The sequence below is a fragment of the Arthrobacter sp. P1_B11 genome, from assembly GCF_056406715.1.
In genome coordinates this window covers 1-54977 of the sequence record NZ_JBFTZQ010000028.1, presented here as the reverse complement: position 1 = coordinate 54977, position 54977 = coordinate 1, and the positions used below count along the sequence as shown (strand labels likewise).

The following is a 54977-nucleotide window of genomic DNA, read 5'->3' as shown; positions in this document are numbered from 1 at the left end:
CCAGTCATCGGTCTGGGCCTGCCCCACCGGATCCGCGCCGCGGGCTCCGCCGGCGATATTGACCAGGGTGTCGATGCCGCCTGCGGCGGTCACCTCGGCCAGGAGCCTGGCAACGTCACCGTCTTCGGCGATGTCAGCCGGAATTCCGACGGCACCCGTCTCAGCTTCCAGCGCGGCCAGCCGCTCCTGGCGCCGGGCAACGGCATAAACCGTCCACCCCTCGGCCCTCAGCGCCCGGACGGTCGCCTCGCCGATGCCGGTGCTTGCACCTGTGACGACAGCTGCTTTGTTCTTCGATACCTCAGTCATGGCACCACCCTAACGGCATTCGGAGCATGCCTCAGCCGCGTCTCGCCTGTAGGAACTCCAGCAGCACCCGGGCGTGGTTCACTTCCGGATCCCGCGCACCGTAGAGCAGCGTCACCCTCGTGTGGCCGCGGGCCAGGTCCAGCAGCTGCCCCACTGCGGGGTTCTGTTCGAGTTCCGCTTCATACTGCGCCCGGAAGTCGGCGAAACGCTCCTGCATGTGGGCAAATTCCTGCCGGAGGGGCGGGGAGGGCGCGACTTCCTTGAGCCACAGCTCAAGACGGGCGCGTTCCTTACTGACCCCGCGCGGCCAGAGCCTGTCCACCAAAACCCGGCAGCCGTCGTCGTCCGCGGGGTCCTCGTAAATGCGCTTGATCACAAAGGGACCGTCTGCATTCTCCATAGGCGGCATGCTACTGCAGGTTCACCGGGCGGTCTGCTGCAGGCTCCCGTCTAAGGTCATGAAACAATTGGCCCATGGCTGAATCAACGCAGGGTACAGACACGCCCGCCACCGCCCCCATCAACGTTCCCGACAAGCCGGCCCTTGAAGGCCTTGAGGCTGCCCTGACGCAGCGCTGGCTGGACGAAGGAACCTACAAGTTCAACCCGGACACCACCCGGGAGCAGGTCTACTCGATCGACACTCCCCCGCCCACGGCATCGGGGTCCCTCCACGTGGGCCACATGTTCTCCTTTACGCAGACCGACGTCCAGGCCCGCTACATGCGCATGACCGGCAAGAACGTCTTCTACCCGATGGGCTGGGACGACAACGGCCTGCCCACCGAGCGCCGCGTGCAGAACTACTACGGCGTCCGCTGCGATCCAGCCATCCCCTACAACGCCGACTACCGGCCGCCGGCACAGGCTGCCAAGAATCAGCGCGACTTTGACGTCGTGTCCCGGCAGAACTTCATCGAGCTCTGTGAGGAACTCGCCGTTGAGGACGAGAAGGTTTTCGAGAACCTGTTCCAGACCCTCGGCCTGTCCGTCGATTGGGACCTCACGTACCGCACCATCGACGACACCTCCCGTGCCGTGTCCCAGCGTGCCTTCCTCAAGAACCTGGCTGCCGGCGATGCCTACATGGCCGAGGCACCCACCCTCTGGGACGTCACGTTCCGCACCGCCGTCGCCCAGGCGGAGCTTGAGGACCGCGAAGTTGCCGGCGCCTACTACCGCTACCCGTTCTTTACTGAAAACGGCGAAAAGATCTACATCGAGACCACCCGCCCCGAGCTGCTCGCCGCCTGCGCGGCGCTCGTGGCAAACCCTGACGACGAACGGTACCAGCCGCTGTTCGGCAAGAAGGTCACGTCTCCCCTTTTCGGCGTCGAGCTTGAGGTCAAGGCCCACCCGCTGGCCAAGGCCGACAAGGGCTCCGGCATCGCCATGGTGTGCACGTTCGGTGACCTCACCGACGTCACCTGGTGGCGGGAACTCCAGCTGCCCACCCGCGCCATTGTTGGCCGCGACGGACGCATCATCGGCGAAACGCCCGAGTGGATCACCACGGAAGAGGGCCGGCAAGCTTTCGCCGCCATCGCCGGCAAGACCGTCTTCAGCGCCAAGGAAGCCGTGGTGGAGCTCCTCGCTGCGGCCGAACTGCTCGACGGCGAGCCGAAGAAGATCATGCACCCGGTCAACTTCTTCGAAAAGGGCGACAAGCCCCTCGAGGTAGTAACCTCCCGCCAGTGGTACATCCGCAACGGCGGCCGCGACGAGGACCGCCGCGAACGCCTGATCCGGCGAGGTCACGAGATCGAGTTCCATCCGGCCTTCATGCGCTCACGCTACGAGAACTGGATTTCCGGCCTCAACGGCGACTGGCTGGTGTCCCGGCAGCGCTTCTTCGGCGTGCCCGTGCCTGTCTGGTACCCCCTGGACGCGGACGGGAACCCGGACTACGACGCCCCCGTCGTGCCCGCCGACGAGCAGCTTCCCGTGGACCCCGCCGCGGACGCGGCCCCCGGCTACGACGAAGCGCAGCGCGACGTTCCGGGCGGTTTCACCGGTGACGCCGACGTCCTGGACACCTGGGCCACGTCTTCCCTGACGCCGCATATTGTTGGCGGATGGAGCAGGGACGAGGAGCTCTTCGCCAACGTCTTCCCCTTCGACCTCCGCCCGCAGGGCCACGACATCATCCGCACCTGGCTGTTCTCGTCCGCGGTGCGCGCAGACGCCCTGCAGAACACGGCCCCCTGGAAGCATGCGGCCATCTCCGGCTGGATCCTGGACCCGGACCGCAAGAAGATGTCCAAGTCCAAGGGCAACGTGGTGGTGCCCACGGACGTGCTCAACGAGTTCGGCTCCGACGCTGTCCGCTACTGGGCCAGCTCGGCCAAGCTCGGCGCGGACACGGCGTATGAAATTGCGCAGATGAAGATCGGCCGCCGCCTGGCCATCAAGCTGCTCAACGCCTCCAAGTTCGTCCTGAACCTGGGTGCGACGGAAAACTCGGTGGTAACGGACGACCACGCGGTTCTCACCAACCCGCTTGACCGCGCCGTCCTGGCGCAGCTCTCCGACGTCGTGACGCAGTCCACCAAGGCATTTGAGAACTACGACTACGCCCGGGCACTGCAGATCACCGAGAGCTTCTTCTGGCAGTTCACCGATGATTACGTGGAGCTCATCAAGGACCGCGCCTACGGGGCCGCGGGTGAAACAGAGCAGGCCTCAGTGCTCGCCGCGCTGGCCACCAGCCTGGACACCCTGCTCAGGCTCTTCGCGCCATTCCTGCCGTTCGCCACCGAGGAAGTCTGGAGCTGGTGGCGAAACGCCTCAGTACACCGCGCTGAATGGCCTGCGGCGCTTGAGGTCGCGGACGGAGACACCACGCTGCTCGCGACGGTGGGCCTGGCCCTGAGCGGCATCCGGAAGGCGAAGTCGGAGGCCAAGGTCAAGCAGCGCACCGAGGTTCTGTCTGCCACCATCACGGCCACCGAATCGCTCACCACGCAGCTCAAGGCAGGTCTGGCTGATCTGAAGGCGGCCTCCAACGCCCGCGAAATCACGCTGATAGCGGGTGACGGCGAACTGAGTGTCAGCGACGTGGTGCTGGTTCCAGCCGAGGAGACCGGGCCGGCCTGACCGGATTGCACGCCCGCTAAAAGTTTCCGGGCAAAGGGGAAGCCCCATCAGCGTTTTGCCGTTGGTGGGGCTTCGACTTTCGGCCATCTGGTGACATCTATGACGGTCTGGCAAGATCCTCAGAAGTTTCAGGTCTTCCTACCTTGTCACTGGTAGCCATCATCTGACTTTGCCGAAGGCTGCGTCGGATGAGTGTCACTGAATCTTTGGTTCCTGCGTCCCTTTTCTTTCGAATTGGGTAAGAACCATTGTTGTCCCCCTCATTTGGATGCGCAAGAGCCCCGGGAGAACTACTCGCATGTAGTTCTCCCGGGGCTCTTGGTCCCTTCGAACAGGGCACCCGGCTAGTCGAAGGCGGGGCTTTCGGTGCGGCTGCGCTTGATCTCGAAGAAGTGCGGGAACGAGGCCAGTGTGACCGCGGCGTCCCACAGCCGGCCGGCCTCTTCGCCGCGCGGAATGCGGGTCAGGACGGGGCCGAAAAACGCCGTGCCGTTGAACGCCACCACGGGTGTCCCGACGTCCTGGCCCACCAGGGAAATGCCCTGTTCGTGGCTCGCCCGCAGCTGGGGGTCATACGCGTCGGACTCCGCAGCGTGGGCCAGATCCGCCGGCAAACCGCAGTCGGCGAGGGCCTTGCCGATGACAATCGAAAAATCCTTCTGGCCGCCGTCGTGGATCTGCGTGCCCATGGCGTCGTAGAGGTCCTTGACCACTCGGCCGCCGTGCTGTTCCTGCGCGGCGATGATCACGCGCACGGGTCCCCACGCCTTGTCCATGGCTTCCCGGTACTTGGGGTCCAGGTCCCGGCCCTCGTTCAGCACGGAGAGGCTCATGACGTGCCATTCCGTGGTGATGTCGCGAACATCTTCCACCTCACCGATCCAGCGCGAGGTGATCCAGGCGAAGGGGCACAGGGGGTCGAACCAAAAATCAGCTTTGTTGGCAGCGGTTTCAGACACAGCGAATCTCCTCGAAAAGTCATCAGGGTGTTGCGTACCCAGGGCACGCCTAGGCGACAGCGAGAATCTAGGCGGATTTATTCCGGCGTTTCGCGACGACGTCGTGCGCAATCATGGTGGGCTGCGCCTTCTTGGCTACAACGTCCGCCGTGATCACAACGCTGGCGATATCGTCGCGGCTGGGCAGATCGAACATCACCGGCAGGAGGACTTCCTCCATGATGGCGCGTAGTCCGCGTGCACCGGTCCCGCGCTCGAGCGCCTGGTCTGCAATCACGTCCAGGGCGGCGTCGTCGAACACGAGTTCAACACCGTCCAGCTGGAACATCTTCTGGTACTGCTTCACCAGGGCATTCTTGGGAGTGGAGAGGATCTGGATCAGCGCGGGACGGTCCAGATTCGAGACTGTGGTGATCACCGGGAGGCGGCCGATGAATTCCGGGATGAGGCCGAATTTGAGCAGGTCCTCCGGCATCACTTCGCCGTACGAGTCAGTGGTGTTCTTGACCTCGTTCAGCGGCGCCCCGAAACCGATGCCCTTGCGGCCGGACCGGGAGCCGATGATGTCCTCCAGGCCGGCAAAGGCGCCAGCCACGATGAACAGCACGTTGGTGGTGTCGATCTGGATGAATTCCTGGTGCGGGTGCTTGCGGCCGCCCTGCGGCGGAACGGAGGCCACTGTGCCCTCGAGGATCTTGAGCAGCGCCTGCTGCACGCCCTCACCCGAGACGTCGCGGGTAATGGACGGGTTCTCACTCTTGCGCGAGATCTTGTCGATCTCGTCGATGTAGATGATGCCCTGCTCAGCCTTCTTGACGTCGTAGTCCGCTGCCTGGATGAGCTTCAGCAGGATGTTTTCGACGTCCTCGCCCACGTACCCAGCTTCGGTCAAGGCAGTTGCATCGGCCACGGCGAAGGGCACGTTGAGGCGGCGGGCGAGGGTCTGCGCGAGGTAGGTCTTGCCGCAGCCGGTGGGGCCGATCAGGAGGATGTTGGATTTGGAGATCTCGACGTCGTCATGGTGGACACCGTCCGCCAGGCTGCCGCTCTTGGGAGCGTGGCCGGCCTGGATCCGCTTGTAGTGGTTGTAGACGGCGACGGCGAGGGACCGCTTTGCGGGTTCCTGGCCGATGACATATTCCTGGAGGAAATCGAAAATCTCCCGGGGCTTGGGCAGTTCAAAACTGCCCAGATCGGCCACTTCGGCGAGTTCCTCTTCAATGATCTCGTTGCAGAGTTCAATGCACTCGTCGCAGATATACACGCCGGGCCCGGCAATAAGCTTGCGTACCTGCTTCTGGCTCTTTCCGCAGAAAGAGCACTTGAGCAGATCCGTGCTCTCGCCAATCCGAGCCATATGTGAACCCCTTAGTATCTTGCTGCGAGTGCAGCCTTGCACCGGTTGCTTGAATCACGGTCACCCGTCGCGGTCTGGCCGTGATTACATCCACTCTAGGTCACATTCGGCCCAAGAGGGTGAAACCGGACGCCGGTGCGGTCCAAAAAAACTGAACCACACCGGCGCCGGGGACAGCCGCTTCTACCTTGCAATCGCCTGCGGTTTGATCTTGCGGGAATCCAGCACCTGGTCAATGAGGCCATAGTTCATGGCCTCGGCCGCGGTCAGGATCTTGTCCCGCTCGATGTCGTTGTTGACCTGCTCCGGCGTCCGGCCGGAGTGCTTGGCCAGCGTGTCTTCCAGCCACGACCGCATCCGCATGACCTCGGCCGCCTGGATCTCCAGGTCAGAGGCTTGGCCTCCCTGGCCGCCGGACAGCGAGGGCTGGTGGATCAGCACGCGGGCGTTGGGCAGTGCGAGACGCTTTCCGGGCGTTCCTGCAGCGAGGAGGACGGCTGCGGCGCTGGCCGCCTGGCCCAGGCAGACGGTCTGGATTTCCGGACGGATGTACGTCATGGTGTCGTAAATCGCGGTCATGGCAGTGAAGGAGCCGCCCGGCGAGTTGATGTACAGGGTGATGTCACGGTCCGGGTCGGTGGACTCCAGCACCAGCAACTGAGCCATGACGTCGTCGGCGGACGCGTCATCGACCTGGACGCCGAGGAAGATGATGCGGTCCTCGAAGAGCTTTGTGTAGGGGTCCTGGCGCTTGAAGCCGTAGGGCGTGCGCTCTTCGAATTGGGGCAGCACGTAGCGGCTGGTCGGCAGGTTGCCGGCAGTCGAGCCGAAGTTGTAGTTCATGTTCTTTACTCCTGGATTCAATTCGCTCTGCGTGCCGGTTAGTTCTGGGCAGTTCCGCCGCCACCGGCTACAGAGCCGGCGTGGGCGGAGATCTTGTCAAAGAAGCCGTATTCCAGTGCTTCGGTTGCGGTGAACCACTTGTCGCGGTCGTTGTCCTTGAGGATGGTGTCCACCGTCTGGCCCGTCTGCTCCGCAGTCAGTTCGGCCATGACCTTCTTCATGTGCAGGATCAGTTCGGCCTGGATCTTGATGTCGGAGGCCGTGCCGCCGATGCCGCCGGACGGCTGGTGCATCAAGATGCGGGCGTTCGGGGTGGCGTAACGCTTGCCCTTAGTGCCGGAGGACAGCAGGAACTGGCCCATGGAGGCAGCAAGCCCGGTGGCCACGGTGACGACGTCGTTCGGGATGAACTGCATGGTGTCGTAGATCGCCATACCGGCCGTGACGGAGCCGCCGGGAGAGTTGATGTAAAGGTAGATGTCCTTGTTCGGATCCTCTGCCGACAGGAGCAGCAGCTGCGAGCAGATCGCGTTCGCGTTTTCATCGCGGACCTCGGAGCCAAGCCAGATGATGCGCTCTTTCAGCAGTCGGTTGTAGATGTAGTTGTCCTGGGCTGCCGGATCGACAGTTGCCATGCGGGGCGCCCCTGCTTGCTGTGACATAAGTACTTACCTCTCGCTGGTGACGGTGACATCACTGAACTTCACTACTTGGACACTAACTGCTTTCGCAGCGGTTTTGTTCGTCGGAATCGCGCTGTTCGCTGACGGCGCACGACTGCCGCGGGCGGCTGAGGCGGCGCCTTCCGCCGGCCATTGAGGTTAAACACAGCAGCCCCCGGATCCGCGGATCCGGGGGCTGCCGTTAAGCTGTCAGTGCGAGACAGCTGCTAGAACTTCACAGCTGCGGGATCGTCGCTGGCGACGACCTCGGCTGCATCGTCAGCAGCTTCTTCTTCGGCGGCCGCGGCCTCGTCCTCGCCGGCAGGACGGACGAAGTCGCTCAGGTCAACCTTGTTGCCCTCGGAGTCCGTAACCTCTGCCTGGCCGAGCACGACGGCCAGTGCCTTGCGGCGGCGGACCTCGGACACCATCATGGGGACCTGGCCGCTCTGATCGATGATCTGGGCGAACTGGTTCGGGTCCATGCCGTACTGGCTGGCAGTGGTGACGATGTAGTCGATCAGCTCGTTCTGGCTGACGCCCACTTCCTCTTTCTCGGCGATGGCGTCGAGGATGATTTCGTTCTGGAAGGCGCGCTCCGTGTTGGCCTTGACCTCGGCGCGGTGCTCCTCGGTGTCATGCTCGCCTTCACCGTGGGCGTTCTCGGCGTTGAAGTGCTGCTCGAGCTGCTCTTCAACAACGGATTCCGGGACGGGAACCTGAACGAGCTCAACAAGCTTGTCCAGGACCTTGTCGCGGGCTTCGACGCCCTGCTCGACGACCTTGGAGTCGGCAGCCTGCTTGGCAAGGTCCTCACGCAGCTCGGCAAGGGTGTCGAACTCGGATGCCAGCTGGGCGAAGTCGTCGTTTGCCTCGGGCAGCTCGCGCTCCTTGACGGACTTGACCACTACCTTGACCTGGGCGGCTTCGCCGGCGTGGTCGCCACCTACGAGGGTGGTGTCGAAGATGGCGTCCTCATCGGCACTCAGGCCGGTGACTGCCTCGTCCATGCCCTCGAGCATGGTGCCGGCGCCAACCTGGTAGGACAGACCGGAAGCGGAGTCCACCTCTGCGCCGTCGATGGTGGCCGTGATGTCGATGGTGAGGAAGTCGCCGTCGGCCGCCGGGCGGTCCACGGACTTCAGCGTGCCGAAGCGGCCGCGCAGCTCATCCAGAGCCTTGTCGACGTCGGCGTCGGAGGACTCTGCTGCAGCCACCTCAACCTTGATGCCTGCGTATTCCGGGAGTTCGATCTCCGGGCGGACGTCAACCTCGGCGTGGAACTTGAGTTCACCGTCGGTTGCCGACGGGTCCGGAACCTCGGTGATCTCAACTTCGGGGCGGCTCAGCGGACGGATGCCCGATTCCTGGACGGCGGCCTGGTACCAGCCGTTGAGGCCCTCGTTGATGGCGGTCTCCAGCACGTAGCCGCGGCCAACGCGCTGGTCGATCAGCTTGGAGGGAACCTTGCCCTTACGGAAGCCAGGGACCTGGATCTGGGAAGCAACAGTCTTGTATGCCTCTTCGATGCTGGGCTTCAATTCCTCAAAGGGGACCTCAACATTGAGCTTGACCCGCGTGGGGGTGAGGTTCTCGACAGCGCTCTTCACAGTCTAAGTACTCCTGATTTGTTGGATGGGGTTCTGCAATCGCGATTCTCTGCCCAGGCCATCGGCCCGGGCCGCAGAGTCGGGGTGACAGGATTTGAACCTGCGACTTCCTGCTCCCAAAGCAGGCGCTCTAGCCAAGCTGAGCTACACCCCGTAATGCACAGGACAGTCTACGTTCATACCCGCCGGCTTTGCACATTTGACACGTGGGGCATGAATTAGGTTTAGTTATATCCGGCTTCAACAGCCAGCCCGAAGATCCGCAGTTGCGACAACTGCTTTCTTTCGGGGACGTAGCTTAATGGTAAAGCCTCAGTCTTCCAAACTGATTACGCGGGTTCGATTCCCGTCGTCCCCTCGGCGAAGGGCCCCTCGGTGAGGGGCCCTTTTTTGTGCCTGCATTCGTTCCCGGATCTGCTGCAACGGAGGCTGTGGCCGGCCGTTGAGCCGGACCGTCTGCTCACGCCGAGCTTTGGCACAGCGGGCACCAGTAGAGCTTGCGGGCGGCATGCTCTGCGAGAGCCACCGGAGTGCCGCACACCCGGCACGGCTGCCCGTGCCGCCGGTAGACGAAATGTGCTTCCTCCGTGGGCGGCAGCGAGGTCTTATCGCTCCAGAAGCCGGGGGTTGTGGTGATGATCCGGCCATCGCGGACGCCGTCGGACATCACGGCGGCTGTGTCATCCCAGATGCGGCCTGCAACGGCTGCCGTGAGCGCCCGGCCCGGGAGCAGGGGGTCAAGCCGCTGGCGGAAGAGCACCTCGGCCCGGTACACATTCCCGACGCCGGCAATCACCTTCTGGTCCATCAGCAGCGTCGCCACCGGCGTTCTGCGCCCCAGAACCCGCTGGACGAAGTCTTCACGGTTGACGTTCGCTTCATTCAGGGGATACGGAGTGCGCAGCGGACCCGGATTGTGAAGCGGATCGGGGCCGAGCCTCCCGAGGACCGCCGCCGCTTCGTCCTCCGTGATGGCCGCACACGTGGTGGCGCCGCGCAAATCTGCCCAGCCGTGTTCGCCTGCCAGCCGCACCCGCACGGCACCCACAGGCGCCGGCGGGCCGGCGTACGCGGGCAGGTCCACGCCGGTTTCGCCGGCCACCTCACGCTCCCCCACCCTGCGGGGCGCGCCGATGCTGGACGCGCCGCGGAACTCGCCGTCGCCGCCGAAGTCCCAGGCGCCGTAGAGTCCCAGGTGGACGTGCAGCACCATTCCGTGCTCGAAGTGCAGGAACAGGTGCTTCCCGTGAGCGTCGGCGTTGACCAGAGTGTGGCCGTTAAGCAGAGCTGCGCCCGCGGCGAAGCGGCCCTGGGGGCTGGAGACGGCGAGCCGTCCGCCAGCGAATACGTCACCGAACTGGCGGGCCAGCCGGTGGATGGAATGCCCCTCGGGCACTACTCGATGACCTCGCCGCTGGTTTCGTAGGCGGCGATCTTTCCGATGCGGCGGATGTGGCGCTCGTCGTTGCTGAAGGGTTCCTCCAGGAATGCCTCGATCAGGGCGGTGGCCTCGTCAACGCTGTGCTGCCGTCCCCCAACGGCGACGACGTTGGCGTCGTTGTGCTGCCGGGCCAGGGTGGCCGTGGAATGGTTCCAGGCAAGGGCAGCGCGGACACCCCTGACCTTGTTCGCAGCGATCTGTTCGCCGTTTCCGGAGCCGCCCAGCACGATGCCGAGGGAGTGGACTCCCGCCTCTTGGTCCGCCACGACAGCGAGCGCAGCGTTGATGCAGAACGACGGATAGTCGTCCAGTGCGTCGTATTCCTTCGGCCCGTGGTCCACCACGTCGTAACCCTTGGCCGACAGGTGGCTGACCAGGTGGGCGCTCAGCTCCATGCCGGCGTGGTCGGTGGCGATGTGGACCCGCGGGTATGCAGGAGTTGTGGTCACGGTGGCTTCCGTTCAGTCATGAGCACCGGGGCGCGGCCGGGCTGGTACAGGTCAAATCAACAGGTCCAAGAGTACTAGGTCCGGTTCCCGTGATGCCGTGCAAATTACGCGCCGGCATCGCCCTGGGAAGGAGAGCGGCCCTCGCGCCGGGCACGCGCGGCCACGCGCGTCAGTACTTCAGCGAGGCGCTCTGCCGAGGCAGGGTTTCCGCCACTCACCGCCAGCCGGTGGCCGTCGGTCTTGCGGACCACGACGGCGGGCCCACTGCTCACGAGCACAGCTGCTGTTCCGCCGTGGTGGCGGTAGCCCCAGCCGCCGTAGTCGGCGGCGCGGACGTCCGCCGGAGCGGCCGCCGAGATGGCCTCCGCCGGAATGTTCACCACCCTCAGTATTCCGGCAACGAAAACCCGCAGCCCGCTGCGGTCTGCGGTGACTCGGGCGAAGAGGAAGGCAGCGCCGACAAGGGCCGCAGCAACCAACAGTGCACCCAGCCAGGGAACGGCAATCGAAACAAGGGACGCCGGGAACAGGCTGGCGATACCGATCATGACAAAGACAGAGCTGCGGGCGTGCACCCATAGCCTGATCGAATCGCTGGCCAACTCGGGGTCGAGCTCAAGCTCCAGGGCGTGCCGGAGGGCCCGGTCGTCCTCCGGCGTCCACTGCTGGTCCGCCTTGAAAACGAATCCCAGGATGACGCCGAGCGAAAGAGCGGCGCCGCTGCCCATGGCCAGCACGATGAGGTCCACCCGGGATTCCCGAGCGTCGGCCAGGCCCGCCTGTCCCACCAGGCCGGCGGCCAGGACGCTCGTCACGAACAGGCTCACCGTCAGGCCGGCCCCCATCATGATGCGGCGCATCACCGTGGGCCGGGAAACAGGGACAGCCTGCAGGAGAACGAGCCAGCCGACGGCCACGATCATCGCGGCCCCGACCCCCACGTAGGCGGCAAACGGCGCAAAGCTGATGCCGCCGTCGTCGTTCCAGCGGACCGCCAGCGGTTCCGGAAGGTCGGGACGCAGAAATGCGGCGCTCAGCGCAAAGGCAGCCGCAAGCAGGACGGGAAACCCTACTGCGAAGCGCAGCGCTTTGATGTCCACCGAATCGAGGAACTTTCCCATGCGTTAACGCTACCCCTGCGGCGCCGCCGGGACCGGGAAAGTGATCCACGCAACTTGCCAAAGAACCGGGAAATGAAACAATGGCTTCACAGTAACGACCCACCACCCCTCAGGAGGCCCAACCTTGCCAGGAATGAACCTGACGCGCGCCGAAGCACGTGAGCGCGCCGATCTGATCGCCGTCGAGTCCTACGATGTCCGCCTGGACCTGACCAGGGGCGGGAAGGTCTTCGGCTCCACCACCACCGTAAAGTTCAGCGCTGCCCCCGGGTCCTCCAGCTTCATTGACGCCGTGACCGCGACCGTTCACAGCGTCACCCTGAATGGCCGCGAACTCGACCCTGCGGCGGTCTCCGACGGCATCCGCATCCGACTGGCGGACCTCTCCGCGCAAAACGAGCTCACCGTGGTGGCGGACACCCCCTACATGAACACCGGAGAGGGGCTCCACCGTTTCGTTGATCCCGTGGACGGTGAGGTCTACCTCTACACGCAGTTCGAGGTGCCGGATTCGCGCCGCATGTTCGCTGTGTTCGAGCAGCCGGACCTCAAGGCGACGTTCAAGTTCACAGTGACGGCACCGTCACACTGGGACGTCGTCTCCAACTCCCCCACGCCGTCGCCGGTGGAAACTTCGCCCGGAGCAGACGGCGGCGCCCGCTCGGTCTGGGAATTCACCCCCACGCCGCGGCTCTCCTCCTACGTGACGGCCCTGATCGCCGGGCCGTACCAGTCGGTGCGCAGCGACGTCACGGGATCCGACGGCCGCGTCATTCCGCTCGGCGTGTTCGCCCGCAAGTCTTTGATGCAGTACCTGGACGCTGACAACATCTTTGAACTGACCCGCCAGGGGTTTGAGTTCTTCGAGGCGCAGTTCGGCTGCCCGTACCCGTTTGAAAAGTACGACCAGCTGTTCGTGCCGGAGTTCAACGCCGGCGCCATGGAGAATGCCGGGGCCGTGACCATCCTGGAGGGCTACGTCTTCCGCGGGAAGGTCCCCGAAGCGCAGGTGGAGCGCCGCGCCATCACCGTCCTGCACGAGCTGGCGCACATGTGGTTCGGCGACCTCGTCACCATGCGCTGGTGGAATGACCTCTGGCTCAATGAATCCTTTGCCGAATACATGTCCCACCTCGCCGCAGTAGAGAACACCAAGTTCCAGAGCGCATGGACCACCTTCGCGTCGGTGGAAAAGTCGTGGGCCTACCGCCAGGACCAGCTCCCCACCACACACCCGATCTTCGCCGAGATCAACGACCTTCAGGACGTGGAGGTCAACTTCGACGGCATCACCTACGCCAAAGGTGCTTCCGTGCTGCGGCAGCTGGTGGCATGGGTGGGCCCGGAGCAGTTCATGTCCGGTGTCAGGGAGTACTTCGCCAAGCATGCCTGGGGCAACACCGAGCTGGGCGACCTGATGAGTGAACTGGAGAAAGCAAGTGGACGTGACCTGGACCGATGGGGCCGCCTCTGGCTCGAAACCGCAGGGGTGAACACGCTCCAGCCCGAACTGACAGTGGACGCGGACGGCACCATCACCGGTTTCGCCATCCTGCAGTCAGCCGTTGCCGCGCAGCCGACCCTCCGCCCGCACCGGCTCGCCGTGGGTTTCTACGACGTCACAGACGACGGCAAGCTGGAGCGCGTCCACCGCGAGGAGCTCGACATCGACGGCGAACGCACCGAGGTGGCAGCGCTGGCGGGGCTGCGGCGGCCGGACCTCATCCTGCTCAACGACGACGACCTCGCCTACGCCAAGGTCCGGCTGGACGAAAAATCGCTGGCAACGGCCAAGTCGCACCTGAAGGACTTCCGGGAGAGCCTGCCCCGCACGCTCGTCTGGGGATCGGCCTGGGACGCTGCCCGCGACGGCGAGACGCCAGCGCGCGGCTACGTGGACCTGATCCTGGCCAACATCGCCTCTGAAAGTGACTCGTCGGTGATCCTTGTGCAGCTGCGTCAGCTGGCCACCACGCTTACTTTCTACGTGGCCGGGGAACACCGTGAGGCCACCATCGTGGCAGCCGGAGACAGGCTTTGGGATCTCGCCTCGACGGTGCCGGGCGGATCCGATGCCCAGCTCCAGTTCATCAAGTCCTACGCTCTGCTGGCCCGAAGCGAACAGCAGCTGGACGCGGTTGCCGGGCTGCTGGACGGCTCCGTCGCGCTGCCCGGGCTGACGGTGGACCAGGACCTGCGGTGGGAACTCCTGGCAGCACTCGTGGTGGGCGGACGGATGGGCCAGGAGCAGATCGACGCCGAGCTGCAGCGGGACAACACCTCCAGCGGCCAGAACGCGGCCGCGCTGGCCAAGGCTGCCATCCCCACCCCCGAGGCCAAGGCGGCGGCCTGGGAATCCATCGTGGAAAAGGGCGAGCTGTCCAACGCCATTCAGGCCTCGGCCGTCGCCGGCTTCACGCGGGTGCTGGACACGGAACTGCTTGAGCCCTATGCCGGGAAGTACTTCGACGCCGTACCGGGGATTGTCGCCCAGCGCACCAATGCACTGGCCCAGCAGATCGTCGTCGGGCTTTACCCGGCACAGCTGACCACCCAGGCCACCGTGGACCGGACGGACGAGTTCCTCGCGGCGCTTCCCGAGGACAGCGCGGCGCTGCGCCGCATGATGCTGGAAAACCGCGACGGCGTTGCCCGGGCCTTGCGGGCACGTGCAGCTGACGTCTAGGCGACGGCCCGCAGGCATCTAAACTGGCGGCATGGCCCTTGACGAGCATCACTATTCGCTGACTGTTCGATGGACCGGCAACCTTGGAAGCGGCACGTCGTCGTATCGGGAGTATTCCCGGGACCACGACGTCGAGATTCCCGGGCTGCCGGTCCTCAAGGGCTCGGCCGACCCCACATTCCACGGCGACCGCTCGCGGTACAACCCGGAGCAGCTGCTGCTCACGGCGCTGGCGCAGTGCCACATGCTGTCCTTCCTGCACGTCGCGGTGCGGCACGGCGTCGTCGTCCTGTCCTATGAGGACAATGCCTCCGGCCTCATGCGCGTCAACCGCGACGGAAGCGGCCAGTTCGAAAACGTGACGCTCCATCCGCGTGTGGAAGTGGGTGATCCTGTCCACGTGGGGCTCGCCGAGGAGATGCACCGGCAGGCCAACCAGGTTTGTTTCATCGCCCGCAGCGTAAATTTCCCCGTAATGCACGTTCCCGTTACCACAGCGGCAGGAAGCTAGCCACCGGCATACCCCGCTAGGCTTAAAAGGGAACGAGTCCAGCCGCCGCGAACGCCGGCGGGGAAATCCGGCTGGCGCCGGAGAGCAACAAGGAGCATCCCTGCAGATGTACAGCATGTTTACAACGCCTTCGGCCTCGCTGGAACCCACCGGGTTCGACGTCGCCGGAATCGCGATCAGCCTCGGCGCGGGCATCATCCTGTGGCTGCTGGCAAGCTTCGTGATCTCACGGATCACCAAGCGGGTCGCCAGCGGAACAGCGCTGTTCAAGAAGCCCCACTTCAAGTGGGTCGCCCCCGCGCTGCGGGCCCTGGACCATGAGCGGCGGGTCCAGCGGGCCAATACCATCGGATCGCTGCTGAACAGTGTGGTGGGGGTGGTCATCGCGGTCATCACCAGCATCTACGTGCTCAAGAATCTCGACGTCGACGTGGCGCCGCTGCTGACCAGCGTCGGTATCCTCGGCATCGCCATCGGCTTTGGCGCCCAGCAGCTGATCCGCGACTTCCTGGCCGGCATCTTCATCACGATCGAGGACCAGTACGGGATCGGTGACATCATCGAGACCAGCGAAGTCGTGGGCGTCGTGGAGTCGATTGGCCTGAGGATTACCCGCGTCCGCGACGACAATGGTGCGATCTGGTACCTGCGCAACGGTGAGATCCTCCGCGTCGGAAACCGGTCGCAGGGCAACTACGTGGCTCCCGCCGATGAGCCAGGAGACGGGCCGCTCGAGGCCGAAGCCCAGCACGGACCGCAGCAGAAGGCCGGAGAATAGCCATGACCAGTCCCACACCATCCGAACCCGGCGCGCCCAGGCAGCTGATGCGCAATGATCCCTTCAGCCAGCCGGGCTACACGGACAACTTTTTCGACGCCGTGGGCGGGCACGAAACGTTCGTAAAACTCATCGACGTGTTCTACGACGGCGTGGCAACCGATCCGCTCCTGCGTCCCATGTACCCGGAAGAGGATCTTGGCCCGGCCAAGCGGCGGTTCCTGATGTTCCTTGAGCAGTACTGGGGCGGCCCCACCACCTACGGCGAAGAACGCGGCCACCCGCGGCTGCGAATGCGCCACATACCCTTCCAGGTCACACCTGAGGCCAAGGACCGCTGGCTGCACCACATGCGCGCTGCCGTGGACGCCCTGCAGCTGCCCCCGCTCTACGAGGGAACCCTGTGGGACTACATGGAGCGTGCCGCGCTCTCCATGGTCAACAGCCCGTCAGGGTCCTAGGAACCCGTAGGCCTTGGACTGAGGCACTCCCTGACCGATTCTGGCGAAGGCGGCCGGCTAGGACAGGCCGGCACCCGTCCTCGCCAGGACGTGCCCGCGGCTGCCACTGAGTCGGAACCAGCGCCCGGCACGGTAGAGGCGCTGCTCGTCGTCGCCGAGGAAGCCGAGTGCGAGTGCGGCGAAGGCCGCGCCGGCGGGAAGCCCCGACCTGCCGTCCAGCTCGCGCCCCCAGACTGCGGCGCGGGCGTTGTTGACAATAAGGGCGCCGGGCTTGTCCGGTACGAGTCCGGCGACCTCGGCGATTCCCGCTTCGGCGGTCTGCCGCAGTTCGGCGTCGGGAACGGATCCGATCAGCTCCCAGCCGCTGCGGGGGGCTCCGACACCCGCCCACGATTCGGTGACGGTCGACGGCGGGACCGGCAGCTCGGCGTCGTTCTCCCCCGCCCGGGCGAGCCTGTCAAGGACGGCTGCCAGCGGCACCGTGACATCCGTTGCGGACGGCTCCGCCAGGGCCACCGTCCGCAGGCCGAGGATGGTGGGCGTGGACTCCCCCAGGATCCTGGGGCGGAGCACGCAGACGTACGCGGCGAGGACTGACCCTGCGGCCTGGAGCCGGATGGCGCCGTCGTCGATGGCCTTGGCACGGGTGGCATACGTCCGAAGATCAGCGAGGTCGCGGGGATCGGCGAAGCGGAAGGACTGGGTGAGAAGATCAGACACATTAAGAACACTACCGGCTGAGCCTCGGTTGAGCGGTGCCGGGGCGACGTCTAGAGTCAAACCATGACTGAAGCGGACGCCGGATTGCAGGAACTGCCCACGAACGACCCCACGACTTCCCTGATCGAACTGCTTGATCTTGGCGAGCTTGAGGGCGCCCGCACCGACGAGGACATCTTCATGGGCCCGTCGCAGCGGCAGCCGCACCAGCGGGTCTTCGGCGGTCAGGTGCTGGCCCAGTCCCTCATCGCAGGGATGCGGACCGTGGACGCCGAGCGGACGGTGCACTCCATGCACGGTTATTTCCTGCGCCCTGGTGACGCTAACAAGCCCATCACCTTCGGCGTGCAGCGGCTGCGGGACGGCCGGTCCTTCTCGGCGCGCCGGGTCCACGCGTACCAGGACGGTTCGCCGATCCTCTCGATGATCGCCTCATTCCAAGCCGAGGACGAGGGTATCGAACACCAGTCGGAAATGCCCCGGGGAATTCCGGATCCGGAAACGCTCCCCAGCACCGCAGACCTCCTGGGGAAGTTCGACCACCCGGTGGCCAGGCACTGGGCGTATGAGCGTCCCTTCGACATCCGCCACGTGGACCCCGCGCTCTACGTTGCGGCCACGGGTCAGAAGGAAGCCCGCAACGCGGTCTGGATGAAGACCTTCAGCCCCATGCCGGACGACGCCAACACGCACCGTGCCGCCTTGGCCTATGCCAGCGACTACACTCTGCTCGAGTCCATTCTGCGCAAGCACGGGCTCAGCTGGATCACGCCCGGCATGAGCGTGGCCAGCCTGGACCACGCCATGTGGTGGCACCGGCCGGTGCGGGTGGACGAGTGGCTGCTGTATGTCCAGGAGTCACCGAGCGCCCAGGGGGCCCGGGGGCTCGCCACCGGCAAGATCTTTAGCCGAGAGGGGCTGCACGTGGCGTCCGTGGCCCAGGAGGGCATGGTCAGGGTGCCGACGGACCTGAAGAGCAAGGTTGCCGGCGCCTTCCAGTCCAAAGTCCTGCAGCACCAGATACGCAAAGCCTGAGCGGGATTACGGTCCTGCGGGCTGCTGCGGGCACGGCGTCGCCTCACGCGCATGCGAAAGGCCGGTTCCCTTCGGGGAACCGGCCTTTGCGGCTTAACGCTTAGTCGCGTATTGCTAGTCGCGGGTGAGGCGGCGGTGCGTAACGCGGTGGGGCTTAGCGGCGTCGGGGCCGAGACGCTCCACCTTGTTCTCCTCGTAGGATTCGAAGTTACCCTCGAACCAGTACCACTTGGACGGGTTCTCCTCGTCGCCTTCGTAGGCGAGGATGTGCGTGGCAACCCGGTCCAGGAACCAGCGGTCGTGTGAGACCACCACGGCGCAGCCGGGGAATTCCAGCAGCGCGTTTTCGAGGCTGCTGAGGGTTTCGACGTCGAGGTCGTTGGTCGGTTCGTCGAGGAGCAGCAGGTTCCCGCCCTGCTTGAGGGTCAGCGCGAGGTTCAGACGGTTTCGCTCACCGCCGGAGAGCACGCCCGCTTTTTTCTGCTGGTCCGGGCCTTTGAAGCCGAAGGCGGCAACGTAGGCGCGGGACGGCATTTCAACATGGCCGACCTGGATGAAGTCCAGTCCGTCGGAAACGACCTCCCAGAGGGTCTTGTTGGGATCGATGCCGCCGCGGCTCTGGTCCGCATAGGAGATCTTGACGGAGTCACCGATCTTCAGCTCGCCGCCGTCGAGAGGCTCCAGGCCAACGATGGTCTTGAAGAGCGTCGACTTGCCGACACCGTTGGGGCCGATGACGCCGACGATGCCGTTGCGGGGCAGGGAGAAGGACAGTCCGTCGATCAGGGTGCGGTCGTCGAAGCCCTTCTGCAGGTTCTTGGCTTCCAGAACCAAGCCGCCCAGGCGGGGGCCCGGCGGGATCTGGATTTCCTCAAAGTCCAGTTTCCGCGTGCGGTCAGCCTCGGCCGCCATTTCCTCGTAGCGGGCCAGGCGGGCCTTGGATTTGGTCTGACGGCCCTTGGCGTTGGAGCGGACCCATTCCAGTTCCTCGGTAAGGCGCTTGGCCTGCTTGGCGTCCTTCTTGCCCTGGACTTCGAGGCGGGCGCGCTTCTTCTCCAGGTAGGTGGAGTAGTTGCCTTCATAAGGGTAGAGGTGGCCGCGGTCCACTTCAGCGATCCACTCGGCGACGTGGTCCAGGAAGTACCTGTCGTGGGTGACAGCAAGGACTGCGCCTGCATAGCTGGACAGGTGCTGTTCCAGCCAGAGCACGCTCTCGGCGTCAAGGTGGTTGGTGGGCTCGTCAAGGAGGAGCAGGTCCGGCTTCTGCAGAAGCAGCTTGCAGAGCGCCACACGGCGGCGCTCACCGCCGGAAAGGAGGGTCACGTCAGCGTCGGCCGGCGGGCAACGGAGGGCATCCATGGCCTGCTCCAGCTGGGAATCGAGGTCCCAGGCGTCGGCGGCATCGATGGCTTCCTGCAGGTGGCCCATTTCCTCCAGCAGGGTGTCGTAGTCCGCGTCAGGGTTGGCCATCTCCTCGGAGATCTCATTGAAACGCTGGATCTTGCCGTAGATCTCGCCAACGCCTTCCTGGACGTTGCCCAGGACTGTCTTTTCCTCATTGAGCGGCGGCTCCTGGAGCAGGATGCCCACGGAGTAGCCGGGGCTCAGCCGGGCTTCACCGTTGGAGGGGGTGTCCAGGCCTGCCATGATTTTCAGGATGGTGGACTTACCGGCACCGTTGGGGCCAACAACGCCGATCTTGGCGCCCGGAAAGAAGGACATGCTTACGTCGTCGAGAATAAGTTTTTCGCCAACAGCCTTACGGGCCTTGGTCATTGTGTAGATAAATTCCGCCATGGTTCCAAATCTAGTGGGTTGACGGGTATATCTCACATTCGGGACGTCAGGCTTGGGGCCCCACGAAGCACTTCCCGCCCGCCAGGACGGGCAGCACCGCAATCGTCACTTTGCCGTCGCGGATCTGGCCAATGACGCAGTCCTTGCCCTGCACCGCCGCCGCCTCGATGGAATCAACGTCCAGGCCGGTGGGCGTTCGGCCCGCCGAAACCTCAAGGGTGGCAGCCGGGACTCCCGCGGCGGTCAGCGCTTGCCTGACCTGCTCGGCTTCGGGTTTAGGGGTTCCCGAGGCGACGACGCCCAGCGTCTCAGACATTGTCTTTTGCATCTTGGCCGTCGCCGTACCGGGCGTCTCCGTACCGGGCGTCTCCGTAGCCCGTGATGCCTGGCCGGCTGCCGCAGAAGGCGCCTGCGAGGAGCGGGCAGATCGCGGCGGGCTAGCCGCGGCGGACGGAGCGGATGACTGGCTGGTAGCCCCCGCTGCGCCGAGACCGGGCTGCTGGGCGGTTCCGGAACTGCAGGCAGCCATGGCTCCGAGCAGAAGCGCGGTAAACGTGATCCGTACGGATGCCCTTAGCGACGTCCTGCTGGACGTTCTGCTCGAGGTTGTGCTCGAAGCTCTGCTCGATGTTCCGACCGATGCCCTGACGGGTACCCTGCTGCAGGAGCCCAAGAGTCGGGTGGTCGATTGGAATATCCCGGGTCGTCTCACGCTGCCATTCTGCCATGCGGCACCGCGGGGGTACGGTGCCGCATGGCTCCGCCGGTCAGGCTGCGGCTCCGGTGAGCTCGCCGGTATCGGAGTCGAGCTGCATGGTTTCCCCGGTGGTGTCGTCGATGAAGATGCCTGCCGCGTCGCCGCCGTCGTCCTCGTCCCCTTCCTCATCAGACCCAGCTTCGTCGCGGTCTGATGGCTCTGAACCGTTTCCGTCACCGTGGCCGTCGTGTTCGCTGCCAACCACGCCGGCCGCCACGGCAGGCTGGGAGTTGATTCCCGCCGTCCGGGTGAAGTTGGCCGAGCCCCACATAAGATCGTGGCCCACGGACTCAGCATCGATCTCCGCCACATGGTAGATTCGGCCGTCCTTTTCCCAGCTCCGCATCTTCAGCCGTCCGACGATGATGACCCGCTGGCCCTTCTTGATGCTGCACCCGATGTTCCCGGCCAGCTGGCGATACCCCTGGATGGTGAACCAGTTGGTGTTGCCATCTACCCAGGTGCTGCTTGCGCGGTCGTAACGGCGGTCCGTGGACCCGAGGCGGAAGGAGGCTGTTGCGACGCCTCCTGGTGTGGTGGAGCTCCTGATTTCCGAGGCAACGAAGCCGCGGACAGTGATGTTGTCGGTCATCTTGGTGTCCTGTCTCGATGTGTCTTGCCCTAGCAGGCACTCCCAGCATCAGTCGGCGGCGCGGCAACGGGGAGAGCCCAACTGCCGTATGTGGATAACCCGGGTCCGGCCGCCGGCGGAGGATCGGGAAAACCGTCCCGGCCCATGCCGACACCTGGGCGAAAGTCAATGTAAACTTTTTGAGGCAACCCGGAATCTGCCGGGCGGCCACAAGCCCCAGTAGCTCAGGGGATAGAGCAGCGGCCTTCTAATCCGCCGGTCGGGGGTTCGATTCCCTCCTGGGGCACTTGTGTGGTGAGTCGAGACATCCTTTACGGATGTATCGGGTCATCGTTGACACCCCGGTCTTCGGACCGGGGTGTTTTTCTTTGTCTGGGCTGGTTATGCGGTTTCCGACCATCGTCGCAACGCGTTCGATTTGAAGGTAACAGCATCTCTGTTCAGTCATCAGAGGCGACCCTCGCGGCCCGAACGATCGACGATTTTCAACGACTAGATCCGCGGAGACGAGACGAAACCACACGAAAAGAACCCGCTCAAGGTTCCGTTCCCGGTGTCCGAGCCCTGACCGCCTGATGGCCAGCTGGCAGCACGGTCCGACTATGACGCGACGTCGAAACTGGTTCGCTTTGGCAGGGAGCTGGCCGGCGCCCAACGCAGCATGCCTGCAAGAACCAGTCCGCAACCCAAAACAGCTCCACCTGCATAGCTTGGGGACCATGCCCACCCGCTTGACGGTTGGGCCACGGCCACTGCTATAACCGCGAAGGAGAGAGCAAGTTCGGTGACAGCTTGGACGGTTCGGGCCCTGTACTTCGGGTCGGCAAGGCCCGCTAAGGGTATGAGGGGGAACAAGAATGCGCTGAAGTTTGGGTAGATGCCGGCGACGACAAAGATTGCCGACGCTACGGCTAGCAGCAAGAGGAATATGAGGGGCCGGACAATCCGCTGCCGCGTTGTGTAACTGGTCCAATCACGGCAAACGATGGCCCACGCCGGGAGTCCCAGGAGCCAAAGTCCGCCCCAATAGCCAGTGCCCAGCACCCACAGAATCACCATGACCAAGCCGGGCCCGGCGAAGCCGACAATCCGTCCGCCGCGAAGATCTCTCATGTTGGGCCCGAACATAAACAGCCCCACCAGGACATATGTAGCCGCATATCCGCAAATCAACTCAACAGCCGGTCCCCGCGGAATCTCGGTCAGTAGCAGCAGAAGCCCAATCACCATCACAGAGACGGCAGCAGCGATCCAAGGCCTTCTGCCCCTGGGCGTACCGACCAGAACGCGCTGCAAATCATCCCCAAGTTGTTGCATCCTTTGAGTATTCCACCGACCGTACGCCCCCCGGCGGCCGCCCGAGAGCTTCGCAAAGCCGAGCTTTGATCTGGTAGGGCTCCAGTTACAGCTGCCTGCCTCGTCGCTCCCAGTCTTGCTAGCGGGCTTCTTCTTAGTCCCAGAAAACTGACGGCAAGCGTTACCGGATGGTGGCCTGCGCCCTTCGCAACAGCGGCACAGGATTTCAAATTCATCAACGATGACAACCACATGCCCGTTCAAGTCGAATCCGTCGTGACGTCATTCGATGGCATGCCCGTCACCGTCAATCTCAGTTCGAAGGCCTGCGGGTCGGCTCCGTCATCGCGGCACCCGACGAAACGTTGGCCGCAGCCGGGTATCAGCTGGGCGCCTCGGTCGGGCTGAACTCGGTGACGATATTCGCGTCACAGCCGGGCGGCTTCGGCGATTACGTTTCCTGGAACGGAGCTGCCTGGGTTTCCCTCAACGGACTCGTCCAGTCAACATCAATGAACGCCGGCACCGGACTCATCACCTGCATGCACGCCGCCATGCCCTCTCCTTTCGGCGGCTCCGTCACGTCGAGGAGCCTTACCAAACGAGCCTCCATGGAAGGCATATCGGCCACATCGACGTCGCTGTACCTTGTCGACAATGTCGGGGTTGCCGTCAAAACACCGACCAAGGACAACAGGTTTTGGATAACCCGCACCGGAGCGCGCCGCGTTCCGATGTCCGAGCTCGCGAAAGCGAATGCCAACATCTGGATCCACGGAATGTTCGAAGTCTGACCAGCGGGCGGGTGGACGCCAAACCCGACACGCGGAACAATTAATGGAAAGCATGCTTATTACTTGGCGCGACATGTGCCTATGATCAGACCGGGCGCCGGCACAGTGATGTGGCGCCGGCGCCCACGTTCCTGGCCCGTTGCGGGACAGACAAGAGGAAGGATCCACAGCATGCGGCAGAGTCCATCTGAACCCGATCCGTTCGAGCGACAACCGTTACGGCCGCCGGCGCAGCCTTCGGACGGGACAGAACATTCGCCCCTCGACGGACGGCGCCCGGCCGCCGAAGAGGACAAAATCCCGCCCGGCACATCTCCGCTGCCGAGCTACGGCGGGACCTCCGCCCCGCAGGCCGGCATGGCCGAACCGAAACGTCCGGTGGCCCGGGCAGGCATGATCTGGGCCGCGGTCGCCTCGGCGCTGGTGGTCCTTGTGCTGCTCATCGTGTTCATCCTGCAAAACCAGGAACTGGTTCAGGTAAAGTTCTTCGGGCTTGAAGGTGCAGTGGCCCTCGGCATCGCCCTCTTCATAGCGGCCGTCGGCGGCGGCGTTTTGGTGGCAATGGCCGGTGCCGCACGAATCATCCAGCTGCGCGCAGCTGAACACCGGCGCCGGTCCTTGGCCGCACGCAAACGGTAAGAATCCCGTCGCTGCCGGCGAGCCCTCTCCCCGTCAGCGCTCCAGGTACTCCTTGAGGTTGCCAAGCACTGTTTCCCAGAGCTTGGCAGACTCATCCGCCTCGGAGTCGCTCCGGTTATTGCCCTGAGTGATGGTGACGCCGGTGCCTTCGGGCCTCGGAGCCAGGCGGTACTCCACCGTGTGATAGTTCTCCGGGACGTCGGGCAGACCACTCAACGGGCTGTAGTGGCTGATGCGAAGGAGCTCGTTGGCTCTGTTCGCCAGAACTATCCCCCGGTCCTCGTAGGCCTTCCCCTTCCACTCCCCCGCAAAGGTCACAGGATCGCCCTCGTGCCATGTTGAGGAAACATTCGTGCCCAGGAAATACTCTTTGACGTCGACGGGGTCGGTGAGGGCTTTCCAGACCCGCTGGGGTGTGGCCGCCACATCGATGGACGCCACCGCATCCTTGCCACGCTCATTCATCAGCCCGCCTCCTGATTGCCATCCAACGCGTGAGCATCACCCTACGCGCTGCGGACGGCGCTGTTAAGGGAAGGCGCCGGTAGCGCTCCTTCTTGGCGCGCGGACTGTGTCGCCGTCGGAGTCCCAGATCCCCCGATTGAAGATTTTCCACCTCCATGTCGCCGGTGTAGCCGGCGTCCCGGACCCAGGTGCCGATCGTCGCGAAGTCGATGACGCCGTCGCCCATCATTCCCCGTGTCAGCAGCGAAGCGATCGGCCGGCTGGCCGTCCTGGGGACCGCTGCCGGAGGCTCAACGTCCGACGGCGGCACCACAGTCCCGGTGACCGGCCAGGTAACGCTTCGCCGCAGCGCCGAGCCAGTCTCGGAGGCTGCTGCGTAGCCCTGCCGTCAGCGAGTCAGGGCCCGGATGGTCCAGCCCGCTGCGTGTGACGAGCCTGGTGCCAGCTCCACGAGATCGGTTCCTGAGTTGAACGCGTCCGGAGGACACGTCATCGGCTCGACCGCCAAACCGAGCCGGTCTGGACCGACCGGCTTGTCACCGGTGTGAACCTGCACCCAGGGGCAGCGTTCGTCCCATTCGAGCTCCACTCCCGTGTCTGAGGGGTCAAACACGCGCACCGCAGCCAGGCCGTACTCCGTGCGGCTGATTCCGGTGAAGGCGTGGTCAATCCGGATGCTTCCCAGGGGGCGTTCGGTCCGGAAGTCGAATTTGTGGCCCTCCACCGATTCCAGCTCAAGCGGCAGCAGCCGGTCCGGGGTAACTTCCAGGAACTCCCCGGCCGGGAGCTCCAGGGTCCACTCATCCAGCGGAGCCGGTCCCGCGACCAGATAGGGGTGGGGACAGACGCCGTAGGGTGCCGGGGTGTCGCCGGTGTTGGTGGCAGTGACCCTGCAGTGCAGGCCGTCTTCCACCAGCTCATAGGCCGCCGTAATTTGCAGCCGCCCGGGATAGGCAGGACCGGAATCGACCTGGCAGGTCAGGCTGACCGATGAGGCTGTGCGCCCGGCGAGAGTCCAGCGGGCATCCAGCGCCAGTCCATGGAGAGCCGTCTGGCGCTCCGGTTCGTTAATAGTGGCCTGGAAGCTCCTGCCGCCATGGCTGTAGCGGCCGTCGGCCACGCGGTTGGGCCACGGGGCGCAGACAACTCCGCGGTAGTCCGGAACGGGCCCGGCCGCACCGAAACCGACCACCAGGTCCCGCTCGCCGTACCGCAGTTGCCGCAGGGCTCCGCTTCGCTCAGTGACGATGGCTGAATAAGGGCCAAAGCTGATGCTGTGTTCCGTGGCCGGCATGGGACTCCTACGAGGTTTTGTTAGCGCTAACTGAATTCGTCAGCCAGAATACCCCACTCGACCAAAGAAGGCATTCAGGGTCATGGCAGCGTAAGAATTACCGGGCCGTCGGCGGTGATGGCCACCGTGTGCTCGCTGTGGGCTGCCCTGCGGCCGTTCGCTGACCGCAGCGTCCATTCGTCGTCGTCGTGGTAGTAGTCCCCCTTGCCGCCGAGGATGAGCATTGGCTCGATGGCAATGACCAGCCCTTCGGTCAGCTTGATTCCGCGACCTGGGCGTCCGTCGTTCGGGACAGAGGGCTCCGCGTGCATGGTCCGGCCGATGCCGTGACCTCCATGGTCGGCCAGCAGCCCGTAGCCCGCGCGGCGGGCCGCGCCACCGATGGCATAGGCGAGGTCACCCATCTTGTTGCCCACCCGCGCCGCGCCGATGCCCCTGGCCAGCGCCGCGTCGGTTGCGTCGATGAGTTCCTGGTCAACGGGATCAACGGTGCCAACGACAAAGCTGACGGCGGCGTCGCCGCACCAGCCCTCAAGGAAGGCGCCGCAGTCCACGCTCAGCAAATCCCCGTCCTGAAGCCGGTACCCGTTGGGGATCCCGTGGACTACAGCGTCGTTCACGCTGGCGCAGATGACCCCCGGAAACGGTGCCGAAGCCCAGCGCGGCCTGTAGTCGAGAAAGGCCGGCGTGGCGCCGGCATCAGAAATGGAGGCGGCGGCAACGCCGTCGAGCTCCTTGAGGGAAACGCCGACGGCGGCCGCCTGGCGGACGGTGGCCAGGGCATTGGCCACCACGCGCCCCGCTTCGCGCATGCGTGCTATTTCATCAGGGCTTTTGATCATGGACATCTGCTGGCCTCCGGGCTTTTGGCGGTGCCGCTGACAGGGACAGGCCGGCAGCGCCTTGTACCCTGTCTACTGTAGAACGCTTCCTGCTCCAAGGCCCCTCCCCACTCAAGGACGCTCCCGGCTCAGGAACGGCCGCGCCCCTCGGGTGCTGGATGATTTCATGTCGGCTGCGCTCAGCCTGGCCCTTTCTGGAGCCGCTATGTTGGCTTCATGGCAAACGACAAGGTCCGGGCCGCGATCCGCTCCGCGCTTCGGGCTGCCGCGGATCCCGTTCGGGGCGCTGCGGCGCAGGCCTACATGAAGTCGTCAACACCGTCGCTGGGCGTCCGCGTACCCGAGGTCCGCAGGGCTGCCAAGGCAGCCGCGGCAGCCTATCCTCTCGAGTCCGCCGAAGAACTGCGCGAAACCGTGCTCGACCTCTGGCGCGGGGCGGAGTACCGCGAAGAGCGCTACGCGGCCATCGACCTGACCGGGCTGCGGCTGGTGGCCGGAGACCTTGGGATGCTTTCCGTCTATGAGGAGATCATCCGCACCGGAGCATCCTGGGATCTTGTGGACGGCGTTGCCCACCGCCTCTGCGCCCTCCTTCAGGCGCACCGGGCGGAGCTAACGCCTGTGCTGCTCGCATGGAGCGAGGACGCGGATTTCTGGTTCAGGCGGGCGTCCATTACCGCCCAGCTCGCGGCGAAATCCGGCACGGACACCACTCTGCTCGCCAGAGTCATTGAAGCGAACATGGCTGAAACGGAGTTTTTCATCAGGAAGGCCATCGGCTGGGCGCTGCGGGAATACGCCAAGACGGATCCGGTTTGGGTCATGGACTTCGTCGAGCGCAATGGCCAGTCCCTCAGCCCGCTGTCCCGCCGGGAAGCGGTGAAAAACCTGCCGGTCAGATGACGGGCCGGGTGGTGACCGGCTGATCCGACTTGCTGAACAGAAGTTTGGTGCGCGGGTCCAGGAAAATAAGGTAGAGCGCGAACAGCAGCGCGATGATGGCGGCGGCGTTCCTGGCCAGGGCCAGTGCCAGTCCGAGATCCTCTGACTGCAGATACGGGAAGACCTCAAGCTGGTCCGAGATGGCGTAGACCATGAAAAAGGACACGATGAAGTACAGGGCCTTGACCTGCCAGTCGGCCCGGATGCCCGTCACGGCAAACAGCGGAATCAGCCAGACCACGTACCAGGACTGGATCATGGGCGCCAGCACGACGACGGCGGCGAAGGCCAGCGTTAGCCGGCGCATGATGCGGTCGTGGTCTCCCCTGAAGATCTGCCAGGCGACGATTCCGACGGCGAGCAACTTCCCGGCGTCGTAAACCCATTTGGCGAGCCCCCACCCGTCCAGTCCAAAGGCGTTGGCGATGGAAGCGACAACGAGTCCCAGCAGCCCCACCGGGGCGTACCAGATCCAGACGCTTCCGGGCGCCGAGAGGCCGTTGATCCAGCCGAAACCGAATCCGTTCACCAGGCTCATGAGGTACAGCAGAGCAAAGCTGATGCCCGCCGTCAGCCCCCAGAAAACAAACTTGCGCGGCCAGCGGGCACCTTTGCCCGCCCAGAGCAGTCCAATGAACGGCAGGAACACCACGGTGATGGGCTTGACTGCGATGGAGGCCGTGACGAGGACAATTCCGAAGATCACCCGCCGCGTGGCGCAGTAGTACAGGCCGGCAAGGGCGAGCCCGATCATCAGCGAGTCATTGTGGACGCTGGCGATGAAGTTCGTGAGGAAGAGCGGGTTGGCGGCGGTAAGCCACAGGGCCCGATGCGGGTTGACCCCGTGCAGTTCAGCGAGCTTGGGGACATAGATGATGCACAGCACGACGCCCACCAGCGCAGCGAGGCGGAAGAGCATGATGCTGGCCTCGGGATGGACGTTGGTGGACCAGACCACGAACTGCTCGATCCAAAGGAACAGCTGCCCGTACGGCACGGGCGCCTCGGTCCACATCTTGTCTGCGCCAAGCTGGAAATAGTTGGAGAGCGCCGAAATACCGTTCTCGTAGGGGTTGAATCCCTCAACCATCAACCGGCCCTGCCCGATGTACGCATACACGTCCCGGCTAAACAAGGGCACAGTGAACATCATGGGAAGCCCCCACGCCGCGACGGCCTGGAGTGTGGCTTTGCGGGCCTCAAGCCCCCAGACGCGGACACGCTGGCCAAGCCGGAGCCACGCCCGCACCAGAAGCATGCCGCCCACCGCAATCAATACGATGGACAGCCCAACGCCCCACGCCTCCGTGCGCATCCAGATGAACAACGGCATCCGCCGGAGCTCCGAGGCCGGAGCCAGCCAGCCGACGCCGAGGGAGCCGATCACCAGGAAAAGCGACCCCACGAAACCGGAGAGGATGGGCGACCGGGGGTTGTCCACCTCCGCGAGGGCCGGATCCGTGGAAGTATCGGTGGCCATTTCCTCCGTCTCAGGCACAGGCGCCGTCATCTCAGGATTGTCCAATCTCTTGTGGGCGTGCTGCCTCAATCTGCTGCCGGCTTGACCGGGCAGACTGGATTGCGGCGACTGCGCAGGGCGGCGCCACGTACCCGAAATCTTAGCATCGGACCGCTCTGACACCACGAAACGGTAGGCTGATCGGGTGCCTATATCTAACGAACGCATCGTCTGGATCGACTGCGAAATGACCGGCCTCGACACCGTCAATGACGCCCTGATCGAAGTCGCTGCCCTGGTGACGGATTCCGAACTCAACATCCTCGGGGACGGGGTGGACGTGGTCATCAAACCAGCCGCCGCAGCCCTCGCGCAGATGAACGACTTTGTCCGGGACATGCACACCCGGTCCGGGCTCCTGAAGGAACTCCCAGCAGGGAAGACGCTGGAAGAGGCGGAGGAAGCCGTTCTTGCCTACATCCGGAAATGGGTTCCCGATCCGCGCAAGGCACCCCTCGCCGGTAACTCGGTGGGGACCGACCGGGTCTTTCTGGCCCGGGACATGCCGTCCGTGGTGGAGCACCTGCACTACCGGATCATCGACGTCAGCACCATCAAGGAACTGGCCCGTCGATGGTTTGCGCGCGCCTACTTTCAGGCCCCTGCCAAGCTCGGCGGCCACCGCGCCCTGGGCGACATCAAGGATTCCATCGACGAACTCCGTTATTACAGGGAAGCGGTGTTTGTGCCCGCCCCGGGACCGGACAGCGCCACCGCCCTGCAGATCTCCAAGGGCATCTCCGCCCAGCCCTCAGCCATCAATCAGCTGACACAGGGACTCGCGGAGCAGGACCTTCCCACCCGGGCCGACGCCGGACCCGGAAAACAAGCGGACAGAAAGTAATCTGCCTCACGTTTGGGGGAAATTTTGCCGAAACTGCCAAAAGTGGCAAAACCAACCCCAAACAGCAGGTAAGCTATTTGACGTTGCCTTTCCAGCCAGCCGGTAAGCCGGCAGGCCTGCGGGGCACATGGTGGGCGTAGCTCAGTTGGCAGAGCGCCTGGTTGTGGTCCAGGAGGTCGCGGGTTCAACCCCCGTCGCTCACCCTCATAGGTCGGCAGCTTGTATGTCGTCCAATCACAAAGGCTGCACCGGTTATCCGGTGCAGCCTTTGTTTGTTTTACCCCTCGCCGGGTCGTCCATCCAAGCATCAAAGGAACCATCTGCCATGACCGTTTTGCCGATCACGATCTGGGGCGAGCCGGTGCTGCACCGCCGGGCTGCCGAAGTTGAGGTTTTCGACGACGAGCTTCGCCAGCTGATTGCCGACATGTTTGAGACCAATGACAAGGCCAATGGCGTCGGGCTCGCAGCCCCACAGGTCGGCGTGGGCAGGCGGATTTTCGTCTACAAGTATGAGAATGATGACGACGCCCCGCCGAGCGGAGTGCTGGTAAACCCGATCCTCACCCTGTCCAAGGTTTCCGGTGCACTGCCCGATCCGGACGAGGAAGTGGAGGGATGCCTCTCCTTCCCCGGCGAGCAGTATCCCCTCAAACGGGCGGAATGGGCGCGGGTGCAGGGCTTCGACGGCTTTGGCAAGCCTGTCGAGTTCGAGGCCACGGGCTGGTTTGCCCGGGTCATCCAGCACGAATATGACCATCTGGACGGAAAGCTGTACGTGAACCGTCTCCTTGACCGCTATGCGCGCAAGGCCATGAAGCAGGCCAAGAAAAGCGGCTGGGGAGTCCCCGGGCTGACCTGGATGCCCGGAGTGGATCCAGACCCGTTCGGACACTGATCGACGACGGCTATCGTGGCCTGGGGCTCAGGGCGCCATGACGGTTTGCTGCTGTGGGCACGAACCAAGGACACGGGCCATGGCATCTTTCTCAGGCTGCGTCACCCAGAGTCCGTAGGCTGCCTTCACTGAGATCTGCCGGGCGACGTAGTGACAGCGGAGGGCTTTGTTCTTGGGCAGCCAACTGGCTGCGTCCGACGCGCTCTTCTCCTGGTTCGCTGGCCCGTCCGCCGCGATGAGGTTGAGCGGATCGTTGGCCAGGTTTTGTCGCTCCTTCGGGGTGAGTTGCTGAGCGCCTTTCTGCCAGGCATCCCCCAGCGCCACCACGTGATCGATCTGGACGGCCTTACTGGACTCTGCCCCGCGCCTGAATGTGGCACTCCGGCCGACGTACGGTTCATGGAAGGTCCCGGAGGCGACCTTGCACCGTGAGCCCTTGGAAAAGACCACCTCGCTGAGGTCGCGCCGGAGAATGTCGTTGCGGGTGTCGCACCCGTTGCGGTCGGCGTCCAGCCAAGCCTGGCCAAACGCCGCACGGTCGTAATTGTTCTTGGGTGCGCGCCCCTTGACGGACAGGGTATCCAGCGCCGCAGCCGCGCTGCCCTCAGGAACAGCCGCGGGCCGTATCACCGGCTTCATCCATGCGGGGTCAAAGACCGGCGCCTCGCTGGGGCCGGCAACGGCAGGCTCCGCCACGAGAAACTGGCCTTCGCTGAAGAACCAGGCGACTCCCCAGACTGCGGACACCGCGAGAATGACCAGCACGGCCCAGGCCTGGCGTGAGCGCCGGCGGGCACGCCGGTAGGCAGCCCAGCTGACAGTCATGAGGCCTGGTGTTTCGGGACATGTTTTGTGCGCACCCCCAGAGCCTAGGGCAGCCCCCTGACATCACAGCTGTTATCCACAGTGTTGGGGACAGGTGCCTTGCGGAGGAATGGTGCGTGCACACCTGGAGGCCGGAGGAACGGCGAAACTGCTCCCTACTGCTCCCTGGTCACCCGCCGGAGATCTTCGTTAGCCAGGTCAAGCAGCCGTCCCAGCTGGGCGACCCGCTCTTCACCAATCTCGCCCGCGGCATGACTGGTCTTAGCCCCGTCCAGGAGGCGCTGTGCCTCCTTCTGGTTTGCCCGTGCTACGTCCAGGGCATGTTCGAGGGTTGTTTCGTGCTGGAGAGTCGAGTCGTGTTCCATGACAACAGTTTGGTCCCCTTTCCCGGCTGATTCCAGAGAACCAGCCGGGAACTTCCCGGGAACAGGTTTCCCGCAGCCGGATGACCGCGGAACCAGGACTGCCTCTGTTAGACCGCTGCGGCGGCAAGCACGGGGGCGGCGTCCTTCACGGAGTCCTTTGCGGGGAAGGCGGGCGGGTTCACACCGGCCATTTCCTCCATGACGCGGACCACCTGGCAGCTGTAGCCGAACTCGTTGTCATACCAGACGTAGAGAACCAGGTTTTTGTCGTTCGAGATGGTGGCCAGGCCGTCCACGATGCCCGCCCGGCGGGAGCCGACGAAGTCCGTGGAGACGACCTCCGGGGAGTCGATGTAGTCGATCTGCTTGCGCAGGTTCGAGTGCAGCGACATTTCGCGCAGGTAGTCGTTGATCTCGTCCTTGGTGGTTCCCTGCTCAAGGCTCAGGTTCAGGATCGCCAGGGAGACGTCCGGCGTGGGGACGCGGATGGAGCTGCCGGTGAGCTTGCCCAGCAGTTCCGGGAGCGCCTTGGCCACAGCCTTGGCGGCGCCGGTCTCGGTGATGACCATGTTCAGCGCAGCAGAGCGGCCGCGGCGGTCACCCTTGTGGAAGTTGTCGATCAGGTTCTGGTCGTTCGTGAAGGAGTGCACGGTCTCCACGTGGCCGTGGACCACGCCGTACTTGTCGTTGATCGCCTTCAGGACCGGGGTGATGGCATTGGTGGTGCACGATGCTGCGGTCACGATCTTGTCCGAGTCCAGGATCGTTCCGTGGTTGATGCCGTGGACGATGTTCTTCAGGTCGCCCTTGCCCGGGGCAGTCAGGAGCACACGGGCCACACCCTTGCTCAGGAGGTGCTGGGACAGGCCTTCGGCATCGCGCCAGCGTCCTGTGTTGTCCACCACCAGGGCGTCCTTGATGCCGTAGGCCGTGTAGTCGATGGTGGCGGGGTTGTCCGAGTAGATGACCTGGACCTGGACGCCGTTGGCCGTGATGGTGTTGGCTTCCTGGTCCACCTTGATGGTGCCTTCGAAGGAGCCGTGCACCGAGTCGCGGCGCAGGAGGCTGGCACGCTTGGACAGGTCGTTGTCGGAGCCTCGGCGCACCACGATGGCGCGCAGCCGCAGGCCGTGGCCGCCGCCTGCCTTTTCGATGAGGAGGCGCGCCAGCAGGCGGCCGATCCGGCCGAAGCCGTAAAGTACGACGTCGGTGCTGGTGCGGTCGTCTGCGCCGCGTTTGCCCACGATCTCAGCCAGCTCGGCGCGGAGGAATTCCTCCAAAGTCAGGTCCCCGCCGTCGGACTTGTACTTCTGGTTCAGGCGCGCGATGTCGATGGCCGCGGCGCCCAGCTCCAGCTTGGCGAGAGTGTCCAGCAGCGGTGCCGTCTCTTCCAGGAGGAGCTCATCCTTGCTCATCCGGCGGGCAAAGCGGTGCGCCTTGAGGATGTTCATGGTGGACTTGTTGATCAGGCTGCGCCCGTGGATGGAGGTCACCACGTTGTTCTCGCGGTACAGCCGGCCGATCACCGGAATCATGGCCTCGGCGAGCGCCTCCCGGCCCATCCACGTATCAAGACAAGAATCTGACGTCTGGCTCACAGAACTACCTTCCTTGGTTCAACCGGATACGTCGTCGTAAACCGGATGGCGGCCACCTGAAGTTATCCAGGGGCGCTGGCACCGGCAGGGTTCGGTCCACCCCGGATGCCGTTGTACGTTGCAAAGAAAAACCGCCGGCTGCGAACGCAGATCCGGCGGAAGAACTTCTACGTTCACTGTCCATTCTAAGGCGGGCCGCTTGCCCGTATCGCCGCTGCGTGCGTGAATTCACTCACACCGGGCGCGGCCGGTCAGTGTCGCGGCAAAAAGTGGATGGGTTGACCGATACGCCGGGTTCTGTGTTCCCGTGCCGTTGCCGGCGCGGGAGTAGCGGCCATCCATCTACGGACGCCGTTGCCGACGCCCTCCAGCGGCCTACCCGGGCACTCGGGCGAGCAGCCCTCAAACGTGCCCTGTCTGGCCTTGCTCCGGGTGGGGTTTACCTAGCCTTCCCGGTCACCCGGGAAGCTGGTGGTCTCTTACACCACCGTTTCACCCTTACCTGCTTCGTGCCGCTTTCAAAACGGCGCGTGGCAGGCGGTCTGTTTTCTGTGGCACTGGCCTGCGGGTTACCCCGAGTGGGCGTTACCCACCACCCTGCTCTGCGGAGCCCGGACGTTCCTCGAGCCACTTGCGTGACGCGCGGCCGCCTGGTCAACCCATCCGCCCACCAGTCTACGGGCTCACGGGCATGCCCTCCTCCGCGGGCGATCCTCCGCGGAGCCATGCGCCCGTCGCGGTGAGACAATTAAGGAGGCTCAACTCTTAGTTATAAGGAGGGGATCCTGATGGACCCCACCAGCATCTTCATTGTGGCCGTGCTTGTGGCGCTGCTGCTCATCGCCGCCAGGATGTCCGTCCGGATTGTCCGGCAGTATGAGCAGGGCGTGCTGTTCAGGCTGGGCAGGGTGATCGGGGTCAGAATGCCGGGGCTGCGCTTCATCATCCCCGTCATTGACCGGCTTCACCTCGTCAGCCTGCGAATCGTGACGATGCCGATCCAGTCGCAAGGCATCATCACCCAGGACAACGTCAGCGTGGACATCTCCGCCGTGGCCTACTACCGGGTGGTCGATGCCGTGAAATCCGTGGTGGCGATTGAAAACGTAGCGGCGGCCATCAACCAGATCGCCCAGACCACGCTGCGCAAGGTGGTGGGACGGCACAGCCTCGACCAGACCTTGTCAGAGACCGAGCGGATCAACACTGACATCCGCGAGATTCTTGATGCGCTGACGCTCGAGTGGGGCGTGGCCGTCACGCTGGTGGAGCTCAAGGATATCCAGCTTCCGGAGAGTATGAAGCGCGCCATGGCCCGCCAGGCCGAGGCGGAGCGCGAGAAGCGCGCCAAGATCATCGCCGCCCAGGGCGAGGCCATCTCGGCGGCCGCCCTCGGGGATGCCTCCGACACCATGATGGCCCACCCGCTGGCGCTGCAGCTGAGAAATCTGCAGTCGCTGGTCGAGATCGGCGTGGACAGGAACACGACGGTCGTGTTCCCGGCGCCGCTCATGAGCACCATTGGTGAACTCTCGGCATTCCTCGCCCGGGAGAGGCAAGCCGCGCAGACGGCCGCCGCTGCACAGGCCGTGTCATCGCAGGCGGTGCCGTCCCAGGCCGCACCGTCATCGGTGAAGGCGGCTTAGCTTCCCGCCGGGAACGCTGCGCAGAGGCCGTCGGTCACGCGTGGCACGCCGGGAAACGCCGTGCGCCTATGATCGGGACATGGACGAGTCCGCTCTGACCCGGCGCCGCCTGCTGCAGCTGGCAGGAACCGGCTTCGGCGCGTGCGCCCTCGCGGCCTGCGAAGCCGGCCCTTCGCCGGCTCCCACATCCCTTGGCGGACCGCCATCCGTCGAAATGATCAGCGGATCCTTCGCCTCGAAGTTCCGGACGGAGGCACGCACGTACTGGACCGTCGCCACCCCGGTGGTCCCAGGGCGGAGCGGGACAGACTACCCCGTGGCGCTGTTCCTCCATGGCCGGGGCGCCAACAACCAGGTAATCTTCGACGACCTCGACGCACAAGACGTCCTGCAGCGCCACCTCGCCGCGGGCGGGACGCCGTTCGCCATCGCGTCGGCGGACGGGGGCGATACCTGGTGGCACGCCCGCGCAGATGGCAGCGACACCCAGTCGATGCTGGTGAAGGAATTTGTTCCTTTCCTCGGCGACCATGGCTATGACCTTGGGCGGATCGGACTCTTCGGCCTGTCAATGGGGGGCTTCGGCTCGTTGCTGCTGGCCTCCCAGGCCCGGCTACCCGGCGTTCGGGCCGTGGCAGCCATGAGTCCGGCAGCCTGGAACCGGTACGGCGCCGGGATCGAGGGCGCCTTCGACAGTGCGGCTGACTTCGCGGCACACGACGTCTTCGCGCTCCGGCCCCGACTCGCAGCGACGCCCAAACGGATCGACTGCGGCACAGAGGACGAGCTGTACGCGACGGTCAAGGACTACGTCAGCGGCCTGCCGGATCCGGTGGAGGGCGGCTTCCGGCCCGGCGGCCACGACGCGGCCTACTGGCGGTCCGTCCTGCCGGACGTGGTTTCCTTCCTGGGCCGTCATCTCGGCTGAGCAGGCGGCCGCGTGAGAACGGCGGGCAGCCGGCATCGGTAAGATCGTACGGTGCTGATTCTGCTCCCCCCGTCCGAAGGCAAGACCCCGGCCGTCCGCGGCGACGCCATGGACTGGACGTCCCTGAGCTTCCCGGACCTGAATAGCTGCCGGGCCAAGGTGCTCGAGGCGCTGGGGACGGTGAGCGCGCACGAGGACGCCCTGGCGTTACTCGGCGTCGGAGCATCGCTGAGGGCCGACGTCGAACGCAACACCCGGCTGCATGCCGAACCCGCGGCGCCGGCCCACCAGGTCTATTCCGGCGTGCTGTACGACGCTTTGGGCTACAAATCGATGACGGCGCTGCAGCGCCGTCGGGCGGACGCGTCCGTGCTGGTGATTTCGGCCCTGTGGGGCGCCATCCGGTTCGCAGACTCCGTGCCCGCCTACCGGCTGTCCATGTCAACGGCACTGCCCGACGTCGGACGCCTTGCCTCGTTCTGGAAGCCGCAGCTCACCGACGCCCTCGCCTCCGCGGCGGTCGGGGAGCTGCTGGTGGACTGCCGGTCCAGCACCTATGCTGCGGCGTGGACTCCCCCGGCTGCGTCCACGGTGGCCGTGAACGTTCTCGCTGAGGTAAACGGCGAGCGCAAGGTGGTCAGCCATTTCGCCAAGCACACCCGCGGAGAACTGGCGCGGCACCTGCTGACCCGGCGCGGGAAGGCCCCGGAAACGCCGGCGCAGCTGCACAAGGCTGCCCGCGAAAAGTGGAATGCCGAACTGATTCCCGGGACCGCCCGCAAGGCGCATGCGCTCAACATCATTCTGCCCGGCTGAAACCGAGCTGGCTCGCAATTATGGCGTTTGAGGGCTCACAACGCCATCTAATGCGAGCTACTTTCGGTCAGGCCCACTCGGCGGAGCGCACCAGGATGCAGCCGGAGTCGGGGCAGAAGACGATGTCGTCCTCGGCGGCGGCCTTGATTTCGGCAAGATCGCCCGGGCTCAGCTGCATGCCGGACCCTTCGGACGTGCCGTGGAAGAGCCGCGCGGCCCCGACGCCGCGCCGGGCGAGGGTTTTCTCGTACACGGCCAGCATTCCGGCGTCCAGGCCGGCTGCGAATTCGGAGCGATTGGCTGACACCTCGGCGGCCTCGGTGCTGATCTCGGCCAGCTGCCCGTCCAGTTCCGCCCGGATCACGCCGAAGGAGCCCTGGATGTCATCAACAATCTGCTGCTGGGCCGACTGCCGTTCGCGGAGGGCATCCAGCCTCTCCATGACTTCGAGTTCGACGTCTTCGAGGTCCGAGCGACGCTTGTTGAGCGACACGATGTCCTTCTGCAGCGCCACAAGGTCCTTGGACAGGCCGGTTCCGCTGTTCAGCCTGGCTTCGTCGCGTTCGATCCGGCTGGCCACCTGCTCGACGTCGGCTTCTGCCCGCTTCAGCTCGGACTCGGCGTCATGGACGGCCATCTTGGCTGCGCCCAGTTCGCCGTTGGCAATACTGAGGGCCGACTGAAGGTCTTCGATGCGGGGATCGGTCTCAATGCTGCGGCGGCGGTTGGACAGGGACTTGAGTTTGGCGTCCAGCCCCTGGAGTTCGAGCAACTTCAACTGTTCCGCCGGTGCTGCCTTGGCCACTATTACCTCCGCTTGATCCCATCCGGCCTGCGCCGGGCACCCCTGCAGGGGCTTTATAGACTCTAGTCCCCGCCGGGAGTCAGAATGAAGTCCCACGGATCGCTGTTCGTGGTGCTGACGCGGATTTCGACGTCCAGGCTCTGGTCCGAGAGGACATTGCCCAGTGCGTCCGCGGCCGCTGGCAGCCACAGCCACTCGCTGGCGAAGTGGGATACATCGATCAGGTAGGGCCGGCCGTTGACCGCGGCCTCGCGGGCTTCGGAGGCCGGATGGTGCCGGAGGTCCGCCGTGACGAACACGTCGGCGCTGCTGGCCCTGACTTCGTTGAAGAGCGAATCGCCGGCGCCCCCGCAAACCGCGATCCGGCGAACCAGGCCGTCTTTGTCACCGGAAACCCTGACGCCGCCCGCGACGGAAGGAAGGATCCCGAAGACCCTTGCAGCGAAGTCACCGAGCGTCATGGCCTCGGCCAGATCACCGACCCGGCCGATGCCTTCCTCCGGAAGGCCGTTGGCGGCTGGAGTCAGCGGCGACACGTTTTCGAGGCCCAGGGCATCCGCCAGGACGTCCGAAACACCGCCGACGGCGGAATCGCCGTTCGTGTGGACGGTCAGGAGAGCGGTACCGGACTCGATGAGGCGGTGGACGGCCTTGCCTTTGGGGGTGTTGGCAGCCACGGAAGTGACGCCCTTGAGCAGCAGCGGGTGGTGCGTGATCAGCAGCTCGGCGCCCCATTCGATGGCCTCGTCGATGACTTCAAGCGTGGGGTCCACGGCAAACATGACCCGGCTGATTTCAGCTGACGGGTGTCCCGCGACGAGCCCCACCTCGTCCCACTCCTCGGCGAGTGACTCTGGCCAGAGCTCTTCGACGGCCAGCATGAGCTGCCCGAGCGTCGGCGCGTCCGGCGCCTCCGCGGCGTCCGCCGCTTCCGCGGTTTCCGCCGGCTCTGCTGCAACGCCACTGTTCACAGGTTCCATACTCACATTTTTACCCTATGGGCGCCCACTGGCCCGTCCCGGCGCGGGGCCGTAAGGTGGCGCCGGGAATCATCGGCGCATCTCAACCATTGAAGAGGACATGAAAACTTTTGTGCTTGGCGGAGGCTGCTTCTGGTGCCTGGACGCCGTCTACCAGAAAACAATGGGTGTTAAGTCGGTGGTATCGGGCTACACCGGGGGCCATGAACGCCACCCTGACTACTATTCCGTCTGCTCGGGCACCACTGGCCATGCCGAGGTCGTGGCTGTCACCTTTGACGAGGAGGTCATTCCGCCGGAGGTCATCCTGGACATGTTCTTCGTGCTGCATGACCCCACCACGCTCAACCGCCAGGGCTACGACGTCGGCACGCAATACCGCTCGTCCATGTTCTACGAGTCGACTGAGGAGAAAATCCTTTTTGAGGAAGCGATTGAACGGAACCAGGGCCTGTGGTCGCGTCCAATCGTGACCGAGGTAAGCCGGCTTCCGGTTTTCTACCCTGCCGAAGACGTCCAYCAGGACTACTACGCCAAGTTCCCCGAGCAGGGCTACTGCCAGGTGATCATCAACCCCAAGCTGGCCAAGGCCCGGAAATATTACTCTGCATGGCTTAATGCTTAGCAGGGGCCCTTGCGCCCTCGTTAGGCTGACCAAAGTATTCCCTCCTGAGAGATAGGCGTAAGTACATGGCACGGATCTACGACGATGTGACGCAGCTGGTAGGCGGCACCCCCCTGGTCAGGCTCAACCGCTTGACCGAAGGCCTGGATGCCACGGTGGCCGTCAAGCTCGAGTTCTACAACCCGGCCAACAGCGTCAAGGACCGCATCGGCGTCGCCATCATCGACGCTGCTGAAAAGTCCGGAGCGCTCAAGCCCGGCGGAACCATCGTTGAAGGCACGTCCGGCAACACCGGCATCGCGCTGGCCATGGTGGGCGCAGCACGCGGCTACAAGGTCATCCTGACCATGCCGGAGACCATGTCCACAGAACGCCGTGTCATGCTCCGCGCCTTTGGCGCCGAGATCGTGCTGACCCCTGGTTCCGAAGGCATGCGCGGCGCCGTGGAGAAAGCCCAGGAAATCGTGGCCAACACGGAGAACTCCGTCTGGGCCCAGCAGTTCGCCAACGAGGCCAACCCGGAGATCCACCGCAAGACCACGGCCGAGGAAATCTGGACCGACACCGACGGCAAGGTGGACATCTTCGTCTCCGGCATCGGGACCGGCGGAACCATCACCGGCGTGGGCCAGGTCCTGAAGGAGCGCAACCCCGACGTTCAGATCGTCGCAGTCGAGCCGAAGGACTCAGCCATCCTCAACGGCGGAGCACCGGGCCCCCACAAGATCCAGGGCCTCGGCGCCAACTTCATTCCGGAGCTCCTGGACACCAACGTCTACGACGAGGTCCTGGACGCCACGCTGGAGGACTCGGTGTCTGTTGCCCGGGAACTGGGCATCAAGGAAGGCATCCTCGGCGGTATCTCCTCGGGAGCCATCGTTTGGGGTGCGCTGGAACTGGCTAAGCGCCCGGAGAACGCCGGCAAGCTGATCGTGGCCGTCGTCTGCGACTTCGGCGAGCGTTACATCTCCACCGTCCTCTATGACGACATTCGGGGCTAAGCCTTAACCTGCGCCTCGCCGTTTCCTGTAGAAAGATCTTTGTGGGCTTTTTCGCAAGACTTAAGGAAGACCTCGACGCCGCCCGGTCCCACGACCCGGCGGCTCGAGGTTCTTTTGAGAACTTTTTCGCCTATTCAGGGCTTCACGCCATCTGGGCACACCGGCTGACGCACAAACTGTGGCAGAACCCGTCTACGCGGTTCCCCGCGCGTCTGGTCTCGCAGCTGGCGCGGTTCCTGACCGGGATCGAGATCCATCCGGGCGCCACGATCGGCCGGAGGTTCTTCATTGACCATGGCATGGGAGTGGTCATCGGCGAAACAGCAGAAATCGGGGAAGACGTGATGATCTACCACGGCGTAACCCTCGGCGGACGCTCGCTGGCCAAGGTGAAGCGCCACCCCACCATCGGAGACCGGGTCACGATCGGAGCCGGCGCCAAAATTCTCGGCCCCATCACGATTGGCAGCGACAGCGCCGTGGGGGCCAACGCCGTCGTGGTCAAGGATGCTCCGCCCGAGTCGATCGTGACCGGCGTCCCCGCCAGCTGGCGCCACCGCGATGCCCAGCGGGAAACAAAACCCGCGGTGGACCCGGCCGAGTACTACATCGAGTACCGGATCTGAACTTCTGAGCACGGCTAAGCTTCCGGTCTGGCCGGCTCAGCGGCCCACGCGCTTGAGGACAGCCGTGACCGCGGCGTCGAACATCCGGTCCGGAAGGATCCGGCGGAGCATCATGATGGCGGGTGCTCCCCGGCCGACCGGATAGCGCGTCTTCGGCCGCGCCGCGGTGGCGGCATGGACCACAGCGTCGGCAATGATTCCGGGATGGGTTGACGTGGCCGGCCGTCCCGTGGACGCGAGTACCGCGGCCATCTCCTTCGCCTGGTCCCGGTATGGACCGTTGCCCGAGCTGGCCAGCAGCCCCTCGGCGGAGATACTGCCCCATTCGGTCAGGGTGCTGGCAGGTTCGATGATCGCCACCTTGACACCGTGGGGCTTCAGTTCGAGCCGAAGCGCGTCGCTGAGGCCCTCCACGGCGAACTTCGTGGCGTGGTACCAGGTGCCCAGGGGTTCGTAGAACTTCCCTCCGATGGAGGAGACGTTGATGATCCGGCCCTGCCCTGCGGCACGCATTGCCGGTAGCACCAGCTGGGTCATCCGGGCGAGGCCGAAGACGTTGACATCAAACTGACGGCGGCCCTCCGACAGCTCCACCTCTTCCAGCGCGCCGAATGATCCGTAGCCCGCGTTGTTGACCAAAACGTCGATCCGCCCGTGTGACCCAAGGACCGTGCGGACCGCGCTTTGCATGGACTGCTCATCGGTGACATCCAGCTGCAGGACGTTCACGCCGTCCGCCTTGAGCGGCTCCATCTTGTCCACCCGCCGTGCGCCGGCATAAACGGTGAATCCGTTGCGGCTGAGTTTCTTTGCCGCTTCAAACCCGATGCCGGTGGAAGCTCCGGTGACAAACGCTACTGGCTGGGACACTGGGACTCCTGGTCTTGGATACGCAAACGGCCGGCGCTTCCCAGAGTAACGGGAAGCGCCGGCCGTTTGCCGATCAGACCGTTCCGGCGGTGCGCCGGTGGCTAGTGGGTGTCCACGGCCTCAATCTCGGACTTGTCCTCGCCCCACAGGGTGTGGAACGTGCCCTCGGCGTCGACGCGGCCGTAGGTGTGCGCACCGAAGAGGTCGCGCTGGCCCTGGATGACGGCGGCCGGCAGGCGCTTGCGGCGCAGGCCGTCGTAGTAGGCCAGCGAGGAGGAGAACACCGGCACGGGGATGCCCAGCTGCACAGCGGTGGACACCACGCGGCGCCAGGCCGGGAGAACCTCGGCGATGGCCTTGGTGAACGCCGGGGCGAACAGCAGGTTGGCCGGCTTCTCGTCGGCGGCGTAGGCCTTGGTGATTTCCTTCAGGAGTTCGGCACGGATGATGCACCCGCCGCGCCACAGCGAGGCGATCTCGTCCAGCTTCAGGTCCCAGCCGTATTCCGTAGCGGCGGAGGTCAGCATGTCCAGGCCCTGGGCGTAGGAAACGAGCTTGGACGCGTACAGCGCCTGGCGGACATCCTCGACGAACGTTTCCGGGACCTCGACGGCGATTTCCTCGCCGGCCAGGAGTTCCTGGGCCAGCTTCCGCTGCTCGGACTGGGAGGACAGGGCGCGGGCGAAGACGGATTCGGCAATGCCCGACGTCGGGGATCCCAGCTCAAGTGCTGAGATGACCGTCCAGCGGCCGGTGCCCTTCTGGCCTGCGGCGTCCACCACGACGTCCACGAACGGCTTGCCAGTGCGAGTGTCCACGTGGCCGAGGACCTCTGCGGAAATTTCAATCAGGAAGGAGGCGAGCTCGCCCTTGTTCCATTCGGCGAAGATCTTGGACTGCTCGGCGGGCTCGATGCCGGCACCTGAGCGCAGCAGGTCGAAGGCTTCGCCGATGACCTGCATGTCGGCGTATTCGATGCCGTTGTGAACCATCTTGACGAAGTGGCCGGCGCCGTCGGTGCCGATCCAGGCGCAGCAGGGCTGGCCGTCAACGTTAGCGGCGATCTTCTCGAGCAACGGTCCGAGGGCGTCGTAGGACTCCTTGGAACCTCCGGGCATGATGGACGGGCCGTTCAGGGCGCCTTCCTCACCGCCGGACACGCCGATGCCCACGAAGTGCAGGTCTTTCTTGGCGAGGGCTGCTTCCCGGCGGCGGGTGTCCTCGTAGTGCGAGTTGCCGGCGTCGATGATGATGTCCCCCGCCTCCAGCAGCGGCTCGAGCTGCTCGATCACGGAGTCAACCGGCTTGCCGGCCTTGACCATGATCAGGACGCGACGCGGCTTTTCCAGCGAGTCAACGAGTTCCTGCAGGGTTTCGGTACGGACGAAGTCGCCGTCGTGGCCGTGCTTTTCCAGCAATGAGTCGGTCTTCTCAACAGACCTGTTGTGGAGGGCAACGGTGAAGCCGTTCCGGGCCAGGTTGCGGGCCAGGTTGGCACCCATCACCGCAAGGCCGGTGACACCGATGTGTGCTGACATCAAAACTCCAATTCATTTCTGTGCAACGTGTGCAATGAGTCCCGCACGTCCTGCGGAACACGCTTAAAGAAAAAGTGGCTGTGAATAAACCATATGTATTGCCGGTCGCATGGGGAAGTGGCGCCCACTTAGTGGAAGGAGACGCGTCACAAACAGTCTATGATGTGCTGCAGCGCCATGGACCGGGTGCCCGGCGCCGCGCGGGAAACAATCCGGCCGGGCGCCATTATGCTTACCAATATGTCAACCAGCCTCCACCATCGTGCCATCGAGCATCTGGGAACCCGAATCGTCGGTGGCATCCTTCCCACGGGCCATGTCATGTTGGCCGAACAGCTGGAAGACGAGCTCAAAGTATCCCGCTCGGTGGTCCGGGAGGCTGTCCGCGTGCTGCAGTCGCTCGGCCTCGTTGAGACCACCAAACGCGTCGGCATCAAGGTCCTGCCACCGCACCGCTGGAACCCCTTCGATCCGCTCGTCATCCGCTGGCGGCTGGCAGGCGAGGGCCGCGGCGCCCAGCTGCGCTCGCTCGCGGAGCTGCGTTCCGCCGTCGAGCCTGTTGCCGCCGAACTCGCGGCGGTGAACGCTCCCGATGATCTCCGCCGCGAACTCCTTGACGTGGCCCTCGCAATGCGCGACGCCGGCCAGGCCGGCGATGTGCCCCGCTTCCTGGAGCTGGACATCCAGTTTCACTCCCTCCTGTTGAGCGGCTCCGGCAACGAAATGTTCGCCAACCTCGTGGGCCAGGTGGCCGAGACGCTGACGGGCCGGACGGTGCACGGGCTGATGCCGGACCGCCCCCGCGACGTCGTGCTGCAGTGGCACCTGGACGTCGCCAAGGCAATCTTCACCGGGGATGCCGCGGAGGCGCGCGAGGCGTCGAACATGATCATGCGCCAGACCATCTCCGAGATGGAGCCGGTCTGGGTGGAACAGCCGCGGGTCTTCGTTCCGGTGCCGCGCGTCTAGCCGCGGAAGTCGAGCAGCACCTTTCCGGATTCGGCCGAGTTGCGTGCCACGGCGAAGGCTTCGAGCGCCCGCTGCGCCGGGTACTCGTGCGTGATTACGGGTCCGATCTGCAACGAGCCGTCTGCCAGTGCCCCGATGACCTCGTCGATATCGTCGTTGAAGCGAAACGACCCGCGGAGCTCGAGTTCACGGGTGATGGCCAGCGAAATCAGGACGGGTTGCGGACCTGACGGCAGCAGTCCCACCATCACCACGGTGCCGCCGCGGACGGCGCCCCGGATGGCGGAAGCCAGTCCCTGGTGGCTGCCGGAGGACTCGATGACGATGTCCGCCTCGATTGCCGCGACGGCGTCGGCATCGTCCGCGGTGAGAACGTCATCCGCGCCGACTGCCGCGGCAATCTGCAGCGGCCTGGCGTGCATGTCCACCGCGGTGATCCGGCTGGCCCCTGCCCTTTTCAGCACCGCCACGGCCAGTGCACCGATGGGGCCGCAGCCGATCACCAGGGCGGTCTTGCCTGCCACTTCCCCGGCGCGCGCAACAGCATGCCAGGCAACGCTGGCGGGCTCGATGAGCGCTGCGGTCCGCAGTTCGATGCTGTCCGGAAGTGTCCGGAGCATGCGCGTGGGAAGGTTCACATAGCGGCTGAAGGCACCGTCCGTGTGCGGGAACCGCGCCGCGCTGCCCAGATAGGTGCAGCCCGGCGACAGGTTGGGCCGGTCTTCGGGGTACCTGGCCGCCCCCGGGGCCGGGGTCGCCGGATGCACTGCCACTGCAGCGCCAACGGAAGGGCCGCTCCCGTCGGCCGCGGAACGGACCACGGTACCCACAATTTCGTGGCCGAGGACCAAAGGAGCCTTGAGCACAGACTCGCCGGCGGCCCCGTGCAGCCAGTAGTGCAGGTCGGAGCCGCAGATGCCGCCGTATGCCACCTCCACCACGGCTTCGTCCGGCGAAGGAGCGGCGAGCGCGATGTCTTCCAGCCTCAGGTCCCCGGCGGCGTGGGCCACCACGGCCGGTGAGGTGGCCGGGAGTTCTGTTGGCGCAATCATCGGTGCCATCAGACCACCACCGTCATTCCGCCGTCGATGAAGATGGTCTGGCCGTTCACGAAATCCGAGCCGCTGGAGGCCAGCCAGACAGCCGGCCCCGCCAGGTCCTCGACTGTGCCCCAGCGGTGCGCCGGTGTCCTGCCCAGGATCCACGCGTTGAATTCCTCGTCATCCACCAGGTTCTGGGTCATTTCCGTATGGATGTAGCCCGGTGCGATTCCGTTGATCTGCAGCCCCGAGGCGGCCCATTCAGCGGTCATGGCTCGGGTCAGGTTCCGCAGGCCGCCCTTGGCGGCGATGTACGGGGCGATGGTCGGGCGGGCCAGGTCGGTCTGCACCGAGCAGATGTTGATGATCTTGCCGCGGCCGCGCGGAATCATGTGGCGGGCTGCTTCGCGGCCCACGAGGAAGGCGCTGGTCAGGTCGGTGGAGATGACTCGCTCCCAGTCGCTGACGTCGAGCTCCAGCATGGGCACGCGGTGCTGGATGCCGGCGTTGTTCACCAGGATGTCCAGCGGACCCACGTTGGCCTCTACCCAGGCGATGCCCTCCGCCGCCGCCGTGTCGCTGGTGACGTCGAACGCGCAGCTGCGGACCCTGCCTTCAGGGTAGTCGGCGGCCATCGAGTCTTCGGCGGCCTTCAGCCTGCCGGGGGTGATGCCGTTCAGGACCACGATGGCGCCGGCGTCTGCCAGGGCCCGCGCCAAGGCGTTTCCGATTCCCCGGCTGGAGCCGGTTACGAGGGCGATGCGCCCGGTCAGGTCAAAAAGCGCGCTCATGCCTTGATGGTCCCTTCAGCCGCGGCGGCCGCGGCGCTGTTGCTGAGATTGGAAATGGTCTGCCTCACAACGGCCAGGTCCTGGTCGCCCAGTCCCTGCCGCTTGAGTTCCGCATAGAGGCCGACGCCGGCTGTCGCCATGGGGACTGCGGTGCCGGCCGCGTCGGCTGATTCGACGACGAAGCAAAGATCCTTGTGCATGAACTTGGCGGGTCCGGTGGGCGTGTAGTCCTTCTTGACGAGCCGGGGCCCCACGATGTCCAGCACCCTGCTGCCGGCCAGTCCCCCGGCCAGGACCTCATAGAGTGCTGCCACATCCAGTCCCGAGCGTTCGGCGAGTTCCGCTGCTTCGGCGAGGGCCGCCGTCGTGGTTCCTACGATCAGCTGGTTGCAGGCCTTCGCGAGTGACCCGGAACCCAGCGGGCCGAGCAGCCGGACGGTCGTGCCCATGGCTTCGAACAGCGGCAGCAGTCTTTCGAAGTCTGCGGCGTCGTCGGCACCGGCCATGATGGCCAGCGTCCCCTCGACGGCACCCTTCGTGCCGCCACTCACGGGCGCATCCACCACCACGGCATTGCCTGCGCTGGCTTCTCGCACCCGGCATCCGAAATCCCTTACTCCGGCGGGGGAAACGCTGCTCATAATCACGAGGGCCGTGCCAGGCTCCGGCGGCGAGGCCACCCAGCTGGCGAGAAGTCCTGCCGCTGCCTCTTCGATGTAGCCAAGGTCGGGCAACATGAAGACGATCACGGGCTCGTCGCGGAGCGATGACACCTCCTTGGCGTTCGCCCCACCGAGCTGCCCGAATGCATCCAGCGCCGCGGCGGAGCGGTTCCAGGCGGTAACCGTCCAGCCTTTCCTCACCAGGTTCGCGGCCATTGGTGCCCCCATGAGGCCCAGGCCGACAAAGCCTGCCTTCTGTATATTCATCTGTGGTGCTGCCTCACTTCGTCGTGGTTAATCTTCGGAAACCTGTTCAGTATTCTAGCCTCCATTCAGTATGATGAACAGCATGACGACTGAAACCACCGTCGCAATCGCCGTCCCGCTCGAAGCCGAGCTGGTGGAGCGCATTCGCGCCGTAGATCCCTCCGTGACCGTTCTCTACGAACCCGAGCTGCTGCCCCCTGAGCGCTTCCCGGCAGATCACTCCGGTGATCCCGACTTCAGGCGGACCCCCGAGCAGGAAGAGCGCTACTGGGGGATGCTGGGCAAGGCCCAGGTCCTGTACGGCCTTCCGAACGAAAGCCCGGCCGGCCTGGCGAGGATCGCCCGCGAAAACCCCCACCTGCAGTGGATCCACGCGATGGCCGCAGGGGCTGGCGGGGCAGTGAAGGCCTCGGGTCTTGACGCCGAAACGCTGGACAAGTTCAAGGTGACAACCTCCGCCGGCGTTCACGCGCTGCCGCTCGCGGAATTTGCGGCGCTCGGCATCCTCAACGGCTTCAAGCGGAGCGCCGAGCTCGCCCAGGACCAGGCCGCAAAGGTCTGGCCGGAGCTGCGCACCCCGACGCGGCTGGTCAACGGCTCCTCCCTGGTGGTCACCGGCCTCGGCGAAATCGGCCTGGAAACGGCACGGATTGCCCGGGCGCTCGGCATGAAGGTCAGCGGAACGAAACGGAACGTCGAACCCATCGAGGGCATTGAGGAAGTGGCAGGCAACGATGGCCTGGCCGGCCTGCTGGCCTCCGCCGACGCCGTGGTGAACACGCTGCCCGGAACGCCCTACACGGAGAAGCTCTTCAACCGCGAGACCTTTTCCGCCATGAAGCCCGGCACCGTGTTCGTGAACGTGGGACGCGGCACGGTGGTGGACGAGGAAGCGCTGCTCGAGGCACTGGAGAACGGGCAGGTGTCCTACGCCTGCCTGGACGTTTTCGCGGTTGAGCCGCTCCCCCAGGACAGCCCATTGTGGAACCACCCCAGGGTCATGGTGTCGCCGCACACGTCGGCACTCAGCGCCGCCGAGAACCGCCTCATTGCGGATCGGTTCTGCAGCAACCTGCGCACGTTCCTCGACGGCGGAGAGCTCCCACACCTCGTGGACACGGTTCACTTCTACTAGGCCGGGCTTCAACAGGACGCAACCGCGCAGCGTGTAAGGCGATGAAACGAAGGGCCGGGCAACCACTGTGGATGCCCGGCCCTTTGCGGCACGGACTGAGCGCCTTGCCGTACCGAGGGAGCGCGACGGTCGCACTTGTATACAGTGCATTGTGGAGTGCAGGCGCTGCAAATGCGGCACAGCCACCAGCTGATCCTCCAGGAAGCTACACGCCGGCTCCTCCACTTCCAATTGAGGCGTCTTCGCCGAAAATCAAGACAGATTTCGACGCTCACATGGCCAAAGTGAAGGAAGAAATCCGCATCAAGGGTGGCCGTATAGTCGGCGAACAAAAGGTTGCCTACGAAGCCGACCCGGTGAAAGGGTCAGCAAAGAAGCGCGGCACCGTGACACCCATGTACTATCCCAGCGGGTGTGGCCTTCACGTTATTACGTACTTCAATTAGAACTCCGGTACCTACAGCGACGTTGTGCATTCAGCGCTCACCTCCTGCACGTTCCGCGTTTAAGGGTCGGAAAGAACTCCATACTGAACAAGGACGACACATTTTGGGGTTGGTGGGATGATGTGGCTTCTGATTCTGATGGGAGATACAACGTAGCCTGCCTTACGACAACCCCCACCTTCACATGCACGACCGGCATCTATAGCGGTTTCTCGGGAAGCACCACCGGCGGGTTGTATTCCGGCGGTACCCGGTACACCGCCTCGGCATACGACGGTACTTATTACCGGAACTGCGGAAATTAACCTTTAGGGGCTGTAGGGGGCTTTTCATGACCTTCTACAGCTCCCGGAAGGCTAGTTACCCGATCATAGAATCGGCAAAGAAATGCCTCGCCAGCCTGTGCCGCGTCCATGGCGAATGGAAGCGCGTCGGTGGGTTACGGCGTGGCAGGTCTGTAATGGGCCACACCTGCCGCGCGGGTGGGCATGCGTCTAATCAGGCCAGCGCTGTAGACAGAACCGATGCTGGGCCAGACCAAGGCGGGCCCCCGCCCAGCCTCGCACCGCTGGTTCCGTGGCAAGCGTCATGCCGCCGTGATCCGCCGAGCCATTATGATGGTAAGTGTTCAGCCAAATGAACAGCGATGGACTACCCCCGCCGCTGACCGATTATGCTGCCTGCGCTGTCCTGAGCGCGTACCGATTGAAGGAGAATCATGGTCGATTCCCGCGCTTCCCGCCCCAGCGATGGATTAGGCAGTACCTCGCCGGCACCCGCCGTGACCCGTGCCGCGGCGGTATTGGAAGCCCTCGCCGGATCAGCCACGGGCCGCTTGACGCTCAGTGATCTGGCACGCGAACTGGGCATTCCAAAGTCCTCCACGTCCAATTTGCTGCTGGCCCTTGAGGATGCCCGCCTGATTAGCCGGCAAGGCTCTGAATTCACCCTGGGCCGCAAGCTCGTCGAGCTCGGCGCTGCCTACCTGAGCAGGCTGGATGAGGTCCAGGAGTTTTACCGCTTTTGTGAACAGGCCCCCACGCTTTCCGGGGAAACCGTCCGGATTGCCATGCTGGACGGCACGAACGTCATCTACCTTGCCCGCTATGAAGGACATCCTGCCGTCAGGCTGACCTCCAACATCGGAGACAAGATGCCGGTTTCACTGTGCGCGGTGGGCAAGGCCCTCATTGCCCGTCTTCACGATCATGACATCGACGCCATGTTCACTGACGACGTTGAACTGCCGGTACTCACCCCGAAGTCGATCCGCACCGGCGCCGAGTTCAAGGCCCAGCTCCGAGACATCCGGGAAAAGGGATACGCCTTCGAGGATGAGGAATCCACCACCGGCGTGGTCTGTCTCGCCGTCTCGGTGCCAACCCGTGGCGCCCACGGTCCCAGCCTGGGCCTGTCCGTTACGGCGCTCAAGGCCACGTATTCGGACGAGCAGGGCGCGCAAATGGTCAAGGAGCTGAAGGAGCTGGCGAGGTCCCTGGGCAACCCCATGGGCTGATCCGCCCGTCGTTCCCCGGTGCGAGCGACGTCACAATGACGCGTCGTCTCCTTTCCTTCCCCCGGGGTATTGGCTAGTCGTTCAACTTGTTGTACTCTGTTCAACATAGTGATCGACGCCATAGGTGTTGCCGCTATCCCACCAGGCCAACGGGGGCCTGGAGTGTTCTTGAGGGAGTGCCTGTGACAACTCGTACTAATACACCGCTGGCTGAAGCGGATGACGCCGTCGTCGATCCGGACCAGCTGCGAAGGGCAACTCTTGCCAGCTCCGTAGGCTCGGCCCTGGAGTACTACGACTTCTACATTTACGGACTCGCGTCCGCCCTGATCTTCGGGCCGCTGTTCTTCAAGCCGCTTGGTGAAGAAGGTGCACTGATCGCATCCTTCGCCACGTACGGCGTGGGTTTCGCAGCCCGGCCATTCGGCGGCATTGTCTTCGGCTACATCGGAGACCGGTTTGGCCGGAAGATGGTGCTGATCCTGACGATCGGACTGATGGGCACAGCCAGCTTCGCGATCGGCCTGCTGCCCACCTTCGAGCAGGCGGGCATGCTCGGCGCCGTCCTACTGGTGACGCTGCGCATCCTGCAGGGCCTTGGTGCAGGCGCTGAACAGGCAGGCGCCACCACCCTGATTTCCGAAGTCGCGCCGCGCCGCCGTCGCGGATTCTTTGCTTCGCTGCCGTTCGTTGGTATCCAGCTGGGCACGCTCCTGGGTGCCGGCACCTTTGCGCTGATCGCCACGGCGGACAAGGCTGTTCTTGAGGGCTGGCTGTGGCGCGTGCCGTTCCTCGCGAGCGTGATCCTGATCGCGGTGGCCATCTTCATCCGGCTGCGGCTGAAGGAAACGCCGGTCTTCCAGGAGCTGGAGAAGCACAAGAATGTGGTTAAGAATCCCATCGGCCAGCTGTGGAAGCACTCAAAGAAGAATGTCCTGATCGGCATCGGCCTGCGCATGGGAGAGAACGGCAACTCCTCGATCTATTCCGCGTTGCTGATCGCTTTCCTGGCAGCAAAGGACGGGGTCTTCCCTGGCGACAAGTTCATCGGCCCGGTCGGTCTCCTGATCGCTGCCGGTTTCGCCGCCGTCATGGTGGTCACTTTCGGAGCTTTGTCCGACCGCTTCGGCCGCGTCCCGGTATACCGCTACGGGGCACTGTTCCAGGCAGCCATCGCCTTCCCCGCGTTCTATCTGGTAACCCTCGGCAACGTGACTCTCGTGTGGGTGGTCATGGTTGTAGGCATCGCGCTCGGTGTGCAATCGATGCTTGGCCCGCAGTGCCCGCTGCTTCCCGAACTCTTCGGCTCCCAGTACCGCTTCACCGGTGTGGCCATGAGCCGTGAACTCTCGGCCGTTCTGGCAGGCGGCCTGGTTCCGCTGGTCGGTGCAGCCCTGCTGGCCGCCACGGGATATTCGTGGCTTGTGCTGGCCGTCTACTCCGTGGTTCTCGCCCTCATTTCCTTCGGCACCACCTTTTTCACGCCGGAAACCGTGGCCCGCGACCTCTTGCTGGTCGAGGACGCCAGCTAACCCCTCCCTGAAAAGCGCGAACGGACACTTGCGGCCCCTGAATCAGAGGGGCCGCAAGTGTTCGTCCGCGTACGGGTGTCCGCAGCCCCGGAAGGCATCACACTGCCCGGTCAGCAATGTTGCCCCGGCATGACGACATAGTTTCCTGTTTCCGAAAGTTCACGGTATATTCAACTTAAGCCTTCCACCGCGGCATCCCCCAATAGTCGCGGTGGAAGGCTTTTCCAATTCATGCGGCATCCGCAACGGCACCGCGCAGTCGCCAGCCACCGCCCAGGCCGTCGCGCATGACCTCCATTGTGGTCAGTGCGGAGTCTTCATTCCGCCCCAGCCTCGCCTGCAGCCGCCAGACCTCAACATCCACACGGCTCAGGCCCAGCGGCATCCTGCGCTCGGCTTCCCACCAGCTGACCCGTTCAAACCAGCGGACCGGCTCCGCTCCGACCGTCCATTCGCGGCCTCCGCGGATGACAGCAGCCGGCTGGCCGTCTTCAGCAGTTCTCACCAGTACATGTTCCATGCCAGGAGACTATGGCCCGGCACTGACATTTTCTGGGGTGAGAACCTCGAACCAAACATCACGCGTACAGCAGAAAACCCCGCTGCCCCGGGCCGTAACGGCCCGGACAACGGGGTTCTTCTTTGTGGGTCCTACCGGGATCGAACCGATGACATCCACGGTGTAAACGTGGCGCTCTACCAGCTGAGCTAAAGACCCAATTTGCCGGTTTTCGCTCAGAAGCGCTCCAACCAACGAACATAGACTCTACCCGAACACTGGCTCGAAACGCCAATCCGGATCAGGACGGCGGAATGCCCGGCAATTCTGCGGCGAGCCAGGCAAGTGCCTCGCTTACCCCCGCAACGAGCTTGACGGTTGCCAGGTCATCGCCGCGCGTCTCTCCGCGGTTAATGATGACCACCGGTTTGCCCTGTTTTGAGGCGTGGCGGACAAAGCGAAGGCCGCTCATGACACTAAGGGAGGACCCGGCAACGAGCAGCGCCCCGGCCTCATCGACTATCGAATAGGCGCGCTCTACGCGATCCTTGGGAACGTTTTCGCCGAAGTACACGAAGTCGGGTTTCAGGGCGCCGCCGCAGGCAGGGCACCTGGCAACCACAAAGCTCCGGATCAGCGCCGAGTCCTCGACGGTCGCGTCGGCATCGGGTGCGATTTCAACGGCGCCGGATTCCAGCGCACGGTCAAGAAATCCCGGGTTGAGCTCCTCCAGCACTCCGGCGAGCAATTGGCGTGAATACGTGCGCCGGCAGTCCAGACAAATGACCTGGTCGAAGCGGCCGTGCAGGTCCACAACGTTCACGCTTCCGGCATCCTCATGGAGGCGGTCGACGTTCTGGGTGATCAGTCCGGTCAGGAGTCCCCGGCGCTCCAGGGTTGCGACGGCGGCGTGGCCGGCATTGGGGTCAGCCCGCCGGAGGTGGGACCAGCCGATGTGGTTCCGGGCCCAGTACCGCTGACGGTTCGCCTCGTCGCGCACGAATTCCTGGTAGGTCATGGGCGACCGCGGCGGCGAATCCGGCCCGCGGTAGTCAGGGATTCCGGAATCCGTGCTCAGTCCCGCCCCGGTAAGGAGGGCCAGGCGCCGTCCAGACAACAGATCCCGGATTTCCCCCAGGACCTGGAGTTCTGACGCCGACGGTTCCGTCCCAGGCACCGGAGGCAGACTGGCAAACCCTGTCAGGCCGACGCCGGTCCGCTGCCGGTCCATGGGGTCAGCCCTGCGCCAGTCCTGCCAGCACGCGGCGGTACTCGCCCAGATCGCGCGCCTGGCCGCGGGGATTGACGACGACGTACCGGATGATGCCGTCGCCGTCGATGATGAAGGTGCCCCGGGTAGCCATGCCGCTCTCCACGTCAAACACGCCGTACTGCTCGGCCACGGCGCCGTGGGGCCAGAAGTCAGCCAGCAGGCTGAAGCCGTAGCCTTCCTGCTCGGCGTAGGCGCGCAGCGCAAACTTGCTGTCCACCGAGATTGCCAGCACTTCGGCGTCGGCATGCTCAAAGACGGCCAAATTGTCCCTGATCTCGCACAGCTCACCGGTGCAGATACCGGAGAAGGCGAAGGGATAAAAGACGACCACCACGTTCCGGCCCCGGAAGTCCGCGAGCCGGACCGGCTCCCCGAACTGGTTGACCAGAGTGAACTCCGGAGCCTGCTCTCCTACTGCGGGCACAACCGCGGCACCCGTTGAGGCAACGGTGTTTGTTAAGGTCACTTGTTCTTCCTGGTCACCAGGCGCGTGGCGCTCCAGTCCTTGGATACGCCCGGCGATGTGGTGAGGTGAAGCCCCGCGGTGGGTGCAGCTTCCTGGATCTCCGCCGGGGAGACGTAACCGGGCCTCCCGGACTTGGGCGTCAGCACCCAGACCACGCCGTTCTCGCTCAGGGTGGTCAGCGAATCCATGAGCGTGTCCACGAGGTCGCCGTCGCCGTCGCGCCACCAGAATATTACGGCGTCCACAACGTCATGATCGTCCTCATCCAGGAGCTCGGACCCTGTGAGGTCCTCAATATCATCACGCAAGTCGAAGTCGACGTCATCGTCGTAGCCGAACTCCTGAATCAGATCCCCGGTCTTGAAACCCAATTTTTCCGCCACATTTACCGAAGTGGCGGCGTCGGCCTCACTCACGTGTTCCTCCTATGCATAGTGATATCGATTACTCCAAGCCAACACCCTTTGGGCGCGTGCTTCAAGCTGCTGCTGCCGCGGTGCGGCTTATTGTGCGTCACACAACCAGTATGACGGTCAAATACGACCGGGGCGCCAGACGCGGCTACGCATCGGCAAGCCGTCACAGCTAGAGTGACTGGTGACAGCCATACCTTCGGGGCGACCGCCTTGGACGGATAGGCAGTCGTAGACGAGATAGAACCCTGCCCGGCGCACATGACCGGGCTGTTGTAACCGATATGTCGCACACGTCGCGTTCACGCCAGGCAGCTACCCTGCCGGACCTGAGGGCGCCGATGCATGCGCGCAAAGAGAGGTTGGACGTGGCTGCAGGAGAAGATACCTCCCATATCCTCAGCGGGTTGACTAACCAGCTGCCTGATCGTGATCCGGAAGAGACCGCCGAGTGGGTTGAGTCCCTGGATTCGCTGATCAGGGAACAGGGCACCGAGCGTGCCCAATACATCATGCGCAGTCTCCTGCAGCGTGCCGGCGCCCAGAGCGTCGGGGTTCCGATGGTCACCACCACGGACTATGTGAACACCATCCCGGCGGACCAGGAAGCACAGTTGGAAGCACAGTT

The 54977-nt window shown here is 64.5% G+C and carries 56 protein-coding genes, 5 tRNA genes, 1 other RNA gene and 1 pseudogene (1 of these 63 running past the window's edge); 26 read left to right on the top strand and 37 right to left on the bottom strand.

Annotated features, from left to right (window positions below):
- Positions 1-309: the beginning of an SDR family oxidoreductase gene (locus tag AC1D14_RS18560; protein ID WP_230119732.1), read on the bottom strand. 453 nt of this gene lie to the left of the window's left edge; the window shows 309 of its 762 coding nt (coding positions 1-309); it begins with the start codon at positions 307-309; the stop codon falls past the left edge of the window.
- A 31-nt stretch (positions 310-340) separates the two neighbouring features.
- Positions 341-709, bottom strand: coding sequence for a DUF488 domain-containing protein (locus AC1D14_RS18555; RefSeq protein WP_476968942.1), 369 nt, complete (start codon positions 707-709; stop codon positions 341-343).
- Positions 710-783: 74 nt separating this feature from the next.
- Between AC1D14_RS18555 and valS the strand changes: the two genes are divergently transcribed.
- Positions 784-3405 carry a valine--tRNA ligase gene (valS, locus tag AC1D14_RS18550; RefSeq protein WP_476882315.1) on the top strand — a complete coding sequence of 874 codons (2622 nt, stop codon included), beginning with the start codon at positions 784-786 and terminating at the stop codon, positions 3403-3405.
- A gap of 344 nt (positions 3406-3749) precedes the next feature.
- Here valS and AC1D14_RS18545 read toward each other — a convergent pair whose 3' ends face one another.
- The 6 genes from AC1D14_RS18545 to AC1D14_RS18520 all read right to left on the bottom strand — a co-directional run bounded on the left by AC1D14_RS18545 (position 3750) and on the right by AC1D14_RS18520 (position 8990).
- On the bottom strand, positions 3750-4364 hold the full coding sequence (locus AC1D14_RS18545) for a mycothiol-dependent nitroreductase Rv2466c family protein (protein ID WP_476882314.1): 615 nt from the start codon (positions 4362-4364) through the stop codon (positions 3750-3752).
- A 67-nt stretch (positions 4365-4431) separates the two neighbouring features.
- Positions 4432-5721: an ATP-dependent Clp protease ATP-binding subunit ClpX gene (gene clpX, locus AC1D14_RS18540; RefSeq protein WP_230119728.1), complete on the bottom strand. Its 1290-nt coding sequence runs from the start codon at positions 5719-5721 to the stop codon at positions 4432-4434.
- A 183-nt stretch (positions 5722-5904) separates the two neighbouring features.
- A complete protein-coding gene (locus AC1D14_RS18535; RefSeq protein ID WP_230119727.1) occupies positions 5905-6564 on the bottom strand; it encodes an ATP-dependent Clp protease proteolytic subunit in 660 nt (219 codons plus the stop codon).
- Positions 6565-6602: 38 nt separating this feature from the next.
- A complete protein-coding gene (locus tag AC1D14_RS18530) occupies positions 6603-7199 on the bottom strand; it encodes an ATP-dependent Clp protease proteolytic subunit (protein ID WP_230119726.1) in 597 nt (198 codons plus the stop codon).
- Between the two features lie 254 nt (positions 7200-7453).
- The gene (gene tig, locus AC1D14_RS18525; protein ID WP_476968941.1) at positions 7454-8836 is read right to left on the bottom strand and encodes a trigger factor; all 1383 of its coding nucleotides are present in this window, start codon (positions 8834-8836) and stop codon (positions 7454-7456) included.
- 79 nt (positions 8837-8915) lie between these two features.
- Positions 8916-8990: transfer RNA gene (locus AC1D14_RS18520), tRNA-Pro, on the bottom strand.
- 133 nt (positions 8991-9123) lie between these two features.
- On the opposite strand from AC1D14_RS18520, the gene AC1D14_RS18515 reads away from it, so the two are divergent.
- A tRNA-Gly gene (locus AC1D14_RS18515) sits at positions 9124-9194 on the top strand.
- 102 nt (positions 9195-9296) lie between these two features.
- Here AC1D14_RS18515 and AC1D14_RS18510 read toward each other — a convergent pair.
- The 3 genes from AC1D14_RS18510 to AC1D14_RS18500 all read right to left on the bottom strand — a co-directional run bounded on the left by AC1D14_RS18510 (position 9297) and on the right by AC1D14_RS18500 (position 11847).
- A complete protein-coding gene (locus tag AC1D14_RS18510) occupies positions 9297-10232 on the bottom strand; it encodes an Fpg/Nei family DNA glycosylase (RefSeq protein ID WP_230119724.1) in 936 nt (311 codons plus the stop codon).
- Entirely contained in the window at positions 10232-10726 is a 495-nt protein-coding gene (locus tag AC1D14_RS18505; protein WP_476882310.1) for a ribose-5-phosphate isomerase, read from the bottom strand. Before AC1D14_RS18505 ends, AC1D14_RS18510 begins: the two co-directional genes overlap by 1 nt.
- Positions 10727-10830: 104 nt before the next feature.
- Positions 10831-11847: a hypothetical protein gene (locus tag AC1D14_RS18500; protein WP_476882309.1), complete on the bottom strand. Its 1017-nt coding sequence runs from the start codon at positions 11845-11847 to the stop codon at positions 10831-10833.
- Between the two features lie 133 nt (positions 11848-11980).
- On the opposite strand from AC1D14_RS18500, the gene pepN reads away from it, so the two are divergent.
- The 4 genes from pepN to AC1D14_RS18480 all read left to right on the top strand — a co-directional run bounded on the left by pepN (position 11981) and on the right by AC1D14_RS18480 (position 16283).
- Positions 11981-14533 carry an aminopeptidase N gene (gene pepN, locus AC1D14_RS18495; RefSeq protein WP_476968947.1) on the top strand — a complete coding sequence of 851 codons (2553 nt, stop codon included), beginning with the start codon at positions 11981-11983 and terminating at the stop codon, positions 14531-14533.
- A gap of 31 nt (positions 14534-14564) precedes the next feature.
- Positions 14565-15044 (top strand): OsmC family protein, encoded by a 480-nt coding sequence (locus tag AC1D14_RS18490; protein ID WP_230119720.1) that lies wholly within the window; start codon positions 14565-14567, stop codon positions 15042-15044.
- Between the two features lie 106 nt (positions 15045-15150).
- On the top strand, positions 15151-15822 hold the full coding sequence (locus AC1D14_RS18485) for a mechanosensitive ion channel family protein (RefSeq protein ID WP_230119719.1): 672 nt from the start codon (positions 15151-15153) through the stop codon (positions 15820-15822).
- Between the two features lie 2 nt (positions 15823-15824).
- The gene (locus AC1D14_RS18480) at positions 15825-16283 is read left to right on the top strand and encodes a globin (protein ID WP_290369779.1); all 459 of its coding nucleotides are present in this window, start codon (positions 15825-15827) and stop codon (positions 16281-16283) included.
- Between the two features lie 57 nt (positions 16284-16340).
- On the opposite strand, the gene AC1D14_RS18475 is transcribed toward AC1D14_RS18480, so the two are convergent.
- Entirely contained in the window at positions 16341-17003 is a 663-nt protein-coding gene (locus tag AC1D14_RS18475; RefSeq protein ID WP_476968940.1) for a DUF8185 domain-containing protein, read from the bottom strand.
- Between the two features lie 63 nt (positions 17004-17066).
- Here AC1D14_RS18475 and AC1D14_RS18470 point away from each other — a divergent pair, with 63 nt between their 5' ends.
- Positions 17067-18038, top strand: a complete 972-nt coding sequence (locus AC1D14_RS18470; protein WP_476875636.1) for an acyl-CoA thioesterase — start codon at positions 17067-17069, stop codon at positions 18036-18038.
- Between the two features lie 114 nt (positions 18039-18152).
- On the opposite strand, the gene ettA is transcribed toward AC1D14_RS18470, so the two are convergent.
- From ettA to AC1D14_RS18450, 4 genes are all read right to left on the bottom strand, one after another.
- Positions 18153-19835 (bottom strand): energy-dependent translational throttle protein EttA, encoded by a 1683-nt coding sequence (gene ettA / locus AC1D14_RS18465; RefSeq protein ID WP_230119716.1) that lies wholly within the window; start codon positions 19833-19835, stop codon positions 18153-18155.
- 46 nt (positions 19836-19881) lie between these two features.
- Entirely contained in the window at positions 19882-20151 is a 270-nt protein-coding gene (locus AC1D14_RS18460) for a DUF6993 domain-containing protein (RefSeq protein WP_476882306.1), read from the bottom strand.
- Positions 20152-20272: 121 nt separating this feature from the next.
- Positions 20273-20563, bottom strand: a complete 291-nt coding sequence (locus AC1D14_RS18455; protein WP_476968939.1) for a hypothetical protein — start codon at positions 20561-20563, stop codon at positions 20273-20275.
- Between the two features lie 39 nt (positions 20564-20602).
- Positions 20603-21184 carry a single-stranded DNA-binding protein gene (locus AC1D14_RS18450; RefSeq protein WP_230119713.1) on the bottom strand — a complete coding sequence of 194 codons (582 nt, stop codon included), beginning with the start codon at positions 21182-21184 and terminating at the stop codon, positions 20603-20605.
- Between the two features lie 213 nt (positions 21185-21397).
- On the opposite strand from AC1D14_RS18450, the gene AC1D14_RS18445 reads away from it, so the two are divergent.
- The 3 genes from AC1D14_RS18445 to AC1D14_RS18435 all read left to right on the top strand — a co-directional run bounded on the left by AC1D14_RS18445 (position 21398) and on the right by AC1D14_RS18435 (position 23913).
- Positions 21398-21470: transfer RNA gene (locus AC1D14_RS18445), tRNA-Arg, on the top strand.
- Positions 21471-22893: 1423 nt separating this feature from the next.
- Positions 22894-23274, top strand: a complete 381-nt coding sequence (locus tag AC1D14_RS18440) for a hypothetical protein (RefSeq protein ID WP_476968938.1) — start codon at positions 22894-22896, stop codon at positions 23272-23274.
- Positions 23275-23445: 171 nt separating this feature from the next.
- Positions 23446-23913, top strand: coding sequence for a LapA family protein (locus AC1D14_RS18435; protein WP_476968937.1), 468 nt, complete (start codon positions 23446-23448; stop codon positions 23911-23913).
- 33 nt (positions 23914-23946) lie between these two features.
- Here the strand turns inward: AC1D14_RS18435 and AC1D14_RS18430 are convergent, their stop codons facing one another.
- On the bottom strand, positions 23947-24378 hold the full coding sequence (locus AC1D14_RS18430; RefSeq protein WP_230119710.1) for an SRPBCC family protein: 432 nt from the start codon (positions 24376-24378) through the stop codon (positions 23947-23949).
- Positions 24371-24634, bottom strand: a pseudogene (locus AC1D14_RS18425) (hypothetical protein); the annotation flags it as partial. The gene AC1D14_RS18430 and the pseudogene AC1D14_RS18425, both read right to left, overlap by 8 nt.
- Here AC1D14_RS18425 and AC1D14_RS18420 point away from each other — a divergent pair.
- Complete coding sequence (locus AC1D14_RS18420; RefSeq protein ID WP_230119741.1) at positions 24567-24758, top strand: hypothetical protein; 192 nt, start codon at positions 24567-24569, stop codon at positions 24756-24758. The pseudogene AC1D14_RS18425 and the gene AC1D14_RS18420 sit on opposite strands and share 68 nt — an antisense overlap.
- 8 nt (positions 24759-24766) lie before the next feature.
- On the opposite strand, the gene AC1D14_RS18415 is transcribed toward AC1D14_RS18420, so the two are convergent.
- The gene (locus AC1D14_RS18415; protein WP_230119709.1) at positions 24767-25672 is read right to left on the bottom strand and encodes an aldose 1-epimerase family protein; all 906 of its coding nucleotides are present in this window, start codon (positions 25670-25672) and stop codon (positions 24767-24769) included.
- Between the two features lie 80 nt (positions 25673-25752).
- A complete protein-coding gene (map, locus tag AC1D14_RS18410; RefSeq protein WP_476968936.1) occupies positions 25753-26520 on the bottom strand; it encodes a type I methionyl aminopeptidase in 768 nt (255 codons plus the stop codon).
- A 210-nt stretch (positions 26521-26730) separates the two neighbouring features.
- On the opposite strand from map, the gene AC1D14_RS18405 reads away from it, so the two are divergent.
- A complete protein-coding gene (locus AC1D14_RS18405) occupies positions 26731-27417 on the top strand; it encodes a DNA alkylation repair protein (protein ID WP_476968935.1) in 687 nt (228 codons plus the stop codon).
- On the opposite strand, the gene mptB is transcribed toward AC1D14_RS18405, so the two are convergent.
- Positions 27410-28966 (bottom strand): polyprenol phosphomannose-dependent alpha 1,6 mannosyltransferase MptB, encoded by a 1557-nt coding sequence (mptB, locus tag AC1D14_RS18400; RefSeq protein ID WP_230119706.1) that lies wholly within the window; start codon positions 28964-28966, stop codon positions 27410-27412. The two genes, AC1D14_RS18405 and mptB, sit on opposite strands and share 8 nt — an antisense overlap.
- Before the next feature lie 154 nt (positions 28967-29120).
- Between mptB and orn the strand changes: the two genes are divergently transcribed.
- The 3 genes from orn (at position 29121) to def (ending at position 30717) form a co-directional block, all read left to right on the top strand.
- On the top strand, positions 29121-29819 hold the full coding sequence (gene orn, locus AC1D14_RS18395; protein ID WP_476968934.1) for an oligoribonuclease: 699 nt from the start codon (positions 29121-29123) through the stop codon (positions 29817-29819).
- Between the two features lie 130 nt (positions 29820-29949).
- A tRNA-His gene (locus tag AC1D14_RS18390) sits at positions 29950-30022 on the top strand.
- Positions 30023-30144: 122 nt separating this feature from the next.
- Positions 30145-30717, top strand: coding sequence for a peptide deformylase (gene def / locus AC1D14_RS18385; RefSeq protein ID WP_230119705.1), 573 nt, complete (start codon positions 30145-30147; stop codon positions 30715-30717).
- A gap of 27 nt (positions 30718-30744) precedes the next feature.
- Here the strand turns inward: def and AC1D14_RS18380 are convergent, their stop codons facing one another.
- The 4 genes from AC1D14_RS18380 to rnpB form a co-directional block, all read right to left on the bottom strand.
- Complete coding sequence (locus AC1D14_RS18380) at positions 30745-31542, bottom strand: HNH endonuclease family protein (protein ID WP_230119704.1); 798 nt, start codon at positions 31540-31542, stop codon at positions 30745-30747.
- 155 nt (positions 31543-31697) lie between these two features.
- Positions 31698-31907, bottom strand: coding sequence for a hypothetical protein (locus AC1D14_RS18375; RefSeq protein WP_230119703.1), 210 nt, complete (start codon positions 31905-31907; stop codon positions 31698-31700).
- A gap of 107 nt (positions 31908-32014) precedes the next feature.
- Positions 32015-33505 (bottom strand): glyceraldehyde-3-phosphate dehydrogenase, encoded by a 1491-nt coding sequence (locus AC1D14_RS18370; protein ID WP_290369777.1) that lies wholly within the window; start codon positions 33503-33505, stop codon positions 32015-32017.
- 270 nt (positions 33506-33775) lie between these two features.
- Positions 33776-34167, bottom strand: an RNA gene (gene rnpB / locus AC1D14_RS18365) — RNase P RNA component class A.
- 126 nt (positions 34168-34293) lie between these two features.
- Between rnpB and AC1D14_RS18360 the strand changes: the two genes are divergently transcribed.
- The 3 genes from AC1D14_RS18360 to AC1D14_RS18350 all read left to right on the top strand — a co-directional run bounded on the left by AC1D14_RS18360 (position 34294) and on the right by AC1D14_RS18350 (position 36895).
- A complete protein-coding gene (locus tag AC1D14_RS18360; protein ID WP_230120853.1) occupies positions 34294-35151 on the top strand; it encodes a slipin family protein in 858 nt (285 codons plus the stop codon).
- 79 nt (positions 35152-35230) lie between these two features.
- A complete protein-coding gene (locus AC1D14_RS18355; protein WP_476968933.1) occupies positions 35231-36079 on the top strand; it encodes an alpha/beta hydrolase in 849 nt (282 codons plus the stop codon).
- Positions 36080-36130: 51 nt separating this feature from the next.
- Entirely contained in the window at positions 36131-36895 is a 765-nt protein-coding gene (locus AC1D14_RS18350; protein ID WP_230120857.1) for a YaaA family protein, read from the top strand.
- 67 nt (positions 36896-36962) lie between these two features.
- On the opposite strand, the gene AC1D14_RS18345 is transcribed toward AC1D14_RS18350, so the two are convergent.
- Complete coding sequence (locus AC1D14_RS18345; RefSeq protein WP_230120859.1) at positions 36963-37700, bottom strand: zinc ribbon domain-containing protein; 738 nt, start codon at positions 37698-37700, stop codon at positions 36963-36965.
- Positions 37701-37762: 62 nt separating this feature from the next.
- Complete coding sequence (locus AC1D14_RS18340; RefSeq protein WP_476968946.1) at positions 37763-38680, bottom strand: Nif3-like dinuclear metal center hexameric protein; 918 nt, start codon at positions 38678-38680, stop codon at positions 37763-37765.
- Between the two features lie 100 nt (positions 38681-38780).
- On the opposite strand from AC1D14_RS18340, the gene msrA reads away from it, so the two are divergent.
- The 3 genes from msrA (at position 38781) to epsC (ending at position 40932) form a co-directional block, all read left to right on the top strand.
- Positions 38781-39305 (top strand): peptide-methionine (S)-S-oxide reductase MsrA, encoded by a 525-nt coding sequence (gene msrA / locus AC1D14_RS18335; RefSeq protein WP_476882297.1) that lies wholly within the window; start codon positions 38781-38783, stop codon positions 39303-39305.
- Positions 39306-39370: 65 nt separating this feature from the next.
- Positions 39371-40306: a cysteine synthase A gene (gene cysK / locus AC1D14_RS18330; protein WP_230120872.1), complete on the top strand. Its 936-nt coding sequence runs from the start codon at positions 39371-39373 to the stop codon at positions 40304-40306.
- Positions 40307-40347: 41 nt separating this feature from the next.
- Positions 40348-40932, top strand: coding sequence for a serine O-acetyltransferase EpsC (gene epsC, locus AC1D14_RS18325; protein ID WP_230120874.1), 585 nt, complete (start codon positions 40348-40350; stop codon positions 40930-40932).
- Positions 40933-40968: 36 nt separating this feature from the next.
- Here epsC and AC1D14_RS18320 read toward each other — a convergent pair whose 3' ends face one another.
- Positions 40969-41802 carry an oxidoreductase gene (locus tag AC1D14_RS18320; protein WP_476882296.1) on the bottom strand — a complete coding sequence of 278 codons (834 nt, stop codon included), beginning with the start codon at positions 41800-41802 and terminating at the stop codon, positions 40969-40971.
- A 101-nt stretch (positions 41803-41903) separates the two neighbouring features.
- Positions 41904-43340: an NADP-dependent phosphogluconate dehydrogenase gene (gene gndA / locus AC1D14_RS18315; protein ID WP_476882295.1), complete on the bottom strand. Its 1437-nt coding sequence runs from the start codon at positions 43338-43340 to the stop codon at positions 41904-41906.
- 240 nt (positions 43341-43580) lie between these two features.
- Between gndA and AC1D14_RS18310 the strand changes: the two genes are divergently transcribed.
- Positions 43581-44309 (top strand): FadR/GntR family transcriptional regulator, encoded by a 729-nt coding sequence (locus tag AC1D14_RS18310; protein WP_230120880.1) that lies wholly within the window; start codon positions 43581-43583, stop codon positions 44307-44309.
- Here the strand turns inward: AC1D14_RS18310 and AC1D14_RS18305 are convergent.
- Genes AC1D14_RS18305 through AC1D14_RS18295 form a run of 3 tightly spaced genes read right to left on the bottom strand, consistent with a single transcriptional unit; the run spans position 44306 to position 47069 of the window.
- Positions 44306-45361, bottom strand: coding sequence for an L-idonate 5-dehydrogenase (locus AC1D14_RS18305; protein ID WP_230120899.1), 1056 nt, complete (start codon positions 45359-45361; stop codon positions 44306-44308). The two genes, AC1D14_RS18310 and AC1D14_RS18305, sit on opposite strands and share 4 nt — an antisense overlap.
- A gap of 8 nt (positions 45362-45369) precedes the next feature.
- Complete coding sequence (locus AC1D14_RS18300) at positions 45370-46140, bottom strand: SDR family oxidoreductase (RefSeq protein WP_476968932.1); 771 nt, start codon at positions 46138-46140, stop codon at positions 45370-45372.
- Positions 46137-47069 (bottom strand): NAD(P)-dependent oxidoreductase, encoded by a 933-nt coding sequence (locus AC1D14_RS18295; protein ID WP_476968931.1) that lies wholly within the window; start codon positions 47067-47069, stop codon positions 46137-46139. The genes AC1D14_RS18300 and AC1D14_RS18295 overlap by 4 nt, the downstream gene beginning before the upstream one ends.
- A 70-nt stretch (positions 47070-47139) precedes the next feature.
- Between AC1D14_RS18295 and AC1D14_RS18290 the strand changes: the two genes are divergently transcribed.
- The 3 genes from AC1D14_RS18290 (at position 47140) to AC1D14_RS18280 (ending at position 51698) form a co-directional block, all read left to right on the top strand.
- On the top strand, positions 47140-48204 hold the full coding sequence (locus AC1D14_RS18290) for a D-2-hydroxyacid dehydrogenase (RefSeq protein ID WP_354962213.1): 1065 nt from the start codon (positions 47140-47142) through the stop codon (positions 48202-48204).
- Between the two features lie 1164 nt (positions 48205-49368).
- The gene (locus AC1D14_RS18285) at positions 49369-50166 is read left to right on the top strand and encodes an IclR family transcriptional regulator (RefSeq protein WP_230120888.1); all 798 of its coding nucleotides are present in this window, start codon (positions 49369-49371) and stop codon (positions 50164-50166) included.
- A gap of 176 nt (positions 50167-50342) precedes the next feature.
- Complete coding sequence (locus tag AC1D14_RS18280) at positions 50343-51698, top strand: MFS transporter (protein WP_476968930.1); 1356 nt, start codon at positions 50343-50345, stop codon at positions 51696-51698.
- A 229-nt stretch (positions 51699-51927) separates the two neighbouring features.
- Here the strand turns inward: AC1D14_RS18280 and AC1D14_RS18275 are convergent, their stop codons facing one another.
- From AC1D14_RS18275 to AC1D14_RS18255, 5 genes are all read right to left on the bottom strand, one after another.
- Positions 51928-52218 (bottom strand): hypothetical protein, encoded by a 291-nt coding sequence (locus tag AC1D14_RS18275; RefSeq protein WP_230120892.1) that lies wholly within the window; start codon positions 52216-52218, stop codon positions 51928-51930.
- A gap of 125 nt (positions 52219-52343) precedes the next feature.
- Positions 52344-52416, bottom strand: a tRNA-Val gene (locus AC1D14_RS18270).
- An 82-nt stretch (positions 52417-52498) separates the two neighbouring features.
- Positions 52499-53428: an NAD-dependent protein deacetylase gene (locus AC1D14_RS18265; protein ID WP_230120894.1), complete on the bottom strand. Its 930-nt coding sequence runs from the start codon at positions 53426-53428 to the stop codon at positions 52499-52501.
- Between the two features lie 4 nt (positions 53429-53432).
- Entirely contained in the window at positions 53433-53936 is a 504-nt protein-coding gene (locus AC1D14_RS18260) for a peroxiredoxin (RefSeq protein WP_476968929.1), read from the bottom strand.
- Positions 53933-54352, bottom strand: coding sequence for a DUF3052 domain-containing protein (locus tag AC1D14_RS18255; protein ID WP_230120898.1), 420 nt, complete (start codon positions 54350-54352; stop codon positions 53933-53935). The genes AC1D14_RS18260 and AC1D14_RS18255 overlap by 4 nt, the downstream gene beginning before the upstream one ends.
- Positions 54353-54690: 338 nt before the next feature.
- Between AC1D14_RS18255 and AC1D14_RS18250 the strand changes: the two genes are divergently transcribed.
- A partial coding sequence (locus AC1D14_RS18250) for a hypothetical protein (RefSeq protein ID WP_476968945.1) occupies positions 54691-54977 on the top strand: 287 nt, incomplete at its 3' end.

What these genes read in the sequence shown, in the direction of transcription:
- AC1D14_RS18555 (WP_476968942.1), bottom strand. Translation starts at nt 709, where the DNA reads ATGGAGAATGCAGACGGTCCCTTTGTGATCAAGCGCATTTACGAGGAC.
- valS (WP_476882315.1), top strand. Translation starts at nt 784, where the DNA reads ATGGCTGAATCAACGCAGGGTACAGACACGCCCGCCACCGCCCCCATC.
- clpX (WP_230119728.1), bottom strand. Translation starts at nt 5,721, where the DNA reads ATGGCTCGGATTGGCGAGAGCACGGATCTGCTCAAGTGCTCTTTCTGC.
- AC1D14_RS18535 (WP_230119727.1), bottom strand. Translation starts at nt 6,564, where the DNA reads ATGAACTACAACTTCGGCTCGACTGCCGGCAACCTGCCGACCAGCCGC.
- AC1D14_RS18530 (WP_230119726.1), bottom strand. Translation starts at nt 7,199, where the DNA reads ATGGCAACTGTCGATCCGGCAGCCCAGGACAACTACATCTACAACCGA.
- AC1D14_RS18500 (WP_476882309.1), bottom strand. Translation starts at nt 11,847, where the DNA reads ATGGGAAAGTTCCTCGATTCGGTGGACATCAAAGCGCTGCGCTTCGCA.
- pepN (WP_476968947.1), top strand. Translation starts at nt 11,981, where the DNA reads ATGAACCTGACGCGCGCCGAAGCACGTGAGCGCGCCGATCTGATCGCC.
- AC1D14_RS18490 (WP_230119720.1), top strand. Translation starts at nt 14,565, where the DNA reads ATGGCCCTTGACGAGCATCACTATTCGCTGACTGTTCGATGGACCGGC.
- AC1D14_RS18485 (WP_230119719.1), top strand. Translation starts at nt 15,151, where the DNA reads ATGTACAGCATGTTTACAACGCCTTCGGCCTCGCTGGAACCCACCGGG.
- AC1D14_RS18480 (WP_290369779.1), top strand. Translation starts at nt 15,825, where the DNA reads ATGACCAGTCCCACACCATCCGAACCCGGCGCGCCCAGGCAGCTGATG.
- AC1D14_RS18470 (WP_476875636.1), top strand. Translation starts at nt 17,067, where the DNA reads ATGACTGAAGCGGACGCCGGATTGCAGGAACTGCCCACGAACGACCCC.
- ettA (WP_230119716.1), bottom strand. Translation starts at nt 19,835, where the DNA reads ATGGCGGAATTTATCTACACAATGACCAAGGCCCGTAAGGCTGTTGGC.
- AC1D14_RS18460 (WP_476882306.1), bottom strand. Translation starts at nt 20,151, where the DNA reads ATGTCTGAGACGCTGGGCGTCGTCGCCTCGGGAACCCCTAAACCCGAA.
- AC1D14_RS18455 (WP_476968939.1), bottom strand. Translation starts at nt 20,563, where the DNA reads ATGGCAGAATGGCAGCGTGAGACGACCCGGGATATTCCAATCGACCAC.
- AC1D14_RS18450 (WP_230119713.1), bottom strand. Translation starts at nt 21,184, where the DNA reads ATGACCGACAACATCACTGTCCGCGGCTTCGTTGCCTCGGAAATCAGG.
- AC1D14_RS18435 (WP_476968937.1), top strand. Translation starts at nt 23,446, where the DNA reads ATGCGGCAGAGTCCATCTGAACCCGATCCGTTCGAGCGACAACCGTTA.
- AC1D14_RS18430 (WP_230119710.1), bottom strand. Translation starts at nt 24,378, where the DNA reads ATGAATGAGCGTGGCAAGGATGCGGTGGCGTCCATCGATGTGGCGGCC.
- AC1D14_RS18415 (WP_230119709.1), bottom strand. Translation starts at nt 25,672, where the DNA reads ATGCCGGCCACGGAACACAGCATCAGCTTTGGCCCTTATTCAGCCATC.
- map (WP_476968936.1), bottom strand. Translation starts at nt 26,520, where the DNA reads ATGTCCATGATCAAAAGCCCTGATGAAATAGCACGCATGCGCGAAGCG.
- AC1D14_RS18405 (WP_476968935.1), top strand. Translation starts at nt 26,731, where the DNA reads ATGGCAAACGACAAGGTCCGGGCCGCGATCCGCTCCGCGCTTCGGGCT.
- mptB (WP_230119706.1), bottom strand. Translation starts at nt 28,966, where the DNA reads ATGACGGCGCCTGTGCCTGAGACGGAGGAAATGGCCACCGATACTTCC.
- def (WP_230119705.1), top strand. Translation starts at nt 30,145, where the DNA reads ATGACCGTTTTGCCGATCACGATCTGGGGCGAGCCGGTGCTGCACCGC.
- AC1D14_RS18380 (WP_230119704.1), bottom strand. Translation starts at nt 31,542, where the DNA reads ATGACTGTCAGCTGGGCTGCCTACCGGCGTGCCCGCCGGCGCTCACGC.
- AC1D14_RS18375 (WP_230119703.1), bottom strand. Translation starts at nt 31,907, where the DNA reads ATGGAACACGACTCGACTCTCCAGCACGAAACAACCCTCGAACATGCC.
- AC1D14_RS18360 (WP_230120853.1), top strand. Translation starts at nt 34,294, where the DNA reads ATGGACCCCACCAGCATCTTCATTGTGGCCGTGCTTGTGGCGCTGCTG.
- AC1D14_RS18355 (WP_476968933.1), top strand. Translation starts at nt 35,231, where the DNA reads ATGGACGAGTCCGCTCTGACCCGGCGCCGCCTGCTGCAGCTGGCAGGA.
- AC1D14_RS18340 (WP_476968946.1), bottom strand. Translation starts at nt 38,680, where the DNA reads ATGGAACCTGTGAACAGTGGCGTTGCAGCAGAGCCGGCGGAAACCGCG.
- cysK (WP_230120872.1), top strand. Translation starts at nt 39,371, where the DNA reads ATGGCACGGATCTACGACGATGTGACGCAGCTGGTAGGCGGCACCCCC.
- gndA (WP_476882295.1), bottom strand. Translation starts at nt 43,340, where the DNA reads ATGTCAGCACACATCGGTGTCACCGGCCTTGCGGTGATGGGTGCCAAC.
- AC1D14_RS18310 (WP_230120880.1), top strand. Translation starts at nt 43,581, where the DNA reads ATGTCAACCAGCCTCCACCATCGTGCCATCGAGCATCTGGGAACCCGA.
- AC1D14_RS18305 (WP_230120899.1), bottom strand. Translation starts at nt 45,361, where the DNA reads ATGATTGCGCCAACAGAACTCCCGGCCACCTCACCGGCCGTGGTGGCC.
- AC1D14_RS18300 (WP_476968932.1), bottom strand. Translation starts at nt 46,140, where the DNA reads ATGAGCGCGCTTTTTGACCTGACCGGGCGCATCGCCCTCGTAACCGGC.
- AC1D14_RS18295 (WP_476968931.1), bottom strand. Translation starts at nt 47,069, where the DNA reads ATGAATATACAGAAGGCAGGCTTTGTCGGCCTGGGCCTCATGGGGGCA.
- AC1D14_RS18290 (WP_354962213.1), top strand. Translation starts at nt 47,140, where the DNA reads ATGATGAACAGCATGACGACTGAAACCACCGTCGCAATCGCCGTCCCG.
- AC1D14_RS18285 (WP_230120888.1), top strand. Translation starts at nt 49,369, where the DNA reads ATGGTCGATTCCCGCGCTTCCCGCCCCAGCGATGGATTAGGCAGTACC.
- AC1D14_RS18275 (WP_230120892.1), bottom strand. Translation starts at nt 52,218, where the DNA reads ATGGAACATGTACTGGTGAGAACTGCTGAAGACGGCCAGCCGGCTGCT.
- AC1D14_RS18265 (WP_230120894.1), bottom strand. Translation starts at nt 53,428, where the DNA reads ATGGACCGGCAGCGGACCGGCGTCGGCCTGACAGGGTTTGCCAGTCTG.